The organism is Caballeronia sp. LjRoot31, assembly GCF_964253885.1.
Taxonomy (GTDB): Bacteria; Pseudomonadota; Gammaproteobacteria; order Burkholderiales; family Burkholderiaceae; genus Caballeronia.
Genome location: NZ_CAXURX020000003.1, coordinates 346,030 through 401,081, shown reverse-complemented (window position 1 = coordinate 401,081; position 55,052 = coordinate 346,030). Strand labels below are relative to the sequence as shown.

At 59.3% G+C, this 55,052-nt stretch carries 54 protein-coding genes and 1 pseudogene (2 of these 55 only partly in view); 26 read left to right on the top strand and 29 right to left on the bottom strand.

The window, feature by feature from the left end; genetic code table 11:
- Positions 1-256, top strand: the 3' end of a protein-coding gene (locus ACSQ8V_RS30600) for a CHASE2 domain-containing protein (RefSeq protein WP_436208282.1). The gene continues 1,229 nt to the left of window position 1, outside the view; 256 of the gene's 1,485 nt are visible here — the last part of the coding sequence; its start codon lies beyond the left edge, outside the window; the stop codon is at positions 254-256.
- Positions 257-750: 494 nt separating this feature from the next.
- Positions 751-1,053, top strand: a complete 303-nt coding sequence (locus ACSQ8V_RS30595; protein ID WP_436208281.1) for a DUF4148 domain-containing protein — start codon at positions 751-753, stop codon at positions 1,051-1,053.
- A gap of 185 nt (positions 1,054-1,238) precedes the next feature.
- On the opposite strand, the gene katG is transcribed toward ACSQ8V_RS30595, so the two are convergent.
- Both katG and ACSQ8V_RS30585 read right to left on the bottom strand, forming a co-directional pair.
- The gene (gene katG, locus ACSQ8V_RS30590; RefSeq protein ID WP_436208280.1) at positions 1,239-3,413 is read right to left on the bottom strand and encodes a catalase/peroxidase HPI; all 2,175 of its coding nucleotides are present in this window, start codon (positions 3,411-3,413) and stop codon (positions 1,239-1,241) included.
- A gap of 327 nt (positions 3,414-3,740) precedes the next feature.
- Positions 3,741-4,631 carry a LysR family transcriptional regulator gene (locus tag ACSQ8V_RS30585; RefSeq protein ID WP_436208279.1) on the bottom strand — a complete coding sequence of 297 codons (891 nt, stop codon included), beginning with the start codon at positions 4,629-4,631 and terminating at the stop codon, positions 3,741-3,743.
- A 128-nt stretch (positions 4,632-4,759) separates the two neighbouring features.
- Here ACSQ8V_RS30585 and ACSQ8V_RS30580 point away from each other — a divergent pair, with 128 nt between their 5' ends.
- The 3 genes from ACSQ8V_RS30580 to ACSQ8V_RS30570 are packed head-to-tail and all read left to right on the top strand — an operon-like array spanning position 4,760 to position 6,986.
- A complete protein-coding gene (locus tag ACSQ8V_RS30580; RefSeq protein WP_436208278.1) occupies positions 4,760-5,503 on the top strand; it encodes an SDR family oxidoreductase in 744 nt (247 codons plus the stop codon).
- 44 nt (positions 5,504-5,547) lie between these two features.
- On the top strand, positions 5,548-6,441 hold the full coding sequence (locus ACSQ8V_RS30575; protein WP_436208277.1) for an SDR family oxidoreductase: 894 nt from the start codon (positions 5,548-5,550) through the stop codon (positions 6,439-6,441).
- Entirely contained in the window at positions 6,438-6,986 is a 549-nt protein-coding gene (locus ACSQ8V_RS30570; protein WP_436208276.1) for a hypothetical protein, read from the top strand. The genes ACSQ8V_RS30575 and ACSQ8V_RS30570 overlap by 4 nt, the downstream gene beginning before the upstream one ends.
- Here ACSQ8V_RS30570 and ACSQ8V_RS30565 read toward each other — a convergent pair.
- The 3 genes from ACSQ8V_RS30565 to ACSQ8V_RS30555 all read right to left on the bottom strand — a co-directional run bounded on the left by ACSQ8V_RS30565 (position 6,983) and on the right by ACSQ8V_RS30555 (position 10,547).
- Positions 6,983-8,461: a methyl-accepting chemotaxis protein gene (locus ACSQ8V_RS30565; protein ID WP_436208275.1), complete on the bottom strand. Its 1,479-nt coding sequence runs from the start codon at positions 8,459-8,461 to the stop codon at positions 6,983-6,985. The genes ACSQ8V_RS30570 and ACSQ8V_RS30565 overlap by 4 nt on opposite strands.
- Positions 8,462-8,815: 354 nt before the next feature.
- The gene (locus ACSQ8V_RS30560) at positions 8,816-9,994 is read right to left on the bottom strand and encodes a GGDEF domain-containing protein (protein ID WP_213765185.1); all 1,179 of its coding nucleotides are present in this window, start codon (positions 9,992-9,994) and stop codon (positions 8,816-8,818) included.
- Positions 9,954-10,547 (bottom strand): hypothetical protein, encoded by a 594-nt coding sequence (locus ACSQ8V_RS30555; RefSeq protein ID WP_255631430.1) that lies wholly within the window; start codon positions 10,545-10,547, stop codon positions 9,954-9,956. Before ACSQ8V_RS30555 ends, ACSQ8V_RS30560 begins: the two co-directional genes overlap by 41 nt.
- Before the next feature lie 351 nt (positions 10,548-10,898).
- Here ACSQ8V_RS30555 and ACSQ8V_RS30550 point away from each other — a divergent pair, with 351 nt between their 5' ends.
- Entirely contained in the window at positions 10,899-11,210 is a 312-nt protein-coding gene (locus tag ACSQ8V_RS30550; protein ID WP_213765184.1) for a hypothetical protein, read from the top strand.
- Here ACSQ8V_RS30550 and ACSQ8V_RS30545 read toward each other — a convergent pair.
- Entirely contained in the window at positions 11,188-12,150 is a 963-nt protein-coding gene (locus tag ACSQ8V_RS30545; protein ID WP_213765183.1) for a quinone oxidoreductase family protein, read from the bottom strand. The genes ACSQ8V_RS30550 and ACSQ8V_RS30545 overlap by 23 nt on opposite strands.
- 109 nt (positions 12,151-12,259) lie before the next feature.
- Between ACSQ8V_RS30545 and ACSQ8V_RS30540 the strand changes: the two genes are divergently transcribed.
- Positions 12,260-12,712 (top strand): MarR family winged helix-turn-helix transcriptional regulator, encoded by a 453-nt coding sequence (locus tag ACSQ8V_RS30540; protein WP_213765182.1) that lies wholly within the window; start codon positions 12,260-12,262, stop codon positions 12,710-12,712.
- Between the two features lie 44 nt (positions 12,713-12,756).
- Here ACSQ8V_RS30540 and ACSQ8V_RS30535 read toward each other — a convergent pair whose 3' ends face one another.
- Positions 12,757-13,794 carry an asparaginase gene (locus tag ACSQ8V_RS30535; protein ID WP_436208274.1) on the bottom strand — a complete coding sequence of 346 codons (1,038 nt, stop codon included), beginning with the start codon at positions 13,792-13,794 and terminating at the stop codon, positions 12,757-12,759.
- Positions 13,795-13,799: 5 nt separating this feature from the next.
- Positions 13,800-14,891: a branched-chain amino acid ABC transporter substrate-binding protein gene (locus ACSQ8V_RS30530; RefSeq protein ID WP_255631438.1), complete on the bottom strand. Its 1,092-nt coding sequence runs from the start codon at positions 14,889-14,891 to the stop codon at positions 13,800-13,802.
- Positions 14,892-15,154: 263 nt separating this feature from the next.
- Between ACSQ8V_RS30530 and ACSQ8V_RS30525 the strand changes: the two genes are divergently transcribed.
- A complete protein-coding gene (locus tag ACSQ8V_RS30525) occupies positions 15,155-16,240 on the top strand; it encodes a GlxA family transcriptional regulator (RefSeq protein ID WP_436208273.1) in 1,086 nt (361 codons plus the stop codon).
- 59 nt (positions 16,241-16,299) lie between these two features.
- Here ACSQ8V_RS30525 and ACSQ8V_RS30520 read toward each other — a convergent pair whose 3' ends face one another.
- The gene (locus ACSQ8V_RS30520) at positions 16,300-17,229 is read right to left on the bottom strand and encodes a glycosyl transferase family 90 (protein ID WP_436208272.1); all 930 of its coding nucleotides are present in this window, start codon (positions 17,227-17,229) and stop codon (positions 16,300-16,302) included.
- Between the two features lie 494 nt (positions 17,230-17,723).
- On the opposite strand from ACSQ8V_RS30520, the gene ACSQ8V_RS30515 reads away from it, so the two are divergent.
- From ACSQ8V_RS30515 to ACSQ8V_RS30505, 3 genes are all read left to right on the top strand, one after another.
- A complete protein-coding gene (locus ACSQ8V_RS30515; protein WP_436208271.1) occupies positions 17,724-18,611 on the top strand; it encodes an isocitrate lyase/PEP mutase family protein in 888 nt (295 codons plus the stop codon).
- 75 nt (positions 18,612-18,686) lie between these two features.
- Complete coding sequence (locus ACSQ8V_RS30510; RefSeq protein ID WP_436208270.1) at positions 18,687-20,000, top strand: MFS transporter; 1,314 nt, start codon at positions 18,687-18,689, stop codon at positions 19,998-20,000.
- Positions 20,001-20,310: 310 nt separating this feature from the next.
- Positions 20,311-20,613: a hypothetical protein gene (locus ACSQ8V_RS30505; RefSeq protein ID WP_213765175.1), complete on the top strand. Its 303-nt coding sequence runs from the start codon at positions 20,311-20,313 to the stop codon at positions 20,611-20,613.
- Between the two features lie 93 nt (positions 20,614-20,706).
- On the opposite strand, the gene ACSQ8V_RS30500 is transcribed toward ACSQ8V_RS30505, so the two are convergent.
- The 4 genes from ACSQ8V_RS30500 to ACSQ8V_RS30485 all read right to left on the bottom strand — a co-directional run bounded on the left by ACSQ8V_RS30500 (position 20,707) and on the right by ACSQ8V_RS30485 (position 24,303).
- A complete protein-coding gene (locus ACSQ8V_RS30500) occupies positions 20,707-21,177 on the bottom strand; it encodes a MarR family winged helix-turn-helix transcriptional regulator (protein ID WP_213765174.1) in 471 nt (156 codons plus the stop codon).
- A gap of 41 nt (positions 21,178-21,218) precedes the next feature.
- Positions 21,219-22,757 carry an MFS transporter gene (locus ACSQ8V_RS30495; RefSeq protein ID WP_436208269.1) on the bottom strand — a complete coding sequence of 513 codons (1,539 nt, stop codon included), beginning with the start codon at positions 22,755-22,757 and terminating at the stop codon, positions 21,219-21,221.
- Positions 22,758-23,005: 248 nt separating this feature from the next.
- On the bottom strand, positions 23,006-23,434 hold the full coding sequence (locus ACSQ8V_RS30490) for a GNAT family N-acetyltransferase (RefSeq protein WP_436208268.1): 429 nt from the start codon (positions 23,432-23,434) through the stop codon (positions 23,006-23,008).
- Positions 23,435-23,547: 113 nt separating this feature from the next.
- Complete coding sequence (locus ACSQ8V_RS30485) at positions 23,548-24,303, bottom strand: AAA family ATPase (RefSeq protein ID WP_436208267.1); 756 nt, start codon at positions 24,301-24,303, stop codon at positions 23,548-23,550.
- A gap of 234 nt (positions 24,304-24,537) precedes the next feature.
- Here ACSQ8V_RS30485 and fabV point away from each other — a divergent pair, with 234 nt between their 5' ends.
- Positions 24,538-25,734 (top strand): enoyl-ACP reductase FabV, encoded by a 1,197-nt coding sequence (gene fabV / locus ACSQ8V_RS30480; RefSeq protein ID WP_436208266.1) that lies wholly within the window; start codon positions 24,538-24,540, stop codon positions 25,732-25,734.
- An 84-nt stretch (positions 25,735-25,818) separates the two neighbouring features.
- Here fabV and ACSQ8V_RS30475 read toward each other — a convergent pair whose 3' ends face one another.
- The 3 genes from ACSQ8V_RS30475 to ACSQ8V_RS30465 are packed head-to-tail and all read right to left on the bottom strand — an operon-like array spanning position 25,819 to position 30,051.
- Positions 25,819-27,297, bottom strand: coding sequence for an efflux transporter outer membrane subunit (locus tag ACSQ8V_RS30475; protein ID WP_436208265.1), 1,479 nt, complete (start codon positions 27,295-27,297; stop codon positions 25,819-25,821).
- A gap of 20 nt (positions 27,298-27,317) precedes the next feature.
- The gene (locus ACSQ8V_RS30470) at positions 27,318-28,919 is read right to left on the bottom strand and encodes a DHA2 family efflux MFS transporter permease subunit (RefSeq protein WP_436208264.1); all 1,602 of its coding nucleotides are present in this window, start codon (positions 28,917-28,919) and stop codon (positions 27,318-27,320) included.
- Positions 28,912-30,051 carry an HlyD family secretion protein gene (locus ACSQ8V_RS30465; protein WP_436208263.1) on the bottom strand — a complete coding sequence of 380 codons (1,140 nt, stop codon included), beginning with the start codon at positions 30,049-30,051 and terminating at the stop codon, positions 28,912-28,914. Before ACSQ8V_RS30465 ends, ACSQ8V_RS30470 begins: the two co-directional genes overlap by 8 nt.
- A 92-nt stretch (positions 30,052-30,143) precedes the next feature.
- On the opposite strand from ACSQ8V_RS30465, the gene ACSQ8V_RS30460 reads away from it, so the two are divergent.
- Complete coding sequence (locus ACSQ8V_RS30460; protein ID WP_436208262.1) at positions 30,144-30,950, top strand: CerR family C-terminal domain-containing protein; 807 nt, start codon at positions 30,144-30,146, stop codon at positions 30,948-30,950.
- A 58-nt stretch (positions 30,951-31,008) separates the two neighbouring features.
- Here ACSQ8V_RS30460 and ACSQ8V_RS30455 read toward each other — a convergent pair whose 3' ends face one another.
- Together ACSQ8V_RS30455 and ACSQ8V_RS30450 are read right to left on the bottom strand one after the other, a co-directional pair.
- Positions 31,009-32,064, bottom strand: coding sequence for a class I SAM-dependent methyltransferase (locus ACSQ8V_RS30455; protein WP_436208261.1), 1,056 nt, complete (start codon positions 32,062-32,064; stop codon positions 31,009-31,011).
- 108 nt (positions 32,065-32,172) lie between these two features.
- Positions 32,173-32,385, bottom strand: a complete 213-nt coding sequence (locus ACSQ8V_RS30450; RefSeq protein ID WP_213765165.1) for a DUF1059 domain-containing protein — start codon at positions 32,383-32,385, stop codon at positions 32,173-32,175.
- Positions 32,386-32,934: 549 nt separating this feature from the next.
- Between ACSQ8V_RS30450 and ACSQ8V_RS30445 the strand changes: the two genes are divergently transcribed.
- Both ACSQ8V_RS30445 and ACSQ8V_RS30440 read left to right on the top strand, forming a co-directional pair.
- Positions 32,935-33,279 carry a hypothetical protein gene (locus ACSQ8V_RS30445; RefSeq protein ID WP_213765164.1) on the top strand — a complete coding sequence of 115 codons (345 nt, stop codon included), beginning with the start codon at positions 32,935-32,937 and terminating at the stop codon, positions 33,277-33,279.
- 131 nt (positions 33,280-33,410) lie between these two features.
- The gene (locus tag ACSQ8V_RS30440; protein ID WP_436208260.1) at positions 33,411-33,941 is read left to right on the top strand and encodes a Spy/CpxP family protein refolding chaperone; all 531 of its coding nucleotides are present in this window, start codon (positions 33,411-33,413) and stop codon (positions 33,939-33,941) included.
- Positions 33,942-35,130: 1,189 nt separating this feature from the next.
- On the opposite strand, the gene ACSQ8V_RS30435 is transcribed toward ACSQ8V_RS30440, so the two are convergent.
- Positions 35,131-36,405 (bottom strand): MFS transporter, encoded by a 1,275-nt coding sequence (locus ACSQ8V_RS30435; RefSeq protein ID WP_436185452.1) that lies wholly within the window; start codon positions 36,403-36,405, stop codon positions 35,131-35,133.
- Positions 36,406-36,520: 115 nt separating this feature from the next.
- Positions 36,521-37,705 carry a M20 aminoacylase family protein gene (locus ACSQ8V_RS30430; protein WP_436208259.1) on the bottom strand — a complete coding sequence of 395 codons (1,185 nt, stop codon included), beginning with the start codon at positions 37,703-37,705 and terminating at the stop codon, positions 36,521-36,523.
- Positions 37,706-37,820: 115 nt separating this feature from the next.
- Here ACSQ8V_RS30430 and ACSQ8V_RS30425 point away from each other — a divergent pair, with 115 nt between their 5' ends.
- Positions 37,821-38,780, top strand: coding sequence for a LysR family transcriptional regulator (locus tag ACSQ8V_RS30425; RefSeq protein WP_436185450.1), 960 nt, complete (start codon positions 37,821-37,823; stop codon positions 38,778-38,780).
- A 232-nt stretch (positions 38,781-39,012) separates the two neighbouring features.
- Here ACSQ8V_RS30425 and ACSQ8V_RS30420 read toward each other — a convergent pair whose 3' ends face one another.
- The 4 genes and pseudogenes from ACSQ8V_RS30420 to ACSQ8V_RS30405 form a co-directional block, all read right to left on the bottom strand.
- Positions 39,013-39,525 (bottom strand): DinB family protein, encoded by a 513-nt coding sequence (locus ACSQ8V_RS30420; RefSeq protein WP_436208258.1) that lies wholly within the window; start codon positions 39,523-39,525, stop codon positions 39,013-39,015.
- A 150-nt stretch (positions 39,526-39,675) separates the two neighbouring features.
- Positions 39,676-40,583 (bottom strand): annotated as a pseudogene (locus ACSQ8V_RS30415) (ion channel).
- A 316-nt stretch (positions 40,584-40,899) separates the two neighbouring features.
- Complete coding sequence (locus tag ACSQ8V_RS30410; protein WP_255631428.1) at positions 40,900-41,274, bottom strand: DUF3574 domain-containing protein; 375 nt, start codon at positions 41,272-41,274, stop codon at positions 40,900-40,902.
- Between the two features lie 91 nt (positions 41,275-41,365).
- Positions 41,366-42,091: a sulfite exporter TauE/SafE family protein gene (locus ACSQ8V_RS30405; protein ID WP_436208257.1), complete on the bottom strand. Its 726-nt coding sequence runs from the start codon at positions 42,089-42,091 to the stop codon at positions 41,366-41,368.
- Between the two features lie 274 nt (positions 42,092-42,365).
- Here ACSQ8V_RS30405 and ACSQ8V_RS30400 point away from each other — a divergent pair, with 274 nt between their 5' ends.
- Together ACSQ8V_RS30400 and ACSQ8V_RS30395 are read left to right on the top strand one after the other, a co-directional pair.
- Positions 42,366-42,773 carry a MerR family transcriptional regulator gene (locus ACSQ8V_RS30400; protein ID WP_436208256.1) on the top strand — a complete coding sequence of 136 codons (408 nt, stop codon included), beginning with the start codon at positions 42,366-42,368 and terminating at the stop codon, positions 42,771-42,773.
- Positions 42,728-43,129, top strand: coding sequence for a carboxymuconolactone decarboxylase family protein (locus ACSQ8V_RS30395; protein WP_436208255.1), 402 nt, complete (start codon positions 42,728-42,730; stop codon positions 43,127-43,129). The genes ACSQ8V_RS30400 and ACSQ8V_RS30395 overlap by 46 nt, the downstream gene beginning before the upstream one ends.
- Before the next feature lie 62 nt (positions 43,130-43,191).
- Here ACSQ8V_RS30395 and ACSQ8V_RS30390 read toward each other — a convergent pair whose 3' ends face one another.
- Complete coding sequence (locus tag ACSQ8V_RS30390; protein ID WP_436208254.1) at positions 43,192-44,085, bottom strand: LysR family transcriptional regulator; 894 nt, start codon at positions 44,083-44,085, stop codon at positions 43,192-43,194.
- A gap of 266 nt (positions 44,086-44,351) precedes the next feature.
- On the opposite strand from ACSQ8V_RS30390, the gene ACSQ8V_RS30385 reads away from it, so the two are divergent.
- Entirely contained in the window at positions 44,352-45,428 is a 1,077-nt protein-coding gene (locus ACSQ8V_RS30385) for an NAD(P)H-dependent flavin oxidoreductase (protein ID WP_436208253.1), read from the top strand.
- 55 nt (positions 45,429-45,483) lie between these two features.
- Here ACSQ8V_RS30385 and ACSQ8V_RS30380 read toward each other — a convergent pair whose 3' ends face one another.
- Positions 45,484-46,887 carry a PLP-dependent aminotransferase family protein gene (locus ACSQ8V_RS30380; protein WP_436208252.1) on the bottom strand — a complete coding sequence of 468 codons (1,404 nt, stop codon included), beginning with the start codon at positions 46,885-46,887 and terminating at the stop codon, positions 45,484-45,486.
- Positions 46,888-46,994: 107 nt separating this feature from the next.
- Here ACSQ8V_RS30380 and ACSQ8V_RS30375 point away from each other — a divergent pair, with 107 nt between their 5' ends.
- Positions 46,995-47,882, top strand: coding sequence for a DMT family transporter (locus tag ACSQ8V_RS30375; RefSeq protein ID WP_213765153.1), 888 nt, complete (start codon positions 46,995-46,997; stop codon positions 47,880-47,882).
- Positions 47,883-48,010: 128 nt separating this feature from the next.
- Here ACSQ8V_RS30375 and ACSQ8V_RS30370 read toward each other — a convergent pair whose 3' ends face one another.
- The gene (locus tag ACSQ8V_RS30370; RefSeq protein ID WP_436208251.1) at positions 48,011-48,997 is read right to left on the bottom strand and encodes a zinc-dependent alcohol dehydrogenase family protein; all 987 of its coding nucleotides are present in this window, start codon (positions 48,995-48,997) and stop codon (positions 48,011-48,013) included.
- Positions 48,998-49,108: 111 nt separating this feature from the next.
- On the opposite strand from ACSQ8V_RS30370, the gene ACSQ8V_RS30365 reads away from it, so the two are divergent.
- Entirely contained in the window at positions 49,109-49,963 is an 855-nt protein-coding gene (locus ACSQ8V_RS30365) for a LysR family transcriptional regulator (RefSeq protein ID WP_436208250.1), read from the top strand.
- On the opposite strand, the gene ACSQ8V_RS30360 is transcribed toward ACSQ8V_RS30365, so the two are convergent.
- On the bottom strand, positions 49,949-50,179 hold the full coding sequence (locus tag ACSQ8V_RS30360; protein ID WP_436208249.1) for a hypothetical protein: 231 nt from the start codon (positions 50,177-50,179) through the stop codon (positions 49,949-49,951). The two genes, ACSQ8V_RS30365 and ACSQ8V_RS30360, sit on opposite strands and share 15 nt — an antisense overlap.
- Before the next feature lie 450 nt (positions 50,180-50,629).
- On the opposite strand from ACSQ8V_RS30360, the gene ACSQ8V_RS30355 reads away from it, so the two are divergent.
- From ACSQ8V_RS30355 to ACSQ8V_RS30345, 3 genes are all read left to right on the top strand, one after another.
- On the top strand, positions 50,630-50,944 hold the full coding sequence (locus ACSQ8V_RS30355; protein WP_436208248.1) for an H-NS histone family protein: 315 nt from the start codon (positions 50,630-50,632) through the stop codon (positions 50,942-50,944).
- 404 nt (positions 50,945-51,348) lie between these two features.
- Positions 51,349-51,780: a MarR family winged helix-turn-helix transcriptional regulator gene (locus ACSQ8V_RS30350; RefSeq protein ID WP_213765150.1), complete on the top strand. Its 432-nt coding sequence runs from the start codon at positions 51,349-51,351 to the stop codon at positions 51,778-51,780.
- Between the two features lie 237 nt (positions 51,781-52,017).
- A complete protein-coding gene (locus tag ACSQ8V_RS30345) occupies positions 52,018-52,452 on the top strand; it encodes a tautomerase family protein (protein ID WP_213765149.1) in 435 nt (144 codons plus the stop codon).
- 388 nt (positions 52,453-52,840) lie between these two features.
- Here ACSQ8V_RS30345 and ACSQ8V_RS30340 read toward each other — a convergent pair whose 3' ends face one another.
- Complete coding sequence (locus ACSQ8V_RS30340) at positions 52,841-53,257, bottom strand: MarR family winged helix-turn-helix transcriptional regulator (RefSeq protein WP_213765148.1); 417 nt, start codon at positions 53,255-53,257, stop codon at positions 52,841-52,843.
- A gap of 463 nt (positions 53,258-53,720) precedes the next feature.
- Here ACSQ8V_RS30340 and osmF point away from each other — a divergent pair, with 463 nt between their 5' ends.
- Both osmF and ACSQ8V_RS30330 read left to right on the top strand, forming a co-directional pair.
- Positions 53,721-54,596, top strand: coding sequence for a glycine betaine ABC transporter substrate-binding protein OsmF (gene osmF / locus ACSQ8V_RS30335; protein WP_255631436.1), 876 nt, complete (start codon positions 53,721-53,723; stop codon positions 54,594-54,596).
- Positions 54,593-55,052, top strand: the beginning of a protein-coding gene (locus ACSQ8V_RS30330; RefSeq protein ID WP_213765146.1) for an ABC transporter permease. Its footprint extends 761 nt past the window's final position; 460 of the gene's 1,221 nt are visible here — the first part of the coding sequence; the start codon lies at positions 54,593-54,595; its stop codon lies beyond the right edge, outside the window. Before osmF ends, ACSQ8V_RS30330 begins: the two co-directional genes overlap by 4 nt.

Sequence of the window (55,052 nt, the reverse complement as noted above, 5' to 3'; positions counted from 1 at the left end):
AAGAACGGTCCCCAAGGGTTCCGCCATTCTGGGCGTCTTGCTGCATCTGCTGAATCTTTTATGCTGCTTCTTTATTTTTATTCGTTTCGGACTGCTGGTTGATGCAGCCTCGATTTTCATTATCCTGTCCGCAGTCGTGGGCTGCTTCTTTGCACCCGCGTTGCTCCACGTCGGCGAACGAACCGGGGCTGAAACGCCGCCCGCCACGGGGCGCGAAGGCGATAGCGGGCACACCGGTAAGGCGCCGGGAGCTTGAGGTAGCGGTCGAGCGAATGCTCGTGCAACTTGAAAGTTGCCGTTGTCTTCGCGCCGCATCGAAGGTCCGACGCGGATCGGCAAGACTCATTCGATTTTCTCGTCAACCGACATTCGCAGCGGCGCAGATTCGGGCACGTGAACGGTGGCAAAGGCCGGTGACCCGCCGATATTTGATGTGAAGTAAAGGCCGGTTCGTCAAGCTAAGCAGGCAGCGAATGGAATCGCGTTAGTCGCCGGACTGCCAATCAGTGACTGACCTCGCCGGGGACGTCATCGTATTGACCACGGCGCAGTAGCTTCACGCGCTGCAAGATGCAATCGTCGGCTATATTGTCGGCAACTTAGGGGCGCTGTCGACGGCCGCAACCAGCCGGCGTCGACCCTTGCCGGCAATCACAGACTCGCGGGGAAGCGCCTCGGCTCGACACCCCAGCCTGCGGCCGGGAATAAACCATGCGTGATAAGCGTTGCTTCATTGGAGGGAAATGCAAAATGACGAACGCAAACAAGGCCTGGCCGATGCTTCCCGCGTTGGTGCTCCTGCTCGCTGCATGTGCCACAGGGGGCATGCAGGCAGGCACGGGGACACACCTTAGCGCTGTGGAATGCCGCGATCTGACCGAGATCAAGAACAAGGCGCCCGTTACGCACGAGCGCAATATGAGTGAGCTGGCGGCCTTGGAAAAAGCGGGCTACCATCCGGGATGGTTTTTTGATCCTTACTACCCAGCCGATCTTGAGGCCGCGCAGCATCAGGTCGATATCTGGTACGAGAACGAGTGCCCGCAAACATAGCCGGGTTGCGTAAGTACTGGTACTGGCAGCACGGCGTGAGCGCCTACACGGCGCCGCATTCGACGACCGCTCTTCGAATTAGTCCCGCCATTCAGTAGCGGACAGGTAGACACGATAGATCAGATACCACCGGGATCTATCCAGCCCTGGCGAACGGCTCGCCAGGGCCGAACACAAGCCAGGACTCAGGCCAGATCAAAGCGATCCAGATTCATCACCTTTGTCCAGGCCGCGACGAAATCCTCGACGAACTTCTGCTTCGCATCGCTGCTCGCATAGACCTCGGCCAGCGCGCGCAGCACGGCGTTGGAGCCGAACACCAGGTCGACGCGGGTACCGGTGTACTTCACTTCGCCACTCTTGCGGTCACGTCCCTCGAACAACTCGGCGGCGGCATCGACAGCCTTCCATGCGGTACCCATGTCCAGCAGGTTGACGAAGAAGTCGTTGCTGAGCACGCCGACGCGCTCGGTGAACACGCCGTGACGGCTGCCGTCGAAGTTGGCTCCAAGCACACGCAGTCCACCGACCAACACGGTCAGTTCCGGCGCGGTCAGCGTCAACTGCTGGGCCTTGTCGATCAACAGCGTCTCGGTCGTGGGACCGCCCTGCAAGCGGCGGTAGTTGCGCAAGCCATCGGCGATCGGTTCGAGCACGGCCACCGATTCGACATCGGTCTGGTCCTGGCGCGCATCGACCCGGCCCGCCGCGAACGGCACGTCGATCTTGACGCCCGCCGCAGCGACTGCCTGCTCGACGCCGACTACGCCCGCCAGCACGATCACGTCGGCCAGCGACGCCTTGCCGGATGCCTGCTGGATGGCCTGCAGCTTCGGCAGCACGCCGGCGGCGATCTTGTTGACTTCCCAGTCCTTCTGTGGCGCCAGCGCGAGCCGCGCTCCGTTGGCCCCGCCGCGCTTGTCGCCGCCGCGGAAGGTCGAAGCTGAGGCCCACGCGACCGAGACCAGCTCGCTGACCGACAGGCCAGACTCGGCGAGCTTTGCCTTCAGGCCGGCGATGTCGGCGGCGCTCGGGTTGTGAACGGGTGCTGGCAGCGGGTCCTGCCAGATCAGGTCTTCTTTCGGCACTTCCGGGCCGAGGTAGCGCGCCTTCGGACCCATGTCGCGGTGGGTCAGCTTGAACCACGCGCGCGCGAACGCTTCGTTGAAGGCCTGCGGATCGTTGAGGAAGCGGCGCGAAATCTTCTCGAATTCCGGGTCATAGCGCAGCGTCAGGTCGGTGACCAGCATCGTCGGCTTGCGCATTTTCGACGGGTCGAACGGATCGGGGATGATGTCCGGCGCGTCCTTGGCCTCGAACTGGATAGCGCCGGCGGGGCTGTGCGTCTGCACCCATTCGTACTTGAACAGGTTCTCGAAAAAGTGGTTGCTCCACTGGGTCGGCGTCTGGGTCCAGATCACTTCGAGGCCCGACGTGATCGCATCCGCGCCAGCACCCTTGCCGTAACTGCTGGCCCAGCCGAGACCTTGTGCTTCGAGCGACGCGGCTTCCGGGTTGTCGCCCACCTGCTCAGCCGAACCGGCACCGTGGGTTTTGCCGAGTGTGTGGCCGCCGGCGATCAGCGCGACGATTTCCTCATCGTTCATTGCCATGTTGCCGAACGTTGCACGGATGGCGGGCGCAGCCGTCACCGGATCGCCACTGGCGTTCGGGCCTTCGGGATTGACGTAGATCAGGCCCATCTCGGTGGCGGACAGCGGGTTCTGCGCCAGGGTCTCGGGGTTACGGTGGACCAGCCAGGTCTTTTCATCACCCCAGTTCACGTCGAGGTCCGGTTCCCACACGTCCTCGCGGCCGGCGCCGAAACCGAATGTGCGGAAGCTCGCGTTCTCCAGCGCCACGTTGCCGGCCAGCACGATCAGATCGGCCCAGGATATCTTCTGCCCATACTTTTGCTTGATCGGCCAGAGCAGGCGGCGCGCCTTGTCGAGGCTGACGTTGTCCGGCCAGGAGTTGAGCGGAGCGAAGCGTTGCTGCCCGCGACCCGCACCGCCACGGCCATCGACCATCCGATAGGTACCGGCGCTATGCCAGGCCATGCGGATGAACAGGCCCGCGTAGCTGCCCCAGTCGGCCGGCCACCATTCCTGCGAGTCTTTCAGCACAGTCTTGAGGTCAGCCTTGAGTGCGGTGTAGTCGAGTTTCTTGAACTCTTCGCGATAGTTGAAGTGTTCGCCCAGGGGGGTGGAGCGGTTGGAATGCTGATTCAGCAGATCCACGCGCAATTGGGTGGGCCACCAGTCGCGGTTTCCGGTGCCGCCGCCGGCGGCCTGCTTCGGGGCGCCGTGGAACGGGCATTTGGCGGCATCGGGTGTGGGGGTGTCGATTGGCGTGCTCATACGGACTCCGTTCGTCTTTTTGGCGGATAGTTACGATACCAGTTTGCGATGACAACTCTCAATCGAATGTACCAATATGTCCGATAGCCTCGGTGAGGATCCGGGCGCGACCGCTACGACACGTCATGGCGACAGGCGGTGGCGTTGCTGGAATTGGCGGCGGCGCGCACGCCGAGCGAGCCGAAGCCGTTCGTGCTGCATACCCCCGCATACCGCGCTGTCGGATTTCTACGTGGAATAGCAGCTCAACGTGGCCACCGCGCGTCCGTCGGTTTACATGCCATGGAAGAGGAGCGCCGCGCGATCGGTCGAATCAAATTAACCCCTTCAACCCGCCGCTTCAAAAATCTCCCGGACCCATTGCGCAAACACCCGGACTCTCGCCGATAACTGCCGGTTCTGCGGGTACAAAACCGAAACCGGCATAGGGGGCGGCGGAAACGCATCAAGCACGACCTTCAACGTCCCCGCCGACAATTCCCCTATCACCCGATACCGCGGCACTTGGACCAGCCCCAATCCCGCGACTGCTGACCCCGTGTATAAATCCGCGCCAGTGACCGATACCACCGCGGCAAGCTGAATCTCGATCACGTGGCCATCGACGGAAAATTCCATGGGCAACACCCGCCCCGATCCACTCGACAGATAGTTAACCGCCCGATGCGCGCCCAGCGCCTCAAGCGTCTCCGGCTCCCCGAACTGCTGGAGATAAGCGGGACTCGCCACCGTCACCTGCTCCATCAGCGCGACGCGGCGTCCGACCATCGACGAATCCTGGAGCGTTCCGGCGCGCAACACGCAGTCGATACCCTCGCGCACCAGATCCACCAGCCGGTCGTCCTCGCCAATCTGCAATTCGATGTCCGGATACTGCGCGATGAAATCAGGCAGCGCCGGCACCACGAAATGCCGCGCAAGCGTCCCCTGCAAATTCACGCGCAGCAGACCCTTCGGCGCGACATTGCGGAACGATCCCTCTGCTTCCTCCGTGTCCGCGACCAGCCGCACGCAGCGCCGGTAGAACGCCTCGCCGTCGTGCGTGAGTCGCACCGTGCGCGTCGTGCGCTCAAGCAGCCGCGTCCCAAGCCGCTCCTCCATGCGCTTGAGCAGGTTGGTGACCGTGGCGCGCGGTATCTGCAGGTCGTCGGCGGCCTGCGTGAAGCTGCTCCGCTCCGCGATACGAATAAACACCTGCATTTCCTGAAATCGATCCATGGGCGACTCGCGAGCGTCGATTGTTGAAGTAAATGGAACGATATTACCAAATTCAAAGTAATTATCAATCAATGTGAATGATCGATACTTCATTCCACGCACTCACCACCCACCCAAAGGAGCGAATCATGAACACAGTCAAGAACAGCCAGGTAGCCATTGTCACGGGCGCATCGCGCGGTATTGGCGCAGCAGTGGCGCGGCGTCTCGCCAACGACGGTTTTGCAGTAGTCGTCAACTACGCATCGAGTTCGAAAGAAGCCGACGCGCTCGTCGCGGAGCTCGCCGCACGGGGCACGAAAGCGATCGCGATCAAGGCCGACGTAGCGAACGCCGACGAAGTCCGCGCCATGTTCGACACGACCGAGCAGCAACTCGGCAAGGTCGATGTACTGGTGAACAACGCCGGCGTGCTGAAGACGGTCCCGCTGGCCGAAACCTCCGACGCGCTCTACGAGCAGACCTTCGGCATCAACGTTCGCGGCACCTTCAACACGCTGCGCGAAGCGGCGGCGCGGATGAACGACGGCGGCCGCATCATCAATTTTTCGAGCACGACGCTCGCCCTGAACATGCCCGGCTACGCCATCTACAACGCGACGAAAGCGGCCGTTGAAGCGTTCACGCATGTGTTCGCGAAGGAATTGCGCGGCCGCAACATCACGGTGAACGCCGTGGCGCCGGGCCCGATCGCGACGTCGCTTTTCCTCGATGGCAAGACCGACGAACAGATCCAGACCTTCGCCAAGATGCCGCCGCTGCAACGCCTCGGTCAGCCCGAAGACATTGCTTCAGTCGTGTCGTTCCTCGCCGGTCCGGATGCGGCCTGGATCAACGGCCAGATCCTGCGCGCCAATGGCGGTATTGCTTAATAAACTGAGAACATCAGCTTACCTAAACGTTTTGGAGAACCACCATGAAATCAGTCATTTTGGTAACGGGCGCAGGCACGGGTATCGGCAAGTTGAGCGCGTTGGCGCTGGCCGAAGCGGGGCACGTTGTGTACGCGACCATGCGCGATGTGGAGGGCCGCAATCGCGGTCGTGCCGATGAACTGCGCGCCGTATCGGCGGAAAAGGGGATCACGTTGATTCCGCTGGAACTCGATATCCTCTCGCAGGATTCCGCCGATGCCGCCGCCGCGGCCATCGTCCACGAGCAGGGCAGGATTGACGTGGTGATGCAGAACGCGGGGCATCTGGTGGTCGGCCCGTCGGAAGCGTTCACGCCGGAAGAAATGATGAAGGTGTTCGACACCAATCTCTTCGGCGCGCAGCGCGTCAACCGCGCGGTGCTGCCTTATATGCGCAAGCAGGAATCCGGGCTGGTGCTGTGGATCAGCAGCACGACGACCAAGGGTGGTTTCCCGCCGTTCATGGGCCCTTATGGCGCGGCCAAGGCGGCCATGGATTCGCTCGCGGTCACATTAGCTTATGAACTTGCACGCTTTGGCGTGGAGACATCGATTGTCGTGCCGGGCGCATTCACCAGCGGCACCGACCACTTCCCGAGCGCAGGCAAACCGGCGGACACGGCCACGGCCGCAGCCTACGCCCGATACGACGGCGTGATGGATCAGATCGGCGCGCGTTTGACTTCTCTGACACCGCCCGACGCTGATCCCCGTGCGGTCGCGGATGAAGTCGTGCGCATTGTCGGGCTTGCGAAAGGCACGCGGCCGATGCGCTCGGTGATCGATTTTGTCGGCGACGGCGCGGCGCAGGTGCTGGAGGTGTCCGAGCGGGTGCGGATTGAATTCGCGAAGCGCATCGGCATGGGCGATCTGCTTGAGGCGAAGGTGTCACGATGATCAGCGTGACAAGGGCCGGGCGTATTGTTCGCGGCGGCTGGCTTGGCCTTTTTATGCTGACCGCTGCGTGCGGTCAGCAGGGCCACGCGGAACCGGAGGGCAAGACCATGAAAGCATCGACGACGCATTTGTATCTGCTCAGGAAGACGCCGTTTTTTACGGGGCTCAATACTGAACAGTTGCGCTGGACCATCGATCACTCGCGCGAGTGGGAAGCGGAGGCGGGCACGGTGGTCGCGGATTGTTCAGCGGCGGATAAGGGCGATGACTTCTGGATCCTGCTCGATGGCCGCTGGCAAGTGGAACGTGACAGCCACACCTACCCGGCGGGTCATGCCGATGCGGGCAAGTGGTTCAGCGCATCGGAGGCGTCGGGGAGTTGCCGGTTGGTCACAACTGAGCACAGTTATGTGATGAAAATCACCCGCGCGGATATGAACGACATGTTGAGCCGCGGATTCGCTTTTGAATCGCACCTGGCGCAAGGGCGTGCTTATTACCGCACGGTGTTTGCGGTGGCCGCGGTAGCAGGTGAAACCCCCTAAACCCGAAACACCGCCACCGCGACATCCAGCTTTTCCGCTTGCTGCTCAAGCGACGCCGCAGCCGCAGCCGCTTCCTCCACCAGCGCCGCATTTTGCTGTGTCACCTCGTCCATCTGCGCGACCGCACGGTTGATCTGTTCAATACCACCGGTCTGCTCATTCGATGCCGCGCTGATCTCGCTAATGATGTCCGACACCCGCTTCACCGCCGCGACCACTTCGCTCATGGTCTGGCCCGCTTGTCCCGCCAGCACGTTGCCGGCCTGCACCTTGTCCGCCGATGCATTGATCAACTCCTTGATCTCTTTCGCGGCTCCGGCGCTGCGTTGCGCGAGGTTGCGCACTTCGGCCGCGACCACCGCAAAACCCCGCCCTTGTTCACCCGCACGCGCAGCTTCCACCGCCGCGTTGAGCGCGAGAATATTCGTCTGGAACGCAATCCCTTCGATCACCCCGATGATGTCCGCAATCCGCGTCGAACTCGTCGCGATGTCGTCCATCGTATGAACGACTTTGCCCACGACGGTGCCGCCACGCACCGCTGTTGCCGATGCATCGACGGCCAGTTCGCTCGCCTGCCGCGCGTTGTCGGCGTTCTGGCGGACGGTGGCTGTCAACTGCTCCATGCTCGACGCCGTTTGCTGCAACGATGCCGCCTGTTCTTCCGTGCGTTGCGATAAATCGATGTTGCCCGCCGCAATCTCACGCGCACCGTGCGAGATTGCGCCCGTGCCGCCGCGCACCTGCTGCACCGTTCCCACAAGCCCCTGCTGCATCTTGCCGAGTGCCGCAAACAAGCGGCCCATTTCGTTGTCGCGCGAGGCATCGATACTCGCCGTCAGATCGCCCGCGGCAATCTGTTCGAAGTGGTGAATCGCCGACTCGATCGGCTTCATCACCGCTGCGCTCAACGCAGCTCGCGCGATGAACCCCAGCACCAGCGCCAACGCCGCGACAATTACGGCTGCGGTCGCCATCATGTGGAACTGAGCCTGTGCCTGCGCATAACGGTCTTGCTGATGCGCGATCTGGAACGCTTCCAGCGCGGACATCGCGTGATCGTAGGTGGCGTATAAACCGTCCGCCGTCTGAACCTGGAGCGTGCGGAACGTCGTGAAGTCGTTCTGCGCGAGGGCATCGAATTCAAGGTTGAGCGCCTTCGCGATCAACGCATCGCGCGCGGTCCTGGCGGCTTGCACCAGCGGCTCTTCCTGGCGGTCGCGCGGCTTGGCGAGGTACGCATCGAACTCGGTATCGCTTGCTTTCAGCGTCTTGCGCGCGTTGGGCAGCAAGTCGTCGCCAGCCTTGCCGAGCATGAACAGCGTCTCGAAGCTGCCGAGCGCAAGGCGCACTTGCAGCAGCCGTTGCGAACTCGTCTTGAGATGCGTGATGGCGACGGTATCGGTGGCGACCATCTGTTCCAGCGCCTGGTTGCTCTGGCGCAGGCACGCAGCGGCTGCAAGCAGCACCGCCACGAGCGCGAGCGTATAACCGGCGATGGTATCGTGAGTCCGCGGCGAATCGTAAAGTTCTTGAGCATGGTCTGGGTCGCGGCGAACACGGCACGCGTGGGTTTCCTCGGTTGGGTCTTTGGCCGGTATCGTTTAGTTTTCTTTAATAAACAGCGGACGATGCCGGTTTTTACTCAGGCGAGCCAAGCTGATCGCCAGAACGGGCAGGCTAGTCGATAGCGCTCGTTACGCGATTCTCATGCAGGGCACGCGACAAGCGCCATCGGGAAATGTGCGCCTTCAGATTCTGCGTGTTCCTGCCGATAAGCGGGGGATGCCGCGCGCGAAGTGCGGAGCGTTGGCATCAAGCGATGCTACTCAGCTCACCCGTGTCGCGAACGCGTAGCCGTTCTTGCCGTTGCGCTTTACCTGGTACATGGTTGCGTCGGCGGCGGCAACGAGCTGATGGTAGTCCCTGACCGGATTCGGGAAGCTCGCTATGCCGACGCTGGCACGGACAAATCCAATGCCCATCTGCTCGTCCGTCTGAAGCACGCAGTCGATCAGGCGCTGTGCAATCGCTTCTAATTCGGCATTGGTCGAAAACTCGCGGACCAGCACAACGAACTCGTCGCCGCCAAAGCGGGCGACCACATCAACCAGACGCACAGTCTTGCGAAAGCGCTTTGAAACGGCAATCAGGAATTCGTCGCCGACGCGATGGCCGAGCGAGTCGTTGACCTGCTTGAACCCGTCCAGGTCGATATAAATCACGGCAATTTTGGGGAGCGTCGGATTGCCCGCTGAGCTCGATAAGCCCGCTGCTGTTTCCGCCAGCGTGGCGAACAATTTCCGCCGGTTGGGCAGGCCGGTCATTGCGTCGTGCAGCGCTGCATGCTCGAACTTGTGCGACTCGCCCGCCAGTTGGCGCGTGCGTTTTGCATACATACCCAAAGCAGTGATCAGCGCGCCGAATACACATGCCGACAACACGATCAACGTACTCGCCACACGCGTTATGCGGGTGCGTGCGTCGGCGCTGTCGTTGTTGCGCTGCGCTCGCCAGTACACGGATTCCACGGCGAGCAGCGCGTCGGTATCGTCGAGATTGGCGTCGGGCAACAGGGCAGATTGAGGGACGCGTGGTGCCGCCGACGGGCTCGCGTTCACCAGCGCCGCGAGCGACGCGATGCGGGCGGCGAGATCAATTCGCGCACGTCGATAGTCGTCGGGTTGTTCCGGGTGTCCCGGGTGTTTCGATTGTCCCGATCTCGCAATGCTGTCGTCGGCTTGTTGTTGCCAGACGCGGACCAGGTTGCGGGCGCTTTCCGCCCGTTCGATGCCTTCGAGAACGAGCCCGCTGTATTCCTGCTTCAGCTGGTCCGAGAAGATCGTGCGGATTTGTAAGGCAAGGAACAGCAGACCTATCAGCAGGCAGAGGAAGGAAACGCAGGCGATCGTAGCCGGACCTGGCCTGAAACGCATCGGTTGGACAGGTTTGTAAGCCCGCTGCCGCTCACGGATGGGCGTAGATATCTCGCTGGCTTTCGGTGCCATGCTGCCGGTAGCTTACGCGATGAAAAAATGAACTCATGCGGGTGAACAGGTTGCCGTTGGACTTGGCGCGCGACATCGCACGGCGGTGTTCCACGTTTGCAGAGCAACTCGCTCGAAGAGGGCGGGTGACAGCGAGCTTGGGCGCGGCCGAGTCGGAAGGCACTGTGCGGCGATTGAACTGAGTGGCGGACACGGGCGCGATCAGATCGGCGCTGGCGACGGTGACCGGACGAGAAGGAGCCAGGGGCGACGCGACGAAACCGGATGAGGCCGTTGGTTGCACCAACGGAGTCGCTTCTGGCGCCGGTTCCACGATCCAGAGCGTCTGCCGCGCGTGTTCCATGGCTTCGGCGTAGGCGTGCTGATCCTGATTGAACCAGACACCATACGCGACCGTACCCATGATTCCGATTGCCAGCGCGCTTGCCGAGGCAATCCAGAGCGCAAGCCGTCCGAATCTTACGGGCGGTTGTGCAAACGCCGGGTCGGCGTCAAGGCTGAAGTCTGTATCGGTTCTGTCGGTCTCCGATGGCAACTCGGTATGCTTGGACATCACAATACTCTCCGGTCATTTCGTCTGATTTTTTGACGAAATTAGTTCGTACGATTGCGCAGAATTTTGAGGGTAAAGCAGCTTAAAGAATGTACCTCCGTTGGGCGGCGGCAAGCCGACAGAGCAGCAGTTAATGTGCCCGTACCGTGCGAGCGGGATCTTACTGACGCACCTTTCTATTGGAGCGCGAAGATCGCATGTGGATGATCGACGCGGGTCGAATGTCTGGAGGATTGGGGAAGTCGTGCACGGCGAGACGTGTTTTTGAACGAGCGTCAGGCGGATTGGTACTGAAATAGTAGGAATCCTTTCTAATAATCCGACCTTCTTAAAATGTTACGCCCGGCACGCATGATGACGACGCTGGACGAGATTGCAGATGGCTCTGGCGCCATACGCGCCGAGACGCGACGCAACGTGGGAGTGGCGAAATCGCCGCGAATGCGCAGCGCCGGCGAAGTCCATGCGAGCATCGCCTTGCTATGGGGCGCCACGCACACCAGCGGCATGGTCATTACTCAGGTGTTGGCGCGGCGCATTAAGCAGGTTTTGCCTGGCCAGCGGCTCCCGGTGATCCGGGTCGGGTGGCCGCATCTATCTCTTGGTTGGTGGTCTGCGCTTCACGCCGGCCTCACGTGCGTCACGGTTGAAACCCGGTCGTAAATACGGTGCGCGCCTGGTTTTCGTTGGCCCAGTGATCCTCGACCTGAGACAAGGGCACCGCGTTCGTCGCGATCTTGAAACCGCCGGGGACCGTGGCGTTCAACAAGTGCTGGATCGAACCAAGGAGGCGCGGCATTGGAATGCTGCCAATACCGCTGCCCATGAGTTCGATGGCCGATGATCGAAGCGCTGCGCCAGGCAGCGTGATGGTTGCCGCGCTCATGGCTCCGATCTGAACAAACCGGAGCGGCATCGCCTCCGGCAAAGCTTTGGCGCCGGCCGCCAGCAACAGCTCCGCGCTTTGTCCCCAAAGATAGTCGAGCACGACGCCAACGCCCTGCTGAAACTGCTGCTGGAACGCGCTTTCGAGTGCATCGTTATCCTGCATGAGACTGATCGTCTCATCAGCGCCGAGCGCTTTCAGAGACTGAAGGGTTGCCGCGTTCCGCCCGGTCGCGATGACCTTGCCTGCGCCCAGATACTTGGCGACCTGCACGGCGAGCAGCCCCGATACGCCTGTTGCACCATTGATCAGTACGGTCTCTCCCTTCACCAGCTTTGCACGTTCAGCCAACGCCGCCCATGACGACATGCCCGGAATGGCGATTGCCGCCGCAGTCACATCATCAAGCGCCGCCGGCAAGGGAATACAACGCGCCTTTTCGACGATGCAATAGTCGGCCATGCCGCCGAAGGGGGCTTCGGGGAGCACGAAATAGACACGCGTGCCGTCTTCTAGAACACCGGTGCCGTCGACCCCAGGCACGAAAGGGAACGTCGCGGAGGCGCTATAGTGCTTGCCCGAGGCCCGGCTCTTGGTGACATGACTCAGCGCGGATGCTACAACCGCGACACGGGCCATGCCTTCGGTGACAGCCGGCTCGGTGAAGTCGGCATAAACCGGCGTCGCGCCGAGTTCTTTAACGAGTGCTGCTTTCATATCTGCTCTCCTTTTCCAAGTATCCGAGCGTACGCTTTATCTGGGATTGGATCATCCAATATATGTGTATTATACACATATAAAGACATTGACAAGGAATCGAATCGCGATGGGGAAAGAGATACGCGAGTTGCGGGAAGCACTATTGGACCTGACGGGCGTGCTTAATCGGCCGCAACCGGACGCTGCCCTTATTGAAGCGGCAGGGATCGATCTGGATCGTGCACTTTTCCCTCTGCTTGCAAGGATCGAGCGGCGGGGGCCGCTTGGTATTGTCGAACTGGCGGAACTCGCGGGGCGCGACTACAGCACGGTCAGCAGGCAGATCACCAAACTGGAAAGCCTGGGACTTGTTTCGCGGTGTGCAAGCCCGAATGACGGCCGGGTTCGCGCGGCCGTCATTACGGATCAGGGGCGGGTCATGACGGACGCGCTGGACGCGGCGCGTCAGAAGATCATCGAAGAATTGCTTGCCGGCTGGGAAGAAAAAGACGTCGGCGAGCTTGTCCGACTGCTTCGAAAGTTCGCGGATGATGCGCTTGGCTGGGTCAAGACCTTATGAATAGTGCAGTAGTCAGGGTCTTATGGAATCAGTAGGAAACCGAATCAATACGTCAAAAACGCGTTCTGAAGTTTTTGTGTGCATTGTTCTCCGGTGAGCGCCAGCATCATCAGGATGCGCGCCTTGTGCGGAACCTGATCGTCCGTTACCAGCCAGTCGTAGCGGTCATCGGGCTGCGCGGCATTACGGATGACCACGCCGCTTCCCGTGCGCGAACCCCGGACGATGTGAATGCCGCGTAATCTCGCGTCGACCAGCGAGGCTACTACCGAGGTCGCCACATTGCCGTTGCCGGTCGCCGCATAGATGATCGCCTTAACACCAGAGTCGAGCATGGCGCGGACCATTGCGACGTTCATGCCGCCGTGTGCATAGAGGATACCGACCTCCGGCAACTCGTCGATCTCGTCGATCGACCATTCGCTTTGCACCGTATGCCGACGCGCCGGCAATCGATAAAAGACCGGCTTGCCGTCGACGATATATCCCAAGGGACCATAGGGCGATCTGAACGCTTCTTGCTTGAACGTATTGGTCTTCGCAACATCACGCGCCGTGTGAATTTCATCGTTTGCAACGACCAGCGTGCCTTTGCCGTGGGCTGACTGACTCGCCGCCACGACTATCGCGTTATAGAGGTTAAGCGGTCCGTCCGAACTGAGCGCGGAGGGGGGACGCATCGCGCCCACCACGACTACCGGCTTCGCGCTTTTGAGCGTCAGATGCAGGAAATAAGCGGTTTCATCGATTGTATCGGTGCCGTGCGTGACGACAACGCCATCCACGTCATCCCGTTTCAGCAACGCCGAAATCCGCTTGCCCAGCTGCAGCAGTTGCCCGCTGCCGAAATTCTCCGAGCCGCACTGAAATAGCTGTTCGGTGCGGATGTCGGCAACTGATGCCGCGTCAGGAAGACCGCCAATAATCTGGTCGATGGACAGCACGGAGCAGTCGTACGCCGACGTGTTGACTGGCGATGCACCGCGGCCTGCGATCGTGCCGCCGGTGCCAATCAGTACAATCCGCGCTTTCGGCGGGGCGGTCAGGGCGACTACGCCCGCACCTGGAACAGGGACGTCCACGAGCACTACATCTTCACGACGGTGAGCAGCGTTTGCTTGCCGCGTTTGTAGTCATACAGCGAGATCGCACCCTGCTTCAGATCGCCGTGCGCGTCGAACTGCGTGCGGCCCAGTACGCCGACGAAATCTGCGCTCGGCATCGCTGCAAGAATGTCCGGGGCTTTGGTCGAGTTGGCGCGCTTCATTGCGTCGACGATGATGTACACCGCGTCGTAGGCGAACGGGGCATTGAGCTGCACGTGCTGATGAAAGCGTGCTTCGTAGCGTTGCTCAAAAGCGGGCCCGTTTGGCATTTCCTGAAGCGGCATGCCGGCGATCGAACACACGACGTTGTCTGCTGCCCCGCCGGCCAGTTTCGCGAGCGAATCGGCGCACAGGCCGTCACCACCCAGCACGCGTGCTGCAATGGCGAGCTGTTGCGCCTGCTTCGCGAACGGACCGCCCGTGGCGTCCATTCCCCCGTACATGATGATGTCCGGATGCTCGCCTTTGATCTTGGTGAGAATCGAACGGAAGTCGACCGCCTTGTCGTTGGTTGCATCGTGTGAGAGCACGGTCAATCCGTCCGCCTTCGCCTGCTTCTCGAACTCATTGGCCAGCCCCTGGCCATAGGCCGTCGCGTCGTCCACGATTGCCACCGACTTCGCCCCGAGCGTTTTCTTCGCATAGTCGGCCAGCGCCGGACCCTGCTGGGCGTCGGTTGCGACAACCCGGTAGGCGGTCTTGAAGCCTTGTTGCGTATAAACCGGATTGGTCGCTGAAGGGGAGACCTCGACGATCCCCGCATCGCTGTAGATCTTCGACGCGGGGATCGTGGTCCCCGAATTCATGTGGCCCACCACGGCAACGACGTGGTCGTCGACGAGCTTCTGCGCCACCTGCGTGCCCTGGCGCGGGTCCGACGCGTCATCTTGTGCATCCAGCTCAAGCGTTACCTTCTGGCCGCCGATCACGAGGCCCTTCGCGTTGATTTCCTCCACCGCCAGGCGGGCGCCGTTCTCGGTGTCTTTTCCCCACTCGGCATTTGCGCCGGTCAACGGCGCCGCATGTCCAATTTTGACAACTTCGTCTGCGAACGCGCTGGCCGAGCCGAGCATGACCAGACCTACTCCGATATTGGCATATAGCGCGCCGTGAAATCTAGCCGACATGAGACTCTCCTCGTTATGCAGCTTGCTGGACGATGGTGCACTGACGCTTGCCAGTGATCGATCGGGGACAGGTGACAGGAGCGACTTTAGGGAGGAAAAAATGGCTGGCATTGCACCGACTCGCAAAAAAATAGAAGAAATGCGACATGGCGGGCAAGGCTATTTTTTGACTTATATACTCGGGCTCACCAACGCCTTGCGGGAACGTCATGGCACGCGAAAAAACACTGCCCGATGGCCGGGAGCCGTCGCTTGGCCGGGATCTCGTCGATCGGCTCGATCGCGCCAGCGTCAAACGAGAGGCCAACGCGTCGCGCTCGGGTGCCGAGCTCAACATCGGATTTCTTCTCTGGCCCACCTTCCCACTGCTCTCGCTGGCGGGCTTCTGCGATGCGTTGCGCCATGCAGCCGATCTCGGCGACCAGAGCCGTCCGCTGCGTTGCGCATGGATGCTGCTTGGCATGGCCGATGAAACCGTGGAAGCGAGTTGCGGAGTAGCCGTGCCGGTGCATGCCGTACAGGGCTCGCCGCGGCAATTCGATTACCTCGTGGTGATTGGTGGCCTTCTGCCGAAACTGGAACAGGTCGACCGGCGCTACTGGGATTATTTGCGCCAGGCTGACGCCGAAGGCGTGCCGCTGATCGGTATGTGCACCGGCAGTTTCGTGCTGGCGAAAGCTGGCTTGATGCGGGACCGTGTTGCTTGCGTCCACGCGTTCCATCTGGAGGACTACAAGACGATGTTCCCGGACTTGCGGGTCATCGCCAATTCAGACTACCTGATCGACGGCAACCGTATTACGTGCGCCGGCGGCGTGTCCGTCATTGAGTTGGCAACGCGTTTGATCAGCTTGCACTGCGGCTCGGACAGAGCCTCCAAGGTGATTCATCAAATGACAGTCAGCCGTCATGGCGGTACGTCGTTTGTGGAGCGCCGCAAGGCACTCGGCTATCTGGCAGTCGGTGATCTGCTGGTACGGCACGCTATTGTGCTGATGGAGGAAAACCTGGAGGCGCCGCTCAACGTCACGGTGATCGCGAAGATGACGGGTACGAGCGTCAGGCAACTCGAACGTAATTTCCTGACTGAAATGGGGGTGTCCCCCAAGGAGTTTTACCGGACGATGCGGCTTCGATACGCGCGCTGGCTACTGCTCAATACGGAAAAACGCATCACGGTAATTGCCTATGAATGCGGTTTTGCCGACTCCGCGCATTTCATCCGCGGCTTCAAGGAAGTCTACGGCGTGACGCCCGGCAGACTCAGGGGCTCACTGGAAGAACGTCTGTCCTGACGGACGGAGCATGCACGGCATGGACATGCGGCGAACATGTCTGCGATATGACAGATCCTTCACTGACCGGAAAGATCGAAATACTTTCTGAGTACCAGCAGTGAAATAAGCTTTTCCCGTCGTGTGTCAAGAAACTGCATGGCGTACCGATTGGCGTTTTTGATTATCGCCATGGCCTTGTCTGTATGCTTGGTGTAATAATTTATTTTGTCTTCCAGGTCGGAAAATTCATCGTCCAGAAGTACATAGTGGTAGTCGGGGATCAGGGAACCTTCCATAAACCAGCTTTCCACCCGTGGCCTGCGCATAAAACAGACGGAATTTGAAAGCATGATCCATTTCAAGTTGGTTGCGACGTCATTACCTTCCAGACTGATCACGAACTTGTACTTCAGCTGGTCAGAAATACTCATATAAGGTCGATGACCGTGTTGACCTTTTCTGGAGTCGTCAGTGTCGCCAATGTCGGCCATTGGTAAATCGTGATACTTGGCGACAAATGATTTTCTGTGCTCCTGGTAGCACGCACCTCGAAAAACGGCCATGTTGATTTTGCTTTCGAATGATCGCGTGTCTTCAATAAAATTGAAGTGCCTCATTTTGTCCAGCTTCAATATGACAGAATTTTCATTGGCTTCAGTAAGTGGCCTGGTTTTAAGAAGCGTCGGCTCATCTACTGCTTCTTTAATGTCCGTGAAAACATAGTTAAATTTTAAGGAGCGCGCGAAGTATCGGGATATCTCTTTGAAATCATAGTAGTAGGCGCTAGGATTGCCGCGCAAAGGCAACGCGCTGCTGCGACTTGCCGTTTCATTCAGGACAAATTGCTGCTCAAGCTTATTATAATAATTGGCGCGCGAGCGGATATAAGTCCATTGCTGTTCGTCCAGATTCCTGAACATGCGGTCATATCTTTTTTCAAAAATCAATGATGGAAAAAGATCGAAAATAACATTTTTTGCGTAAAATTTAAATTTTCTGGCATGCATAAATCTGGCTCAGTCTTTTAATGGATGCTAAATCTTTACGAAAAAATAATTTGAAGCATTTGCGGGGCAAGGCGACCGTCATTCATCACAAAACCCATCACTTTTGGGTCACACCGAAATGCTCTGCAGCAGTTGCTTTGCAGTTGCCATGCAGTCATTTCGTTGCAGCAGTTACGTGCAAAAGCGATTGCCAGACAGTACTACATTGAACGGACGGAACAGGTGTTGCATGGCGCGGAATACACGGGCAGCGCTAGTGTACCTGCTACCATTCTTGCGACAATATAGTCAACCGTTTTTGAGCGTTGAAGGTCGAGTTATAGCCGTGGCGACTACTGAACATGTATACCGGCCCACTACGCACGTCGTGCTCCACAACCGCTAACGTTTGCGAATTTCGGTAAGTGATCAGCCATGCTAACTATTCCGAATAAGTTTCCCCTTACATAGCCAATATCACTAACGTCACTAATTTCAACACGGAGAGTTCAACCATGTCGCTTCTATCTGCTGAACGTCGTAGCGCCTTCCGCTCGCTGGTCGAAAGCCGGCACGCGTTGCTCGTGCCCGGTGCGTTCAACGCGCTGAGCGCGCGCGTTGCTGCCGATACCGGTTTCGGCGCGTTGTATATCACCGGCGCCGGCGTGACCAACATGTTTCTTGGACTTCCGGATCTGGGGTTTGTCGGCCTGCACGAAATGGCTGACCATACCGCGCGTATCCGCGACGCGGTGGTCCTGCCGCTGATCGTCGATGCCGATACCGGCTACGGCAACGCCCTCAACGTGCGTCATGCAGTTCGTACCCTGGAACGCGCGGGCGCCGACGCCATCCAGTTAGAAGACCAGGTGAGCCCCAAGAAGTGCGGGCACTTCGCCGGCAAGGCGGTTATATCGACGAGCGAGATGGTCGGCAAACTGCACGCTGCGGTTGATGCTCGCGAGGACCCCAATCTGCTGATCGTTGCCCGTACCGATTCCTGCGCGACCCATGGATTCGATGCCGCCATCGAACGCGGGCACCGTTTCGCCGAAGCGGGTGCAGATGTTCTTTTCATTGAGGCGGTTGAAACGATCGAGGAGATCCAGCGCCTGCCCGCGATGTTCGACGCGCCTCAGCTTATCAACATCGTGATTGGCGGCAAGACGCCGACGCTACCGCAATCCAGGCTTGCGGAACTTGGCTTCGGGATTGCGCTCTACGCCAACGCACCGCTACAGAGCGCCGTACGCGGCATGCAGCGGGCTTTGAACGTCCTCAAGGATCAAGGAAAGCTCGACGAAGATCCGGACCTCGTGGTGCCGTTCAGCGAGCGCCAGCGGCTGGTCGACAAACCGTTCTACGACCAGCTCGACAAAAAATACGCCGCGCATGATGACTAAGCCGGCCGCGCCGTAAAGACGTAAAGACAGCGGACACGCGAGCTTCACCGCATAACAAACAAAAGGAGACTGACTATGAGCGCCCCTCGAATGGAAGGAGCTTCGGCTCGGCCCGCGCTGTTGAGATCCATTGCAGGGGGCCTGGCCGGTAACCTGATCGAGTGGTACGACTTTCTCGCGTACAGCATCTTTTCCATCTACTTTGCCAAGGCGTTTTTTCCCAGCGACAACGCCACGGTCCAGTTGATGAACGCGGCGGCAATCGCGGCAGTAGGGTATGTGGCCCGTCCGCTCGGCAGTTGGTTGATCGGGTTGTATGCGGATCGCCGTGGCCGTAAGTCAGCGTTGACCTGGTCGGTATCGGTGATGTGCATTGGATCGCTGATCATTGCTGTTACGCCGGGCTACGCGACTATCGGGGCTTGCGCTCCCGCCATCCTGATCTTTGCGCGGCTGTTGCAAGGCCTGAGCATGGGTGGCGAATACGGCACGAGCGCCACCTATCTCAGTGAGATCGCGCCGGCGAACCGTCGGGGCTTTTACCTCGGGTTCCTGCAGGTCAGCGTGGTGGCGGGTCAGTTGCTGGCGCTCGGTCTGCTGCTGGTCATGCAGCACCTGCTGTTCACCGCCGGGCAGATCGACCGGTGGGCGTGGAGAATCCCGTTTGTGATTGGCGGCGTACTTGCATTGTTTGCGCTCTACATGCGACGCAACGTGGTGGAGAGCGAGGCGTTCCAACACAGCGGAACACGGCACGGCCCACCCATCAGCCGCGAAATGCTGCTCCACTGGCGGCAACTTTTATTGGCTGTCGGAATTACGGTGGGCGGGACGGTGGGTTTCTACACCTACACCGTGTATATGCAGAAGTTCCTTGTGAATACCGTCGGGCTCGGCAGGGAAACGGCCACGCTCGTCTCAGCCGCGGCGCTGCTGCTGTATATGCCGTTGCAGCCGCTTTTTGGCCTCGCCTCCGACATTCTCGGACGCCGGCCCGTCCTGATCTTTTTCGGGCTGAGTTGTACGCTATTTTCCGTGCCCATTTTCAGCACGCTTGCAACCACGCACGATCCGCTGATTGCGTTTGTTTTGTCTTTTTGCGGGCTCTTCATGCTGAGCGGCTTTACGTCGGTCCACATGCTGGCTAAAACCGAACTGTTTCCCGTGCGCATTCGAGCGCTGGCTGTGGGCCTGCCTTACGCCTTGACCACGGCCATCCTCGGCGGCACCACGGAATTCGTCGCGCTGAAGTTCAAGTCGATCGGGCACGAGCACTATTTTTACTGGTACGTCACGGCATGGTCTGCCATCTCCTTGCTCGTCTATCTGAAGATGCCGGAAACACATACGCGCAGCGCCAGGCTTGGACTTCAACAGACAATTGAATAATGAGGCTGAGTGGGAAAGGCACGATGCTGTTGAACCGCGCTATCGAGCCCCTTTTCCGGGTCCGCGATTCTCAGATGCGCTGCCCGGCGCTCGCTTGTACATTCGCTTGAACCATGTCAATCTATTTCCCATTCGCCGTGCGGTGCCTGCATTGAAAGAATCGATCAATAGCGATTCCCTGTCGAAGCCCGCAACGCGGTGAGCCGTGTCACGCGAGCCGTTCGTCCCCAGGGTCAATACAAGAAGAAAAAGCGCTATCGGACGCGGTCGCCGTTTCATTAAGGTACTTCATTAATAGACGGAGTCAGCCATGTCTATTGTTGCTATTGATGGTGTTCGTTGGACCAATGATCGCGTTACCCACGTACGTTGGGGCAACATCGATGAATTGACGGCCAACTGGACCTCGGCGCCCAAAGTCGTGGATGTGGACCGCGTGGTGAAGGTCCTGGAGAAAGGCGAGCTGGTGCGCACGGTGTTCAAGCTCGGGGGGCGAAGCTATCTGGGTCCGCAGGTTAGCTCCATCCCTTACGCTAACGGGCACATTGGCATTGAAACCTCTTTTGAAGAGGGCCGGATTGAAAAAACGTTGGAAGATCTGCCAACCGTTTAATCGATTCAACGGACTTCGTTTTTTTCTCTCCGCGATAATGGCGCCCGCTTGGGCGAAGGGCATTTGCGCTTCGCCCAAGCGGACTCGTTGCAATCATTCGTCGAGGAATGATTGCTCCAGTTCGTCGGAATAAACCTCCGCAAGCAGCGCGCGCAGCTTCGACGCCCTGGCTGCGCCATAGGCGTTTTCGAAGCGCATTTGCGCTTCATTCCAAAGCGCTTTGGACTCGGCCAGTTTCTTTTTTCCTGCGGGGGTCAAGGCAACGCAACGTCCGCGTTTATCGGTTTCATCGGCAAGTGATTCGATAAAACCGTCGCGCTCGAGCGGCTTGAGATTGTGTGAAAGCGCGGAGCGGTCAAGCACCATGTCTCTGGCTAGATCGCTCATGTTCGGCGCGCCTGCGCGATCGATATGCGCCAGTGTGGAATGTTGCGACAGCTTGAGGCCGCAAGGCGCAAGCACGCTGTCGTAGAGTTGCGAGAGCCTGCGCGTGGCCTTGCGCAACGCGGCGCCGTTGCATAACGAAACGGCGGCAGACGAGTGCTGTTTATTCGAAGTGTTCATGGCTCGCGTGAAAATAACGGTTCAAAGATCGTCAGGCTATCTTAGTCTATTGACACATCCAGGCGCATAGCCGACTGCCGATCCTGATGAGGCGCAGTTTCATCGGCGCGAATCAACAGCCAGCACAACGCGCTCGCCACGAACGCAACAGCGGAAGCCGCGAACAGCACACCCTCGTATCCGTAACCCAGGCTGGCTCTTGCGATCGATCCAAGGCCCTGATGCGCTGAAATCAGCGACGCAGCGGAAGCCAGGTTCCCATTCGCGATAGAGCGCGTAATCTCCAGCTTGTCGTGACCGCCAAGTGCCGGCAACTCTCTCTCAATGCTCGCCTGGATTCGATAAAACAATAATGCGCCGAGCGCCGCGAACCCCACCACAATGCCGCTGAACCGCATGGTCCCCGATACACCAGACGCCATGCCCGCCCGTTCCACGGGGATTACCGTCATGCTGACCTTGGCGATCTGACCGTTGAGAATCCCAGCGCCCGTGGAGGCGACCAGCATGGGGAGGAAGATCGCGCTAAAGCTGAACGCCTGGATGTGCAGCGCGGTTCCGAACAACCCGGCCGCGACCAGCAACAAGCCGCAAACAAGCAGCATGCGGCCCGACATCCGATGATCGAGATACACGGACACAATGCGCGGCACACCGAACAAGGGCACAGCGAGCGGCAGCATCAGCAGGCCGGCGTTGAGGGGCGAATAGCCGAGCGCGCTCTGGAAAAAGAAGGGCAGATAGGTCAGCATGGTCAGGAACGCGACCGCGTACGACACACCGGCGAGATTCGCGCCGAGATAGGTCCGCTTGATGAAATAGCCAAGCTCGACCATGGGCCGCGCCTGCTTAAGTTCGACGATCACGAACGCAATCAGGAAAATGACTGAGCCCGCCAGCCGCGCCCTGACGGAAGTACTAAGCCATCCCTCGCGATTGCCTGAAATCAGCGCCCAGGTCAGCAGCCCGAGAAACGCGCTGAACGTCACCACGCCCCAAACGTCGATGGCGATTGCGTGCGGGTCTTTGGATTCATCGACTACGAAATACGTCAGGGCAATCATGATTGCGCCAACGGGCAGGTTGACATAGAAAGCCCACTGCCAGCCCAGTGACTGCGTGATCAATCCGCCTGCCACGGGCCCGAGCATGATGGCCACGCCGATCACCGAGCCCCAGAATGCGAACGCCTTGGCGCGCTCCTTCCCTTGGAATCCATGCGCGAGGACCGCGAGCGCCGCGCTGAGCTGCAATGCGGCACCGACGCCTTGCAACGCGCGTGCGCTGTTCAACACCACCGTTGATGTAGCGGCGCCGCAGATGAAAGACGCGGTGGTAAAGACGAACAAGCCGATGATCAACAGGCGCTTTCTGCCGAAGCGGTCGGCGAGCGCGCCAGCGGGCATCACCAACGTGGCAAACGCCAGCGTGTAAGCCGAGATCACCCATTCAATGGCGGCGAAATCCGCATGGAGCGAACGCGCAATCGACGACAGCGACACCGCCACAATATTGGCGTCCAGGTTGATCATGAATGACGGTACCGACACGCACAACAACAAGAGAAATCTTTTCTGCATATCTTTGCCTTGATAGGATAACGGCGGCCGGGCTGGGCGAATCGACCCGTTGCAAGTACATTGAATGTAGTTGCATATGCCAATATATTATCGCGTGCAGCAATTTAGGCAAGCAAATTCTGTTGCGCCCCTATACGTGATAAGACCCCGTCTTAGCGGAAATGAAGACGCACGGATGCCCGTGCGTTTGTGTTCAGGAGGAATGCGGAAACGTGTGGGTGTTTCAGGCAGCGGGGCTGCCGGAGGCTCTACAAGGTGAGCTTGTAACCCTCGTGGCTTGCCTTGAAGCCGAGCTTTTCATAGAAGCGGTGGGCGTCGGTACGGCTCTTGTCGGTCGTGAGCTGGACCAGGCTGCAACCTCGCGACCTGCATTCGGAGATCGCCCATTCGAACATCCTCTGGCCCAACCCGGAATCACGGCGATGCGCGGCGATTCGAACCGCTTCGATTTGTCCTCTCCACGACCCCATGCGTGCAATGCCGGGGATAAATGAAATTTGCAACGTGCCTATTATTTTGTCGCCGTCGGCAACTACTACCAGTCGCTGGTTCACATCGGCTTCTATAGCCTGGAATGCGTCGACATATCTTTGGTCGAGCGGCGTGCCAGTGAGTTCTCTCTGGCTACCCAGTTCGTCGTCAGCTAACAAGGCGACGATTGCAGGGATATCGGCCAAGAGAGCGGTCCGGAAAATGATGTGTTCCACGTTAGAACCTCATAAGCTCAGGAGTTGAAGGATACGAACCCGGAGCGCCGCGATCGATGAACCGCAACGTTCGACGGACCATGTCATTCCTCGTCACCCAGAAGCGTGCGCAGCATGCGTTCGGGGTTGGCCAGGAACGACCGCATGACCTGGAAGTGTTCCGTTTCTTCGTAGCTGACGCGCGTTACGCCTTCCGTAGTGAACTCATAGATCCACGCGTCCGGATACGCCATCAGAATAGGTGAGTGAGTTGCAATGATGAACTGCGACTCGTCGCGGGCCAGGTCGTGAAGCCTGGCAAGTGCAGTGAGTTGCCGCTGTGGAGACAACGCGGCTTCAGGCTCGTCGAGGAGGTAAAGACCCTTGCCGCCGAAGCGGTTCATCAGTAGAGCCAAAAAAGACTCGCCGTGCGAGCGCTCGTGCAAGGAATTCCCGCCGTAGGAATTGATGACCGGAGGACCGAACGACGGTTCAGCATCGAGGTTTTCGATCTCGGTCGCCACGTTGAAGAAGCTTTCTGCGCGCAGAAAGAACCCGTCCTTCGGCCGTCTCACTCCTTTGGCAATGCGCAGGTATTCGTCAAGCACCGAGTGCGATGCCCGGGTACCAAAGTTAAAGTTCTTCGTGCCGCCTTCCGGGTTGAATCCCATCGATACAGCGATGGCTTCGAGGAGCGTCGATTTTCCGGAGCCGTTTTCGCCGACGAAGAAAGTCATCTTTGGATGCAGCTCAAGCGTTTCGAGCGACCGGACCGCCGGCAGCGAGAACGGATAGCGATCGAATGACTCGACCTTGTCGCGCTGCAAGCTGATCCGGCTGATGTACTGGGTAGAGATCATGATGTAAGCGTTACGCTTTCACGAAGGCCGCAAGTGACGCGATATTTTGGAATGCATTGCATGGATACCGTAGAAAGCCGCACCTGTCGCCGCTTTGATGAAGCGCTATCTTAACCCGATGGGCCACCATGTAATGAAGCGCGCGGGTACCGACATGACGCCCGTCATTTACAATACTCGAAATTTTTCGTACCGCCCGACTGCAATCCCGGCGTCCCCACAAGCGAGGTCTTCATGATCGTCAAACCACGCGTGCGCGGTTTCATCTGCGTGACTACTCATCCCGTCGGCTGCGAAGCGAACGTCGAGAAACAGATCGACTATGTGGCGGCACAAGGTTCTATTTCGGGGGGACCCCGGAAAGTCCTCGTGATCGGTGCGTCGACGGGATACGGTCTTGCCGCCCGGATCACGGCGGCGTTTGGTTGCGGCGCCGATACCCTCGGTGTCTTCTTCGAACGTCCCGGTGAAGACAGTAAGCCGGGCACGCCCGGCTGGTACAACACCGCAGCTTTCACCCGATTCGCGGCGGCGAAGGGGCTGTACGCAAAGAGCATCAATGGCGACGCTTTTTCCGATGAGATCAAGCAGAAGACAATCGATGTCATCAAGCGAGATCTCGGGCACATCGACCTGGTCGTGTATAGCCTCGCGTCACCGCGGCGGACGCACCCTAAGACCGGGGAGGTCTTCAGCTCGACGCTGAAACCTGTCGGTAAGGCCATTACGCTGCGCGGCCTCGATACCGATAAGGAAGTTGTCAAGGAAAGCAGCCTGGAACCGGCGACGCAAAGCGAGATCGACAACACCGTGGCCGTGATGGGCGGTGAAGACTGGCAGATGTGGATTGATGCACTGCGTGCAGCGGGCGTTCTGGCAAAGGGAGCGAAGACCACTGCGTTCACATACCTGGGCGAGAAGATAACTCATGACATCTATTGGAACGGTTCCATAGGCGCTGCCAAGAAAGACCTGGATCAAAAGGTCCTGGCTATCCGCGACAGCCTCTCGAATCAGGGTGGCGATGCGCGCGTCTCGGTATTGAAAGCGGTTGTCACGCAGGCAAGCTCAGCCATCCCCATGATGCCGTTGTACTTGTCCTTGCTGTTCAAGGTCATGAAAGAAGAGGGGACGCACGAGGGTTGCATCGAACAGGTCTATAGCCTCTACAAAGACAGCTTGTATGGCGACTCGCCGTGCATGGATCAGGAGGGCCGGTTGCGGGCGGATTACAAGGAACTCAGTCCGGCAGTCCAGGCTCGCGTACAGGAACTCTGGGATCAGGTCTCCAGCGACAACCTTTACGAACTCACCGATTTCGCCGGCTATAAGCGCGAATTTCTGCGGCTGTTCGGATTCGAGATCGAGGGGGTCAACTATGAAGCCGATGTCAATCTCAAGGTGGACATTCCCGGCATTGTCCAGGATTAGGTCCGCGCAGCGCCGGCCCGATTCTATCGAGGCCGGCGCGCCAAAGCCGCGTAAGGGAGAGGCGGTGTTCTCAACGCGCTCGCGTCACCCCTGTACGCGCCAGCCGAGTCCCAGGCTCTTCTGCAAAGAGACAAAATCCTTCAGCAATTCAGCTTGTCCAGAGACTACATTCTGCTGCGCGCTGAACTGCGTGCGTTGGGTATCGAGCAGGTCGATCAGGCTCGATGCGCCCGCCCTATAACGTTGACGCATCAACGTAGCCGAGCGGTCCGCCGACGCCTGCACTTGCTGTAGCGTTGCCAGATGTTCGCGCTGATGCCCATAACGCGATAATGAAGTATTCGCGTCCTGCAACGCGGCTAGCACCGCATGCGTGTATTTCGCATCGGCCTCGTCGCGCGACGCCTCGGCGCTGTGAACGCTCGAGAGTGTGCGGCCGAAGTCCAGTATGTTCCACTGCAGATAAGGCGCGCCAATCCAGCTGAAGTTGTTCTTGCGGACAAGGTGGCCGGGATCGGCGGCGGTATAGCCGATGTCGCCGAACAACGTTACCTTCGGGAAGAAGTCAGCCTTGTGCTCGCCGATCTGAGCGTTACTGGAAGCGAGCCGCCGTTCTGCGGCGCGAATATCGGGCCGTTGCTGCAGCATTGAAGCAGGGTCGCCGATAGCCACGGACGCCGGCAAGGCCGGCAACGGGCGTAGCGCAGACAACTCCTGATCGAGCGCCCCTGGAGCCTGGCCCGTCAAGACGGCAAGCTGATCGAGCGACTCGGCGACTTGCGCGTCCAACGGCGTCAGTGTTGCCCGGGTGTTCTCGACCTGCGTGGTCAGGCGTTCCACATCGACGTCGGCCGCCGTGCCATGCTCGCGGCGCTGCTGCGTCAGCGTGAGCATCTGCTGCTCGAGCTCAGCCGAGCGTTGTGCAAGCGTCAGGCGCTGCTGCTCATCGCGCAGATCCACATAGGCCTGCGCGACTTCCGCGGCGAGTGACACTTGCGTGTCGGCGAGGTCGGCGTCCACCGCGTCCGCTTCCGCCGTAGCCGCTTCCACCGCGCGGCGCGTGCCGCCGAACAGATCAATCTCCCACGTCGCATCGAAGCCCGCTGTATAGAGCTGTAGCGGTCCTCCTCCTGACGAGGATGAGCCGCCCGAATTGCCCTGAGACGATGACAGCGAACTCAGGTTAGGCTCGCGCATACGCAACGCGGCGGCATCGAAAGACGCGTTGGGCATACCGTTCGCCTTTTGGTGCTGCAACTGAGCACGGGCTTCGCGCAGGCGCGCTTGCGCCGCGTGAACGTCCGGGTTATGGGCGAGCGCGGCGTCGATCAGTGCGTTCAATTGCGGGTCGTTGAGCGACAGCCACCACTGACTGGGTGCGCGTGTCGAAACAATGCCGACCGTGGGCGTACGCACGAAGTTGGAGGCATGCGCCGCGTCGGGCGCGACCTGGGGTGCACCGGCGTAGTCGGGGCCGACGGTGCAGGCCGAGAGGAGGCAGACGGACGCAAGCAGCGTAAGCGGCAACGTCAGAAACAGAGGAGCGGTAGGGCGAGGGAACATCGTGGATAGTGTCTTTGCCGTCAATGGCCGGCGGACGTCGAAACGGGGCCGCGTGGAGTCTTCAGGAGGAGCGCGAGCGGCACGCAGGCAAGCAGCGCGAGACCGAGCAGATAGAACGTTTCGGAGTACGTGATGACGGTAGCCTGCATATGGATCTGCGCAGCTATCTGGCCGAGCGCGCGCATTTTGGAGTAGGCCATGTCGCCGGTTTGCGCGAACCAGCTCGCGGCGCTCGACGCCAAGCGCTCCTGGCCGACCAGCGAGTTGGCCGTGAGCGATTCGCGGATCATCGCGGTATGGAAGGTGGTGCGCCGGTCGATCACGGTCCCGATGATTGCGAGCCCAACCGAGCCGCCAAGATTGCGGGCCATGTTGTAGAGACCGGCGGCATCACCTGAATCCTCGCGCGAGACGGCCGCCATCGACGCCTGATTCAACGGCATCAGCGCCAGGATTTGCGCAAAGCCGCGGATCAACTGGGACCAGAAGAAGTCGTGGCCGACGCTCTGGGCGGTCAGGTCGATATCGAGCATGCAGCTCAACGCAAACAACAACAGCCCGGCGATCACCAGCATGCGAAAGTCGAGCTTGCCGAGAATGCGCGGCAGGACGGGCATGATCAGGAACGCGGGCACGCCCGATATCAGCATGATGGCGCCCGATTGCTGCGCGTTGTATCCGGACACTATGCCAAGGAACTGCGGCAGCAGATACGACACGCCATACAACCCCGCGCCGACCGCAAACACAATGACAATCACGCTTGCATAACGCGGGTTGCGCATCAGGTTCAGACGCATGATCGGCCGCTGCGCGGTGAGTTGCGAAATGGCGATCAGCACCATGCCGGCCAGCGACACGCAGGTCAGAGAAACAATCAAGCTGGATTCGAACCAGCGTTCGCGTTGACCTTCTTCGAGCACGACGGTCAACGAGCTCAGGCCGATCGTGAGGCCGATAATGCCGACCCAGTCCGCCTTGAAAAAGGTGCTCCAGTGCGGCCGATCCGACGGCAGTCCGACGATCAGCAACGTGATCAGCGCAATGCATACAGGCAGGTTGATAAAGAAGCACCAGCTCCAGCTGATGTTCTCCGCCAGCCATCCACCGAGCACCGGTCCCAGCAGGGGACCGAGCAACACGATCAGGCCGAACATCGTCATGCCGACGGGCATCTGTGAGCGCGGTAACCGGGTGCGAATGATGGTCTGCGCCGTCGGGATCATCGCGCCGCCCGCGAAGCCCTGGCCAATGCGGCCGGCGATCATCATGGGCAAGCTGTGCGACCATCCGCACATCATGGAGAACGCGATGAAGAGCGTGGCATTGACGAGCAGGAAGTTACGCAAGCCGAACACACGCGTGAGCCATGCGGCAAGCGGGATCATCACGATCTCGGACATCAGGTAGCCGGTCGAGATCCACGTACCTTCGGTGCCGGTTGCGCCAATCTCGCCCTGGATCTGCGGCAAGGCCGAGTTGGTGATAGAGATATCCAGCGTGGCCATCAGCGCGCCCAGCGAGCCGGCCGCAACCGCGAGCCAGTCCGCCGCGCTCGCGCGCTCCGCTTCCGGCGCGGGCGCCGCGGGCGAGGAAGTGGCTGCCGTGGTCACATCAGCCATGATCGTTCTCGGCTTTGATGCGCTTGTCGCCCTCTTGGGAGGAGCGCGTATCAACATCGGCGGTTACCGACAGGCCGGGTAGCAACACGCTGCGTGTCTCCGGCCCAGTCTCAATGCGAATGCGCACGGGAATTCGCTGGACGATCTTGGTGAAATTGCCCGTGGCGTTTTCAGGCGGCAGCAGCGCGAACTGCGCACCGGTGCCGGGAGCAAAGCTGTCCACCACGCCGTGCAGGTCGGTGCCCGGCAGCGCATCCACGTGCAGGATCACGGGCTGGCCGACGCGCATGTGGCCGACCTGCGTTTCCTTGAAGTTGGCCGTCAGATAGGTGCTTTGCACCGGAACCACCGACAGCATCCGCGTGCCCGGCTGTACGTACTGACCAACCCGAACCGAGCGGTCGCCAACCTTGCCGGCCAGTACGCTGCGCACGACAGTGTCCTGCAGGTCGAGGTGCGCTTGCCGCGCGCTTGCCTCTGCTGCGTCAAGCTGGGCACGCGCCTGGGCGATCTGCGCGGTGGTGGCGGCGATCTGTGTCTCTGCGGCGTCGACCGCGGCCTTATTGGCTGCCAGCGTTGCCAGTGCCTGATCGCGTGTGCTGGTCAACTCGGACAGCCGTTCGCTGGTTTCAGCGCCGGTGGCTGCGAGCGGTGCGTAGCGCTGGACTTCGTCGCGTGCATGCTGGGCGCTTACTCGTGCGACTTGCTGCTGCGCTTTGGCCTGTTCGATGTTGGCATGCTGCTGGAGGATGTCAGCTTGCGCGCGCTGGATATCTGCGGCGCGTGCAGCGATGGTCGCCTGTGCCTGGTCGAGCGCGACCTGGTACTGGCGGGTATCGAGTCGGACCAGCGGGTCGCCGGCTTTGATCGTGGCGTTGTCACCTACGTAGACATCGGTCACATAACCGCTGACCTTGGGCGCTACAGTGACGCTGTCGGCTTGCAAATAGGCGTCGTCAGTGCTTTCAATAAAGCGTCCGACCGTCCACCAGCGTGCAAGCCAGATTCCCGCGAGGACAAGCACGACTATCCCGAGCAGCACCAGGATCAGGCGTTTTCCAGATCGCCGCGTGGGCGCAGCGGTGGAATCTTGCGGCACTTCGTGCGGAGGCGAGCCTGCGGTTGTTGACATCTTTAATCCAAATTATTCCAATCGGAACAATTATTCCAGTTGGTAGAATTGTGTCAAGTGATATATTTGTTTCGTTGAAGGGAGAGGCACGAATGAACGACACAAAACGGCTACGCCGTCCGTCGGCCGGCGGATATGTGCGAGGCGACGAGACAAGGCTGCGAATCATTGAAGCGGCGATCGAGTCATTTGGGCAGCATGGTTTCGAGGGCGCGTCCACGCGTGACATCGCCGCGCGCGCCGGGGTCAATGCACCCGCGTTGCAGTATTACTTCGAGAATAAAGAGGGGGTGTATCGGGCGTGTGCGGAATATCTCGCCGACTCGTCCTGGGTCACGCTTGAGCCGGTGGTGACGCACGCAGCCGACGTGTTGAGCAAGGACAGTGATATTGCCGTGCTCATCGATGCTTTCATTCGGATTCAGGAAGCCATTGCAGACCGTATGTTCGTGAAGGCTTGCGGTACGTCCAACCAGCGGCTTTTCTTTACGCGTGAACAGGCAGGACATGAGCCGACCATTGCGTCGGAGATCATGATGCGGCGCGTGCGGCAGCCTTTGAACGATGTTGGCTCAAGGTTGATCGCGCGCATCACCGGCGCGAAACCCGACGATGAGCTTACGTTGATCCGGATGCTGAGCTTGCACGGACAACTGTTGATGTTCCATGTCGCGCCGCGCACGACGCTTGCGTTACTCGGATGGACGGATATAGACACCGAGAAGGGCGACTTGCTCAAGGCGACCGTGCGCACGCAAACGCAGATCCTGCTTGAGCAATGGAGCAGGGAGGGTTTGGCAAAGAAGCCGGAATCGAGTGCACGAAAGAAGCCCGTTGCGAAATCGGCGGCCAGGAAACGTGCTGCCCTCAAGGGTGCGAAGGCCGGCGCAAAAAAGTAGCAGAGAAGACTGCGCAAGAGGGTTCTCGCCACGCTAAGCCGGGAACCCTGAGCACGTTTTATCGCCGCGCCTCGAACACGAGATTGAACGGTGTCGCCGTCGCCCGGCGAAACTGCCGGAAACCTCCCTCCGTGACCACGTCGTGAATCCGGCGCTCGCCAGCTTGCGCGCCCAGACACATGGCGCCCGCTTGAGCCCTGGAAGCCGGCGTACAGATCAAGGTAGATGCCGAGTAAAAGATTCTCCCAACGGGATTCAGGTTTTCTTCAAGCGTATCGTTGGCAAAGGGTTCGACGATCATCCACGTGCCATCATCTCCCAGGGTTTCATAGACGTGACGCGATGCCCCGAGTGGATCGCCCATGTCGTGAAGACAGTCGAACATGGCGACAAAGTCGTAGTTACGTCCCGGATAATCACTGGCCGAAGCAACCTCGAAACTCACGCGGTCACTCACCCCTGCCGTCGACGCCGACTCTCTGGCATGCTCGATCGACCCTTCGTGGTAGTCGTAACCCACGAATGTCGATTGCGGATAAGCCTGCGCCATGATGATGGTGGAAGCGCCGTGTCCGCAGCCAACATCGGCTACACGTGCGCCGCTTTTGAGTTTCGTCTCGACGCCGCCAAGCGACGGAATCCAGTTGCTCACGAGATACGCTGCATAGCCCGGACGGAAGAAGCGCTCGGTGCCGTGAAAGAGCGAGACATCGTGCTCATGCCATCCAACGCCCAGTCCGGTCTTGAACGACTTCACCATCTTCGGGATGATCTTGAACTGCGCGACGGCGATCTGGAACGCGCCGGGTATGAACGCCGGGCTGCCTTCCTCGGCGAGCGCAAAGGACTGTTCTTCGCTCAAGCTGAAGCGTTCCGACGCAGGATCGTAGTTGACGTAGCCGCTCGCAGCCTGTGCGCTTAGCCACTCGCGAACATAACGCGCGTCCGTCTCGGTCGCCTGCGCGAGTTCTTCCGCACTTAGCGGCTTGGCGGCTAGCGCCTTATAAAGCCCGAGCTGATCACCGACGACTACGGTGGCCGCATGCATCACCGCGCCGAGATCATGGACAAACGCTCCCATGAATGCATCGAGTTTTGACTGGTCGATTGCCATGACGTGCTCCCTTAAAATGCGCGGCGCCCGGTTATAACTTGTTCGTCATACTTATTAATGTATTGATTGCGCCAAGCGGAAATGAGGTTCTGATCGATCAATGCTGAGTCATGCGGTTCGCGGGGACTCGACCGGCGGAGTGCCTGGGTGAAACAGCGCACTTAACTGGGTACGCAGTTCGGGAGAGTCGGTGTGTTTATGAACGGACACGGCATGCTGGACGGCGGCATCCAGAAGTTCCTGGTCGGAGTCTGCAGACAGCGCGATGGTGCAGTTCATTTCGCTAGGAAACTCGCGGCAGTCGATGTATTTGCGGGTCATGGCGTTACCCCCCAATTACGTAGTACGGAGTTAAGTGACAAGGAAGGGCCGGGGCGGCCCGACGCGTCTTGTAACGAACAAGCGCTTGCGAGGATTATAGGTCGCTGACAGGGGCTTGCGAACTCATTCATCGTTACGCCGGACGGTGCAAAGCGCCGCAGTTCAGGTGGAAATTTTTATTTCCTTAGCGAGTTAAAAGAGCGGACGAACGCCCGTTCGCCTTTATAGGAGGGCTGGCTTGGTTCTTGCGCTTATGGTGAGATTGAATCCGTACCAGGCCTTGAGATTCAGTGTGTATGGATCGGCCAATTGCCTGTACTTCGGAAACTTTTTTGAACCGCGGGTTATCAGATGCACGAGGGCTGCCGGTGGTTTAGCGCGATGGAACTGTAAGTAATGGGGGTTAAGCTGGTCGCGCAATGACGGTGGACTCATTCCTCCTCTGCATTTGATCGCCGGTCGTCTTGGCCCCGATCGTCGTTCATCGGTGATCTTGCCGCGGTTGTCGATGCAGACACTTCACCTCTTAAATGAAAGGAGACGAGCTTAATGATGCAGCGTTCCCGAAGTTTGTTGTATCGCCGGTTGGCGACGGTCGCTATTGCGATTGCGGCTGCAACGTCCGTGCTACCGGCGCAAGCGCAACACCGTGGCAACGGCGGCGGTCGCGGTGGATACCATGGTGGTCACGGAGGTGACCGTGGCGGTTATCGAGGCGGTGGCGGGGGCGGTGGTGGTGGCTTGCTCGTCGGCGCGTTGCTGGGTGTTGTCGCGGGGGCGGCTATCGTGGGGGCCGCCACACAGGCGCCTCCTCCGGTGGTGTATTCCTCACCGCCGCCCCCACCGCCGCCGGGTGTTGCTTATTATCCGAATAGTTATCCTCCTGGTTACTGAGCTCGCCGCCTCGAGCCCGCCAACCTCGTTGAGCGCACCTGAGCTTATCGAGTACTTTGGCCGGCAACAAGACCACAACGCGTTCTGATAAAAACGTCGCGAATCTAACAACTCAATTCAAGCCTCCCAACATGAAACCATCCATTCGTATTGCTGTTGCGCCTGCATTGCTGGCGCTTGCCTGCTTCACGACTTCCGCGTGGGCGCAGACCACGGCGGCAAGCGATTCGACCGCAGCGCCTTCTTCGGCCGCTTCGGCGCCCCTTAGCCATGCACAGAAGCACGCAGATTTTGTGGAAAAACGAATTGACGACCTGCACGCGCAGATGAAGATCACGAGCCAGCAAGCGCCACAGTGGGACGCTTTCGCGCAAACGATGCGCGACAACGCGGCCAAGACCGATCATGCCTTCCGCGATCGTGCGCACAAGCTGCCTTCGGAGAATGCGGACGACGCCATGAAGTCCTACGCCGAGTTGGCCCAGTTGCACGCGGACAATATGCAGAAGTTGGCTGCGTCGTTCAGTGCGCTTTACGCTACGCTGTCCGATGAGCAGAAGAAGATTGCTGATCCGCTGTTCCGAAATGAGCAAGCGAAGAAGCACGCAATACCGCGCAAGCATAAGCCGGCAGCGTCGGCTCCGGCGCCGGCCTCGAACTAAGCTTCGGTTGTTCTGATGTGCGAGCCTTTAGCCGGTTTGGCGGGGCTCGATTTCCTCAGATAGCATTTGTCTGGATACCTCGATCGGAGAGGATCGCAACGAATCCACATACGAGGATTGGTTTTCGCTCGCGCCGGTGGACGGGTTTTTTGGGGGTAGGGGTTGGCGGTCTGGGTTGATGCTGGGGTGGTCGGTTCTGGGGTTAGTGGTCGGGGTCTATGCCGGGTTGCTGCTTTCGGCCGTGGTGGTCTGCGAGAGTCGGATTTTCTCTTTATCACTATTAGCCACTGTGCGTGGCGGCACGTCATTTCTTTGTCCAAAGCGACAAAGAAACGAAGCAAAGAAAGCGCTTTAACCGCTCTACCCTAAGTGTCCACAGCGTGCAGTTTTCATTCATAGGTGCCCCAAAAGCACGGTGCTCGCCAGAGCGGAGGATGTGTGAAACCCTCCTTCTCCGAACACCGATACCCACACGCTTCGCCACCAGTGATTGAACCTGCCTAAGGGGCACCGCGCTATCCGCGGACAGCCGCCCTCCAAATTTATATGCACAAAGAACCACGTCGCTAACCCATCAAGAAATGGCGCCACACGGATGCATCAGGCCGTAGCTGGCGAAAAGAACCGTGCAGCCCGCGCAACAACCCACCAAACATGAAGCCGTAAATATGCGTTCGGCCGTGTAGCCCACCAAAAAGCAGCGCACGCTCGGCCAACGCACCAAGAAGCGCGGCAGCGAATACGCGTGAGGCCGTGCGGGTCCCTCGGCAATTGTGCTTGCCCGAGAGCGTACGGGGCGAAGCGTGTTCGTGTCAGGATTCGCGAGAAGGAGGGTTTCACACATCCTTCGCTCTGGCGAGCACCGTGCTTTTGGGGCACCTATGAATAGAAACTGCACGCTGTGGACACTTAGGGTAGCGTGGTTTGAAAGCGTTTTCTTTGCTTCGTTTCTTTGTCGCTTTGGACAAAGAAATGACGTGCCGCCACGCACAGTGGCTAATAGTGATAAAGAGAATATCCGACTCTCGCAGACCACTAACGCCGAAAGCACCAACTCGGCATTGACCCCGACCACTAACCCCGGAACCGACTAACCGAACACTGACTCCGACCACTCCCCCCGCCCACTAAACCCCACCAAACAGAACCACCCAACCCCCAAAACCGAGTGCGAACGAAAACCCTTTCATCAGGTCAACTCACGCCCCCCGGTTTCCTCCAACATCGAAACGGCGATCAGCGAAATGATCACGCATACAATCATGTACCACGCTGGTGCCATAGTATTGCCAGTAACCTTGATAAGCCACGCGACAACCAACTGCGCCGAGCCACCAAACACCGACACTGCCACCGCATAAGCACTCGCAAGATAACCCGCCCGCACATGCTTAGGAAAGTTCTCCGGCATAAGCGCATAAGCCGGCGCCGAACCCATGGTGTAGAACAACATCAGCAGTACGATCAATCCCACCATGACCGGCAACGATGGAAACTGGTTCATCAACCAGAACGCTGGATAAAGCAGCACGATCAGCACAATGCGTCCCACCAGAATCAACGGCTTGCGACGTTGCATCTTGTCGGATAGCGCACCCCAGATCGGACAAAGGGTCAACGAAACGATCGCCGCGCAGATCGACACCAGCATGGAAAGCTTGGCCGGCATCTTCAGATACTGAATCGAATAAGTCGGAATGTAGTACATGAGAACGTAAGTTGCCACCGTCATGCCCATGATGGCGAATACAGTCAGGAACCACTTGCGCACGAGGCCCGGCTCCAGACTCGCCTTGGCCGCCTTGGCCTGCTTCGGCGGATCTTCCACAATGTGACGACGCAAATACACGCCGACCGGCATGATCAGCGTGCCGATCAGGAATGGCACGCGCCATCCCCAGTCGAGCAGCTGCTCACCGCTTAACTGGTAAGTCAGCAATGCCGCTATTCCCGACCCCATCAGCGCAGCAGCACCTTGACTGGCGAGCTGCCAGCTAGCCCGAAAACCGCGGCCTTTAGCTGAACCCGTCTCGAGCAGCGTCGCCGTGGCGGCGCCGAACTCACCGCCTTGCGCGAAGCCTTGCAACAGCCGCGCAAAGATGATGAGCGCCGGAGCGGCGAGGCCAATGCTTGCATAAGTCGGCGCCAGGCCGATCATGGCCGAGCCGATCGCCATCAGGAAGATGGTCAGAGTAAGCGCCGCACGGCGTCCGCGTTTGTCCGCGTAGTGACCCAGCACGAAGCCGCCGACCGGGCGCGCGACAAAGCCGATCGCAAACGCGGACAGCGCGAGCAACGTGGAGACAACCGGGTCATGCGCCGGGAAGAAAAGCCTGGCGATCGTGAGCGCGAAAAAGCTATAGACAGTGAAATCGAAAAACTCGAGCAGGTTGCCGATGATCGCGGCAATCACGATCTTGCTTTGCGATACCGCTTTAGCAGGCTGGGCTGTAATGACTGACATGGAAGTCCCGTGAATGCTTGGGTCTTGCGCACGGCTAAGCGCGATGCCGAGGCATCGCACAGTGCGCAAGCTTTGCGTTACTACCGATATTGCTACCGATTTACCCGAGAGAAGCCTACTGCGCGAGGAATCGCTCGACCAGACGAGTCCAGTAGGCCGCGCCGACGGTGAGGTTGTCGTCGTTGAAATCGTAGGACGCGTTATGCAGCATCGGCGCGCCTTCACCGTTGCCCAAGCGCAGGAAACATCCCGGCTTCTTCTGCAGGTAATAAGCGAAATCTTCGCTGCCTGCGATCGGGCCGAAGTTATCGACAACCCGGTCGTCGCCAACCAGTTCGCGCGCCACTTGCAATGCCAGTTCCGTCTCGGCCTGGCTGTTGATCACGACCGGATAACCCTGGACGTACTCAATCTCCACGCGTGCGCCATAGGCGCTTGCCTGAGCGTCCGTCAGCGCGCGGATACGCGCTTCGAGCAGCTTGCGCACAGCGGGGTCGAACGAACGAACGCTGATCTGCAAACGCGCGGACTCAGGAATCACGTTGGCGGCATGACCCGCGTTGAAAGCGCCGACCGTGACGACGGCCGTTTGCATCGGGTCGATACTGCGCGCGACCACCGTTTGCAAGGCAGTCACCAGTCCCGCACCGATGACCACCGGGTCCACGGCAAGATGCGGGCGCGCTGCGTGGCCGCCTCGGCCGTGAATGGTGATGTTGACCGTATCCGATGCCGCCATGAACGGGCCGCTGCGGAACATGAACGTGCCTGTCGGATAGCCCGGATGATTGTGCAAGCCGAAGATTGCCTCGCAAGGGAAGCGCTCGAACAAACCATCGGCAATCATTCGCATGGCGCCGCTGTCCGCGCCGATCTCTTCGGCAGGCTGGAACACGAGATGAACCGTGCCGTTGAATGCTCGAGTGCGCGCGAGGTGGCGTGCTGCGCCCAGGACCATGGTGGTGTGGCCATCGTGGCCGCACGCGTGCATCAGGCCCGCGTTGCGACTGGCGTACGGCAAACCCGTTTCCTCGGCAATCGGCAACGCGTCCATGTCGGCGCGCACGGCCACGGCACGGGTCCCCGTACCCGCCGTGAGCGACGCGACCATGCCGGTTCCACCCAGGCCCCGCGTCACCTTGTAACCCCAGCTTTCCAGGCTTTGCGCAACGAGGTCGGAGGTTTGAAACTCCTTGTACGCAAGCTCCGGATTCTGATGCAGGCGATGACGGATATCGCTTAGTTCATCGCGCAGATCCATCGTGTCGTCTAGTGAGCAAAAGCCCTTGGTATTTTCCATGGTCGTGGGTGTCTCTCTGTAAGAAATCTAATGGGGGAGTATTCTGCTGCAAAATCCGCTAATCAATGACGTTCGTTGACCGATAATGTTGACCTGCATGTCAACAGACAACGATATGGCTAAAGACAATACGCCTGCCCGCGAGAATTTGCTTAGCGCCCGGAGCTTGCGTTATCTGCATGAAATCGACTTGCATGGCGGAGTGCGTGCCGCGGCCGACGCGCTAGCCATTAACGGTTCCGTGATCAGCCGGCAAGTGGCGCAACTCGAACGCGACCACGGGGTTGTACTGCTGGAGCGCCGCGGCAGGCGCGCAGTGCTCACCGAGATTGGGCTAAGCCTCGTCGAACATTTCCGCGAGAGCTGCCGCCGCGATGCCGACATGCTGGCGCAACTGGAAGATTTCAGGAGCCTGCGACGCGGACGGCTGGGCATTGGCGTGGGCGAAGGGTTCGTCGAGAATCTGCTGGCCACCGTGCTGGAGCGCTTCAGCTTGCAGTTTCCTGACATCGTGGTGGAACTGCGTAGCGGTGCGACGTCGGAAATCATCGCGATGGTCCGCAATGACGACGTCGATCTTGGCTTATGCGCGGGCGGCGGCAGCGACCCCGCCATACGCGCTCGCACGTTCCGCGCGGCGCAGTTCTGTGCGCTCGTCAGTCCACGCCATGCGTTGGCGGGTGAGCGGCGCATTCGCTTTGAACAGTTGCGCGATCAGCGGCTTATCTTCATGCCCGAGCGCTTCGGCGCCCAGCAATATCTCGATGCCATCATTCGGGCAGAGCGGCTGAACCTGACGCCGTCGTACCGCTGCGATCTTTTCTCGGCTGCCCAGGCCATTGCCGCAGCGGGACTGGGCGTGGCGTTCATGTCGACGGATGCGGCGCGGCAATACCTTGAAGCGGGGCGCCTGGTTGCACTCGAACTGGAGCATCCGATCGCACGCGAATTCAGCAGCCAGGCAATTCGGCGCGTCGGCCGGCGCCTTTCTCCGGCTGCTGAATTCTTGTGGCGGCATCTTGTAGAAGCGATGCAGCGACGATGGGCCGCTGCATCCTCTAAGCAAGCCGAGTGACGGCCTTAGCGATCGCTAAGCGGCGTGGATTGAAGGATGCATTACCGCGCTGCAATACGAGAATGCGCGAAAGCAGTTCATCGTGGTCCTGTAACAGCCTCGCAGGAAGCGCTTCCCGCTCGCCTGATCGAAGGAACGGTCGCCGCGCGAAGACCGGCAAGCAACTGCGGGAACGATGGGTCCCGACCGCTCATAAACCATGCGCCGGCGCTTATCCCGAAACCGGGCAGCGTTAATCCTCTTGCGCCACGTCGCGCAGGAACACGGGAAGATCGGTGGCGGATGGTGTGACGCCTGCCTGATACATCAGGTCGCCGACAAAGCCGCGGTGATAGGTGCCGTGATTGACCACATGCAGGATCATTTCGTTGCAGGTCATGACACCCTCGCCGCCGCCAATAAACTTGAAGTGAATTGACCGGTCGAGATCGTCGGCCGATAGACCCTCGGCGAAATCGACGTACCACTGGTCCAGCGTCCGGACCGCTTGCCACAGTTCTTCCAGAGACGGATGACTCGGCGTATTGCGTGCCGAGTAACCATGTTCGCGTCCCTGCAAATGGGCCTGGAAAACGGCGTCTATGACGTAGATATGGTTCAGCGTGTGGACCATGTTTCCGAAGCGTGTCTGCCGTGGCCGGACCACCTCTTCGTACGGCATGTTCCTCAGCATGGAGAAGGTGAGGTCGTTGGCCCAGGCTTTATAGCGGGTCAACATTCGGACGGTATTGTTAGCAGCGGCCATGGGTTCCTTCAATGGCAAGAATCAGGTGGCGATCCATCAAGCGAGATGGCGTACCTTAGTTTATCCGCCAGGAAATCGGTGTGACAGAGACAGTGACCGTACGAACCGCCGGGTCAGTTGAAGCCCAGGCGTCGTGAACCAGAATCCGTGTCAGAGCGGCACGACATCGTGAAACTTGCCGTAGTCGAGATGCGTCTCACCGTCCCGCTCGACCATCAGGTCGACGTACTGATGCTGCCAAAGAATCAATTCAGGCGGCCATGCATAACGCGCCTGCATGGGCTGCGCCGTGGTTTCGTCCAGGCCTTCCACCATCAGCATCAACTCGGCGTTGCTCGCTGTGAGCGACTCGAGCGTCTGGCCAAAGAGCGGGCTTTCTTCATCGATGACATGCATCAGGCTCCAGCCGAGCAGGAAGATCGGATGCTGTTCGCGGATCAGCGGAAGGTCAAGCACCTTGCGAAAATAGAATCCTTCGGGCGTGGTCTCCGAACGCATCAGGCGCATCTTGGCCTTCGCTTCCACAATCACGTTTTGCCGCGCATTGGCGGCGCGGACCATGAGTGTCATGCGACCGTCGATAGGACGAACCACGGCGCGTTTCGCGAAAAGAATACGTGCATGGGGCCGTGAAAACCGCGCGAAGATCATGTCGGTCGTCAACGCAATGCCTGACATCCCAACGAAGATCTCGAACGTGGCGACGCTGTGGCCGTAGATGGTATCCGATGCATGTCGCCATAACCGACCGTTGCAAGTGTCTCCACGCTGAAGAAGAACGCGCCTAGCAGACCTGGAGGAGACTGGTTTGCAATGGCGTGATGTCCCAGCAGGTACAGCAACGCGAACCCGAAGTTGAGCAATAGAAAGAGCAGCGCGGCGACCGCGAAGAAGAGCGGCCATCCGACCGTCAGTGCTATGTGATAGATGTCCTGCCAGAAGTAGGTCTTGAGGCCATGCGTGACGACATGGCGGTTTTCACCCAGCGCCAGCCGGCGATGCGGTGCCCCAGGCTCGTATGCCTCATCGGATGACGACTGCGTGGTATTGGATGGCATCGTTGAAATGACTCTCAAAAGGGAAGACGGCACATCTCGAGCGGAGATCAGTATGATCCCGATGGCTTGTTCTTCGTTCATCACGGCGTAGGGAGCGAACGCTGGAGCGCGGACGGTTTCGCGAAACTTGTATAAGACCGATACCGGTTGAACAAGTCGCTCGCGCGTCGGAGCCGCAGAAACTGCGGGACCGAATGTCCATCTTGACTAGCTCGGAACGCGGTCTATTTTTAAGTTGAGGTAGCAGTTCGTAAGATCGCTGAAGATCCTGGGAACGCAACTGCGTGCTGTCGCTTAAGGGGACACTTAAAAAGGCTTAAAAAGAAACGCAAGCGTGGCTCTTGATCCTGAGCACGGACTCCTGGCTAAAGCGTGCTTTGTATTCGTTGCCGATCGCTTTTACCGCAGCTTCGCTAGGCTCGTTGTCGGGATGGACCAGGCTAAGTACAAACGAGGCTTCGTGAACGATCGTGGTATTAGCGCCCTTCCATTGTCCGGAGGCTTGCCACACCGTCAGCCCTTGAGGAAACCGGGGCGTCACTGAGGTTCGCAGGAATTCCGTCCACTCTCCGGGCGTAACGATACCGACGGGCTTGGCCGTGCCGAAGATCATTACGTCGTTGACCGCGCGCTCTTCGCCGGGAGCGCACTGAGTCTCCTGTACTGCGGCGCATCCATAGACGGTAAGCATGGACGTGAGCGCCGCAGCGGTTCGAAGACGAGATAAGGTCAGTAGCGTCATTATTTGTGCGGTTTTCAAGCCAGCCAAGCTGGCTTGGGGGCTATTGGCCGGCCGCTGCCCAGAGTAAGGAGAGGCCAGACGACAACATGAGTCCGTCGACCAGCAATTTGAACGTCGACGGCGCCATGCGGACGACGATCGACTTTGCGAAAAACGATCCGGTCATGAGCGCCGTTCCCGCGATCAAACCTTGAAACACGACGCCCGCCGGCAGGGCACCAAACTCCTTGAACGCAGCGATCTTGGTCCCGTACACGGCGAGCGAACCGGCGGCTTCAGTAGCGAGAAAAGCGCCTCGTTCAAGTCCGTAAGACGTAAAAACAGGCACCGTGATCGGACCCGTTGAGACGACAATGCCAGTCAAAAATCCGACTGGGCCGCCGATCAGCGCGAGGTGCAAGAGGCTGAACTTCACCGACCGTCGCGCGAGCCATCGCCGCGTGGGAATCATGGCTACAAAAAATACGCCGAGGGCTATTTCAACTGCGCGGGCGGGTAACAATAACAGCGTGTGAACCCCCAGCGCTGCGCCCGGAACAGCGGTCAGGCAATAGGCGCCGCAAGCACGCCAGTCAATCTCTCTCCACCACGCGACGATCTTGCCGAAATTCCCCATGATCGCGCCGATTGCCATGATGGGGACGGCCTGCTGGGGACCAAACAGGATCACGAGGACCGGCATCAGCATCATGGACGATCCCGTGCCGATAATGCCGCTCAACATGCCGGCTGCCACGCCGACGATTAAAACAAGGACGTATTCCATAGCGCGCGTCTTTGTAGAGATTATTCGAAAAAGCGACATTGAAACGGGACCAGCCAGTACGGCGCACGACGTATGGTACGTGAACTTTCTGCGCCTCGTGACGAGCGGCCGACGAGGACAAAGCGAGCTTTCGAGATTTTCCGGGACTAAGCCCGCACACCTAACGCAACGCCAGTGCCCTGTATTCCGCGTTAGCGGCACAATGCCCGAAAGCGCTTGACTTAGAGTGCGCTCTAAGTCCTACCATGCTCTATGTCGAAACGAGAACGAAGCCATGAAGATAGGTGACATCACCGGGCAGACGGGCCTCACGGCCCATACGATTCGCTACTATGAACGGATTGGATTGCTCCCGTTCGCGCCGCGAGACAGCGCCGGTCAACGTATGTATGACGCTTCCATCCTTACATGGATCCAGTTTCTTGGCCGGCTAAAAACGACTGGCATGCCGATTCAGGAAATGCTGCGTTATGCCGGCCTTCGCGCCCAGGGTGCAGTGACTGAGGAAGCGCGGTGCAAGCTGCTGACGGAGCATCGCGATCAGGTTCAACTCAGGGTGGCGGAATTTCAGGCATGCCTTCTCGTCCTCGACAACAAGATAGCTGGTTATGCCAATGCTCAACTGAGGACTGAAAAATGCAAAACACGATCGAACGCCAAGCGGATCGGGAAAGCCGCCTAGAACGAGGCAAACGGGTGTTGTCGGAGATCGACGGGGAAGCCGGGGAGAAGGTCATCGAATCGCTTGCCGATATCGCCCCGGACTTTGCGAAGTACCTTTTTGAATTTCCATTCGGCGATATCTATTCGCGACCGGGTCTGGACATCCGTGCTCGTGAAATTGCCACCATTGCAGCACTCACCGCGTTGGGCAATGCAACGCCCCAGCTTAAGGTTCATATTGCCGCGGGGCTTAACGTGGGTCTTAGCCGCGACGAGATAGTCGAGACCATCATGCAAATGGCGGTGTATGCGGGATTCCCGGCGGCGCTCAATGGCCTGTTCGCTGCGAAGGAAGTTTTCAGCAATCACGTCTGAGCTGGGCCACTTGAAAGCGCACCTACGCGAAGCCGCGATCTGATCGCTCGCGTCCATATCGTTCAAGCAAGCACGAGCGTGGGCGCGGGGGTGACAGCCGGACGCGCAATCGCGAGAAAGGCGTTGAGCGCGGTGCTCGCGTACACGTCGCGGCGACGCACGAACAACGTGTCGACGCGAGCCTCTTCGGGCGCAATATCATGCACTGCCACGCGGCCTTCGCGCCACGCCGTGGCGACTACGCCTCTCGGCAGCAGCGTCACGCCGACGCCCGCAGCCACACAACCGAGCATGGCGTCGAGTGAGCCGAATTCCAGTGGCGTGCTGACCTGTAAGCCATGCCGCGTGAGCACGCTGTCCAGCCGTGCTCTATACGAACATCCAATCCGGAATACGATGGTCTTCACGCTGCCTGACTGCGCAAGCTCAGCGATAGAGCGAATATGACGCGCGGTCACGAGCACCATTTCCTCTCGAAAGATGACCTCGGTGGACAGGTCCTCATGACGCACGGGACCCGCGACAAACGCACCGTCGAGCCGGTATTGCAGCACGTCGTCGATCAGGCTCGCCGTGGTCCCGGTGCGCACCACCATGTCCACTTGCGGATAAGCCAGCGCAAACGAAGCGAGTACGTCGGGCATGCGCAGTGCAGCAGTGGTTTCCAGCGTGCCAAGAACCAGCGGTCCACCCGGGACGCCGTCATCTTTGACGGCGCTGCGTGCGTCGTCGAGTAACCGCGCCATCTGTCTGGAGAAAGGCAATAGCCTGCGCCCCGCAGCCGTCAGTTCTACGCCCCGGTGGTGCCGGTGAAAGAGGGGTGCACCCAATTCCTCTTCCAGCAAGCGAACCCGCGCCGTCACGTTCGACTGAACAGTATGAAGTTCCAGGGCTGCACGATTCATGCTGCCGTTTCGCGCGACCGACTCGAATATGCGTAAATCGGCGGCGTCCATGTCGACTCTCGATATCGGGAAAAGTGATAGCAATTATCACATCAAAGCGCCGCTCGCTCCTTGAAAGCTTGCTAAGCTTTGCGCTGCTGACGGCGTGGGCTAAAGGCCGTCCTTAAGCGGAAAGCAAACGGTTCTATTGAAAAGCAAAGCGGGCATTGGGAGCGCGTTTTTCGCGGTAATGGAGCCGGCCCGCGCGTGGGTCAAGCCGAGTGCAATGGATGGATCCAAGGCACTCAGGCACCGCAATGATCAAGGAGAAAAGAAGCATGAGTACTTGGCGCAATCGTCGGATTCTCGACTTGTTTGGTATTGACGCACCTATTATTCTCGCGCCCATGGCGGGCCCCGGCACGCCCGAATTGGCCATAGCGGTATGCGAAGCAGGCGGCCTGGGATCGCTGCCTTGCGCGCTACTCACCGTGGAGCAAGCGCGTGACGGCATCGCGTTGATCCGGTCGAAAACGCGCTCCCCGATCAACGTCAATTTCTTTTGTCACGTTCCGCCGCAAGCCGATGTATCGCGCAGCATGGCATGGCGCGCGCGTCTGGCGGAGTATTACGTCGAGTATGGACTCGATCCCGAAGTGACACCGCCCGCGGCAGGTCGTCGTCCATTCGACAGTGACTTCTGCGCGGTCGTGGAAGAATTCAAACCTGAGGTCGTGAGTTTTCATTTCGGACTGCCAGATAAAATACTGTTCGATCGCGTGAAGGCGACCGGCGCGAAAGTCATCGCGTCGGCAACGACTGTCGCGGAAGCGCGCTGGCTTGAGGCGCAAGGGTGTGACGCCGTGATTGCGATGGGCGTTGAGGCAGGCGGGCATCGTGGAAATTTCCTGACGCAGGACTATGCCGCTCAGGTCGGCACGTTCGCACTGGTGCCGCAAGTAGCTGATGCCGTCTCGGTTCCCGTGATCGCCGCCGGCGGCATAACCGACGCACGGGGAATTGTCGCTGCGTTTGCACTGGGCGCGTCGGCCGTGCAGATGGGGACCGCGTATCTGTTTTGTCCCGAGGCGAAACTGCCGGAGGTGCATCGAATAGCGCTGCGCGAGTCGCAGGATGATTCCACCGTGTTGACGAACATATTCACGGGCCGGCCGGCGCGCGGCATCATCAATCGGGCTATCCGTGAACTAGGTCCGCTGTCCGCCGTGGCACCCGCCTTTCCGCTTGCCGGCGCCGCGCTTGCGCCGCTCAAGGCCAAGGCCGAGCAGGCGGGCAAGGGCGACTTCACGAGCCTGTGGTCAGGGCAGGCGGCGCGGCTTGGGCGTGAACTGCCCGCAGGCGAATTGACGCGCGTGTTGATCAGCGAAGCGCTGGCGAAGATGGCGCAGGCTTGACGCGTTGCCGGTAGCGTTCACCCTTCGCATTGGATGCGTTAGAAGCGGTCGAACGTCACCCGTGCATCGCTGACTCGAGCACAGTAAAAATGCGCGGGTCCGTCGATTGGGCGACATTAAAACGCAGGAACTGGCTTGCGGACTGCGCAACGCTAAACGCATTGCCCGGCGCAAGAATGACGTTGTCTGCCAGCGCCCGGCGGGCAACGTCCGTTGCATCCAGTCCTTCGGGCAGCTTGCACCAGAGAAACATGCCGCCTCGCGGCTCGATCCATGGTTCTATACCAAGTGCTCCCAGCCGCGCGCTCGTTTGTCCCATCGTACGGGACAAGCGCTCCCGCAAGTTCTCCATATGCTTTCTGTACGTGCCGTCTTTCAGCACGCCGAGAATGAGTTCGCCCGAAAGTCGTCCGCCGCCGAATGAGGTGGCAATCTTTAAATCGATCAATCGTTCGACCCAGTCGCGCCGCACCGCGATAAAACCGCAACGCACTGACGCCGAGAGACTCTTGGAAAAGCTGCCGATATGGACGACTCGCTCCAGGCCGTCGAAAGCTGCCAGACGGGGGGCGGATTCGTGCTCGAAGTCGCCGAAGATATCGTCTTCAATAATCGTGAGACCCGACTGGTCCGCGAGCTTCAGAAGCCGATGCGCGACGACCGGCGAGAGCGTTGCGCCCGTCGGATTGTGAAGCGCCGAATTGGTGATGTACAAGCGCGGCCGATGCTCTGCCAGCGCCTGCGCGAACAGGTCGATATCGGGACCTGCGGGCGTATGCGGAACGCTCACGATCTTGGCCCGGTGAGCACGCAGCAGGGCGAGAAAATTGAAATAGCAGGGGTCATCGACGAGTACCGTATCGCCCGGTTCGAGCAGCAGGCGGCATAACAGGTCGATGGCCTGCGTGCCGGATTCGGTGAGGATGATCTGGTCGGGCGCCGCTTCAATGCCGCGATCCGCCATGCGGCGGGCGAGCAATTGCCGCAGCGCCGGGAGCCCGAGGGACGTGCCGTAATCGGCCAGCACGGCCGCGTCGGTGCGCGCGACGGATCGCAATGCGCGACGCAGCCCCGCCTCGGGCAGCCACGATGCAGGCAGCCAGCCGCAACCGGGTTTAAGGGCATTCGCGCCGGCCTCCAGCGATTGCCGCGACACCCAGAACGGATCGACAACGCGGTCTAGGCGCGGGCCCAGTTCAGCGAGCGACAGCGGCGGCAGGTGTCCGGCGACGTAAAAGCCGGAACCGCGGCGCGACTGGATGACCCCTTCCGCAGCGAGGCGGTCGTAGGCTTCCACCACGGTGGACTTCGAGACTTGCAAGGTTTCGGCGAAGCCCCGGATGGACGGAACCTTGGCGCCAGGCGTCAGGGTGCGTCCGGCAATCCGCTGCCGGATGGCCTGCATGACACGCTCGACCAGCGTGCCGGCGTCTGTGGCAAAAAAGGTGGTGTCTTCCATGTGTACTGATTTTTAACCCATACAGTTTTCCATAACTGTAGTGCACTGTCTCTGGAAAATCCATGCCTTGAGGGCCGATACTGGCTAGCTGAAAATAGGGGAACATGATGGACAAGACGGCAAGCGGATGGACGAACGGTTTCCTCGGGATGCTGATTTTCAGCGGATCATTGCCCGCGACACGTGTAGCGGTCGCGGCGTTCGACCCGGTCTTTCTCACGGTCGCGCGTGCTGGCATTGCTGGCTTGCTGGGACTGGCGCTCTTGCTGATGTTCCGGCAAAAGCGGCCCGAAAGAGGCGATCTGATTTCGCTCGCAGTGGTGGCGTGCGGCGTCGTCATCGGCTTTCCGCTGCTCACCGCCCTTGCGCTCAAACACATCACCGCCGCTCATTCGGTTGTCTTTGTTGCCTTGCTGCCGCTTTCGACGGCGATCTTCGGCGTGCTGCGCGGAGGTGAGCGTCCGCGCCCTGCGTTCTGGCTGTTTTCTGGTTTTGGCGCCTTGCTTGTCGCCGGATTTGCGCTGGCACAGGGGACGGGGGCATCACCTGTCGGCGATGTCCTGATGTTCGCGGCCATCGTTGTCTGCGGGCTTGGTTATGCGGAAGGCGGCAGGCTGTCGCGCAAGCTTGGCGGCTGGCAGGTGATCTCGTGGGCGCTGGTGTTGTCGCTGCCTATCATGGCACCGCTGGCGCTTGCCACCATGCCATCGTCCTGGGCCGATGTGGGTGGCTCGGCATGGATGGGACTTGCCTACGTCTCCTTGTTCAGTATGTTGATCGGTTTCATGTTCTGGTATCGCGGCCTGGCTCAGGGCGGTATTGCGGCGGTCGGGCAGTTGCAATTGCTGCAACCGTTCTTCGGGCTCGTGCTTGCCGCGACGTTGTTGCACGAGCCGGTCGGCTGGCCGATGGTGGCTGTCGCAACGGCCGTGGTGCTGTGCGTGGTCGGCGCCAAGCGATTCGCGCGACCGGTCGATGTTACGTTATCGCGTTAGTGCATTTTTTTGGCTGCCCCCATGAGCGCGGCCCGCTGCAGGTTAAGCTCCAGACTAACTCAGCGGCCGGCTCCGACAGTCTGTTTTGTCTTTATGCGGCCGTGGCAATCCATCCTGATCCAATGCCACTATTGAACGTCGACGACTATTTTTCCCTTGGTGCTTCCCGCCGCAATAGCCTGATAAGCGAGGTCGGCGCTAGCCAGATCGAAACCGCGTGGGTCCACTCGGGGCAAGAGCTTTCCCGCCTCAACCAGCCGTGTCGCTACCTGCAGAATTTCTCCGTGATGCTCACGGTGCTTGCCGGTTAGCAGCGGTGAGAGCGTGAATACGCCAGAGTATGTTGCTTCGTGAAATGACAACGGCGCGAGGGCGTGCGTCCCCCAGCCTAGCGCGCTCACGACATGCCCGAATTGCCTGACCGCCGAAAACGACGCGTCTAACGTTGCCCCACCTACGGTGTCGGCCACGAGATCAAAACCTTCCCCTCCCGTGTGTTCCTGAACGTATTGCTCGACCGTGTGTTCACGATAGTCGATAGCGGTCGCGCCATAAACCGCCATAAGTTCGGCGTCACCCTTGCTCACCGTTGCAAAAACGTGACCGCCTAACGCTCGCGCGAGTTGCACCGACACGTGTCCGACACCCCCTGCTCCGCCCTGTACAAGCACCGTTTGCCCAGCGTTCAACTGCGCTCTGTCCACGATTCCCTGATAAGAAGTGATAAAGCTGAGCGGCAGCGCTGCGGCTTCTTTCATCGACAGGTTGGAAGGCTTCAACGCGATCAGTCGAGCATCTACTGCTGCGAACTGAGCGAGTGAGCCCTGGAGACCGCCGACGCCGCCAGTCATTCCGTACACCTCATCACCTACCTTGAACTGATCGACGCCTTGCCCGACCGCTTCGACCACGCCTGCCATATCGATACCCAGCACCAACGGCAGCGGATGCCTGGCATGCGCGGCGCTGCCCGCGCGAATCTTGATGTCCAGCGGATTCAAGCCGCTCGCTTTAATACGGACCAGCACCTGGCCGGGTTGCGCGCTTGGGCGAGGGACTTCCGTCAGTTCAAGCGGACCGTTATAGCGGCTCAGAACCAACGCTTGCATGTTCATGGTGTTTATCCCGGTGATTGATCGAATTTGCTTGATTCATCTTCGTCCATGCGGGAAATTACGACAATCGACGTTATTGCACGACGACCAAACGTTTATGCATGAGGAAAAATGGACTGGGGCGATGTTCGGATTTTTCTGGCGATTGCCCGCACGGGTTCGCTTGGCGCGGCCGCAAAGCAGACCGGTCAAACACAACCGACAATGGGTCGGCGGCTGCGAACCCTCGAATCGGCAGTCGGCCAAACCCTGTTTCAACGCACCACGGACGGTTTTGTCCTGACAGACGAAGGAGCGGCCGTACTGATGCACGCGGAGCGTATGGAGGAGGACGCACTCGCGTTCGAGCGCTCTTTGGCCGGCAAGGAGCCGCATCTTACTGGCGTGCTGCGGGTATCATCGTCGGACTGGTTTGGCATTCATGTCCTGACGCCGCTCTTCGCTGAATTCCTTAAGGCTAATCCGCGCGTGAGCATCGAGCTCGTGACGGATTCCCGCCGGTTCAATCTGGCAAGGCGCGACGCGGATCTGCTGTTTCGCATCACGCAGTTTGACGAGGCCGATGTGATTCAGCGGAAGTTCATGCACATGGACTACGCGCTGTACTCTCCGGTCGACATGATCCCGCCGCAAGCCGGCGACGGCGACGGGTATAGCCTCGTCACCATGGACAGCGCTTTTGGAACGCTGCCGGACGTCGACTGGGCGAGACGCGTGTTGCCGAAAGCACACGTGGCGTTCGGCAGCAACAACCGCGGCGCACAAGCCAGGATGTGTGCGGAGGGGGGCGGACTCGCCGTACTCCCGTGCGCGCTCGGGGACAATACGACCGGCATACACCGCATCGATCTGGGAGAGACACCGCCTGGCCGCGACGTCTGGTTCGGTTACCATCGCGACCTGCGCCGGCTCGGAAGACTGCGAGCGCTGCTTGACCTGGTTATCGAGCGATTAGCGAATGTGTGAATCCAGTAGTCCCGTCGATTTAATTCGGCCACCGTATGCTTTCAATAAGCTTCCGGTGAAACGAACATCAAGGCGGATCAGAAGCGTGAAATGGCCCGGAATATTGCCGCGCGCGTATTGCTCCTGCAATACGTTGCGCTCGGCAAACTGAAAGATCGCGCGTTGCGAATCCACGTTTTTTAACGAGTCGGAATGGCCGCGAACGAATTGTTTCACCCGATTCAGAGTCTGACGCCGCGTGTAAGATATCGTTAATATCAATGGCTAGATCAGTTGGGCCGGGCGTGGTATTTATATTTTATTGCCCCGCAACGTGGTTGTTTTCGCTGCGACTCGGCGTGATGCGCGTACACTAGCCGCTGTTTCAGCGAAGAGGCCCCTGGGGAACCACCCCTGCGTGCAGGCAACACCTCTTTCGTCGCCGGCTGATACGGCGTGCCGCCGTTCACGGTGTGACGACTACTGAAAACCCCGACGAAGTTCGCAGGCCGGTATGTCTTTAGTCCGGCAACCATCGGTCTGGCAGGCTTGGTCTGTTCGCCCAGCGGCCAGACCGGCTGAGACGCAGCGGTGACCCGTTAGCAAAATGCGATTGCCTCTGCGCTTACCTTTGTTGATCAATACGCTGTCGAACACCCAAACAACTTCAAAGAACGACTTTTTATAATGCAAACGGAAATGCCCACCCTTAAAGAACTGCTCGCGCAACGCGAAGCGCTTCAAGATCAATTGAACATCGCTCGACAGCGCCAGGCCGAAATCGTCCTCGCTGAAATAGTCGCCAAGATGGGCGAATATAAGATCTCGCTTGCCGAGCTCATGGGACACAACACTCAAGTCAAGGCGACTGCCGCGGTGGCCGCTACAACGGGCGTGCCAAAATATCGTGACGTGGTGAGCGGTGCGACCTGGTCTGGCCGCGGTCGAGCGCCTCATTGGATCGTCGACAAGAACCGTGACGAGTTCCTGGTAACTGCTTGAACCAGTACTTTGATGTGGAGCATCGATGCATTTAGGCATCGACGCATCGACGCATCGACGATGAGGCATGCGATTGCGCAACGCGAGCAAGCCTCGCTCGCGGAATTCGAAAGATCCCAAAGGCCGCGCGAAAAACTTGAGCAACACGTAGGACCCCACTGAAGACGAATTGACGCCTTCGCCCGATGTCGATAAGCGGGCGGGTCGGGCGTCGCGCGTTCTGATCGACGAAACACCTCCTGTAATCTCGCATTGACGCACCACGCGAGATGCGAGCTATACTAAAGAAGTTGCATATGCATCTGATTTTGGCGCTAACCGCGTTTTCCCGGTGCTAAGAGGGTGCTTAATTGCGGTGGTGCAACGGCTTGTGATTATTCGCCGCTAATCGATTCTGGAGTGTCATGTTCACGGACTGCTACTGCACACAATTCCGCCGCTCGGCGAACGCCTTGACGAGCGTCTACGACGACGCGCTCCGGCCGATCGGATTAAAAATCACGCAGTTCTCCCTTCTCCGGGCGCTCGAGCGGCTTGGATCGGCGACCTTCACTGAAATCGCGGTGGAAGCGGCGCTGGATAAGACCACTATCTCGAGAAACCTCAAGGTCCTGATCGATGCCGGCTGGGTCAAGGTCGGCAGCGAAGAAGACGCCCGCTTCAAGGTCGCTACCTTAAGCAAGGAGGGGTTGAAAATGCTGCGGCGTGCGGAGCCTCATTGGCAGGTTGCGCAGAAGCAGGTTGAAAGCGAAGTTCAAAAATTCATGAAGGGGCCAGCCAGCAAGCGACTGTTGGAGGCGCTCGAAACGCTTCAAGGCGTGGGGCGACAGGTGTGACGCTTGTGGTTCCGGCTGACGGTTTGTTGCATCGGCTGCCGGGTAAACACGTGTATCTGACTGATACTGCAAATCATAAGATGTAGCTACAACTAGTTTTCCGGATTTTCATTTGTTAGATTAGTTGTAGCTACAACTGTATGGCGTTGAATTTTATCTTCTGCAAAAAATGGTTGTATATGCAATAGATAAGATGAAATAACGAAAACGCGGTTTTATTGTTCAAGGAGGGGCTATATGCCTACCTATATTGTTTCCGCTGCGAACGGCCGCCTGTCTGCCGATGCAAAACAACGCATCGCGGAGGAGATCACCCGGATTCACAATCAGGCCACTGGCGCGCAGTCTTTCTTCGCTCAGGTGATTTTCAACGAAGTGCCGGAAGGTAATCACTTCGTGGGTGGAAGTCCGCTTCGCTCGGAGCAGATTTTCGTGCACGGACATATCCGCGCCGGTCGCAGCGCAGAGCGCAAGCGTGAGTTGCTTGAGGGCATTGTCGACGCAATTTCGAAAACCACCGCGGTTGCCAAGCGATACGTCTGGGCCTACATATCCGAACTGCCCCCGGCTCAGATGATCGAATACGGCCATGTTCTACCGGAACCCGGTTCTGAACAAAACTGGCTTTCGTCGCTACCCGCCGAAGACCGCGACTATATGCAAAGCATCTGAAGCGGCGTCTGACGTACGCGACGCCGCTTCCATGTCAAAGAGCATGATCGATCGACGTTCAACGCGAACATTGATCGATTGCTTGCACAAGCGAATCCTGCATCGACTGATCCTGGAAAAAAGCGTCGAGACTACGGTGTTCATCTTTTGCGAACGCCTGAAGGCACCGCGCATTGTTTGCACGGCTGCTCGAGACAGAACAGGCAAGTGCGACCATCAGCGCTGCTAATCCAAGGACCGCTATAGCGGCGCTGGTGGCTCGTGCCGGGGACCATCGCCACTCGATACGCTTCTTAACCACGGCCATTCGATGCAACTCGTTATCCATTTGCTTGCCTCCATTATGATTAGCAAGACAACTATTTGCTTTTAAAAAAAGCCGTTGAACTTACACCAATGCCTTCCTCACGTCGTGCATGGACGCGACCGCCGACTCGAACAACTCCGGGCCGATCTTTGCGCGCAAGGTCCGTGCAATCCTGGCGCTGGCATTGTTGATTGGCCGATCGAGCGCCAGACCGGTTGGAGTTGGATGGACTGTCCACTCCCGGCCATCTTCCTTGGCTTGACGGCGTTCGACTAATTGCTTTTCGCAGAGACTGTCGATAAGCCGGGTTGCGGTAGGGCGCGCTATACCCAGGATCTCCGCCACCTGACTGCTGAGGCAGCCGGGCGTAGCCAGCACGACACGAAGCACAAATCCTTGTGGTGGCGTCAGCCCGAATTCTGCATAGACAACAGTCCACTCCCGCTCCACGAGACGGGCGAGGGCAGCCGAATTGAAGTAAAGGCAGTGATCGAACATGAATCGATTAAATCACAAAATAGTTAGCAAGGCAATTAATTGTGGGCTTGTCGTTCCGGTAGATTGCCGCCCGGAAAGCCTTGCGTGCCTGGCAAGCAATAGAGTAGGTCTCGCTTCTCGCCTGGTTACCACCTTTAACGCGTTGCTTGGCCGCTCGCCTATCAGCTCTCTCATGGCCCGGTGCATGCAGAGGGTTGCGCGCTTGGCTAAGCGCGGAAAGCGAGACCATTTCCATCGATACCTATTTGCAAATCGGGATTTCTTGGTTTGTGATGGTTTCGCGCACCGTTACTCTCCTCAGCTATTGCAGCCGATTCACTGCTACTTGGTCGATAATGTTGACCCGCGCTTAAGCGACCAAGAAACCGTTCCCCTTAAAAAACGACTATTCAACCGAGGCCACATCCCCATGGGAATCGCGAAATCAATCAAGGCATGGGGCGCCGCCGCGCTCGTTCTGACCATGTCCACTGCTTCCACCGCTTATGCGGCGGACTCGGTCACGGTGGCATCGAAGATCGACACCGAGGGCAATCTGCTTGGGAACATCATTGCGCAGGTGCTGAAGTCGCATGGCATTGCGGTCTCCGACAAGATCGGCCTCGGGACCACGCCGATCGTGCGCAAGGCCATCACGACGGGTGAAATCGACATCTATCCGGAATACACCGGCAACGCCGCATTCTTCTTCAACAAGGCCGATGACCCGCTCTGGAAGAATGCGGCCAAAGGCTATGAGGAAGCCGCCAAGCTCGATTACGCGGCCAACAAGATTGTCTGGCTGACGCCCGCGCCGGCCAACAACACCTGGGCCGTAGCCCTGCTGGGAACCGTCGCGAAGGCCAACAAGATAAAGACCTTCGAGGACTTCGGCAAGTGGGTGTCGGCGGGCGGTCAGGTCAAGCTCGCGGCGTCGGCTGAGTTCGTCAATACCGCCGCCGCACTGCCGTCGTTCGAAAAGACCTATGCATTCAAGCTGAAACCTGAACAACTTCTTGTGCTCTCGGGCGGCGATACATCGGCGACGATCAAGGCGGCCGCCGAGCAAACCGACAAGGTCAACGCAGCCATGGTCTACGGCACGGACGGCGGCATAGCGGCCGCGGGACTGGTCGTGCTGGAGGACAACAAGGACGTGCAGCCCGTCTACGCACCCACACCGCTGATTCGCGAGAGCGTACTGAAGGCGCACCCCGAGATTGCCGGCTATCTCAAGCCGGTATTTGCCAGTCTCGATCTGAAGACCTTGCAGACGTTGAACAGCCGCATTCAGGTCAACGGCGAGCCGGCCGCAACGGTCGCGGCGAGCTATCTGAAATCGAAGGGCTTCGTTAAATGATTGCCGGGACACGGGCCGACGCACGCACCGATGAAACGCCGGCCACGGCCGGCGCGCAGCAGGGTGCAAGCGCCTTGCGTATCGACAAGGTCGGTTCGCTGATCGCAGCGATAGCCTTGCTCGCGCTGGTGTTCGAACCGTTCGTGACGTTTCGGGCGAACCGGATTGTGTCCGGCAAAGGTCTCGGGTTGACCGACATCTTCACAGCCGGGCAGGCATGGGCATTTCTTGCGGTGCTGGCCGCAGGGGCGCTGTTCGCGTTGCTGCGCAGCCGTCCGACGCTTCGGTTCGTGGTCGGCGTTGTCCTGCTCCTGACGCTGTGCGTGCTGCTCGGCCTTGTGCCTGCGCATCTCGTCACTGCCGATAACCCGTTGGCGCGGGTGTCGCCCGCGGGTGGTTTCTGGATCTTGTTCTTCGCGTTCTCGGTGCTGGTAACCGACGCTATCGCCAAGCTCT

Bases quoted from the DNA above. Each gene is read 5' to 3' on its own strand.
- ACSQ8V_RS30340 (WP_213765148.1), bottom strand. From the start codon at position 53,257: ATGTTCGATCACTGCCTTTACTTCAATTCGGCTGCCCTCGCCCGTCTC.
- ACSQ8V_RS30380 (WP_436208252.1), bottom strand. From the start codon at position 46,887: ATGGAAGACACCACCTTTTTTGCCACAGACGCCGGCACGCTGGTCGAG.
- ACSQ8V_RS30445 (WP_213765164.1), top strand. From the start codon at position 32,935: ATGATGCAGCGTTCCCGAAGTTTGTTGTATCGCCGGTTGGCGACGGTC.
- ACSQ8V_RS30435 (WP_436185452.1), bottom strand. From the start codon at position 36,405: ATGTCAGTCATTACAGCCCAGCCTGCTAAAGCGGTATCGCAAAGCAAG.
- ACSQ8V_RS30550 (WP_213765184.1), top strand. From the start codon at position 10,899: ATGATGACGACGCTGGACGAGATTGCAGATGGCTCTGGCGCCATACGC.
- ACSQ8V_RS30475 (WP_436208265.1), bottom strand. From the start codon at position 27,297: ATGTTCCCTCGCCCTACCGCTCCTCTGTTTCTGACGTTGCCGCTTACG.
- ACSQ8V_RS30510 (WP_436208270.1), top strand. From the start codon at position 18,687: ATGAGCGCCCCTCGAATGGAAGGAGCTTCGGCTCGGCCCGCGCTGTTG.
- ACSQ8V_RS30385 (WP_436208253.1), top strand. From the start codon at position 44,352: ATGAGTACTTGGCGCAATCGTCGGATTCTCGACTTGTTTGGTATTGAC.
- ACSQ8V_RS30575 (WP_436208277.1), top strand. From the start codon at position 5,548: ATGAAATCAGTCATTTTGGTAACGGGCGCAGGCACGGGTATCGGCAAG.
- ACSQ8V_RS30455 (WP_436208261.1), bottom strand. From the start codon at position 32,064: ATGGCAATCGACCAGTCAAAACTCGATGCATTCATGGGAGCGTTTGTC.
- ACSQ8V_RS30470 (WP_436208264.1), bottom strand. From the start codon at position 28,919: ATGGCTGATGTGACCACGGCAGCCACTTCCTCGCCCGCGGCGCCCGCG.
- ACSQ8V_RS30430 (WP_436208259.1), bottom strand. From the start codon at position 37,705: ATGGAAAATACCAAGGGCTTTTGCTCACTAGACGACACGATGGATCTG.
- ACSQ8V_RS30375 (WP_213765153.1), top strand. From the start codon at position 46,995: ATGGACAAGACGGCAAGCGGATGGACGAACGGTTTCCTCGGGATGCTG.
- ACSQ8V_RS30395 (WP_436208255.1), top strand. From the start codon at position 42,728: ATGCAAAACACGATCGAACGCCAAGCGGATCGGGAAAGCCGCCTAGAA.
- ACSQ8V_RS30595 (WP_436208281.1), top strand. From the start codon at position 751: ATGACGAACGCAAACAAGGCCTGGCCGATGCTTCCCGCGTTGGTGCTC.
- ACSQ8V_RS30390 (WP_436208254.1), bottom strand. From the start codon at position 44,085: ATGGACGCCGCCGATTTACGCATATTCGAGTCGGTCGCGCGAAACGGC.
- ACSQ8V_RS30405 (WP_436208257.1), bottom strand. From the start codon at position 42,091: ATGGAATACGTCCTTGTTTTAATCGTCGGCGTGGCAGCCGGCATGTTG.
- ACSQ8V_RS30485 (WP_436208267.1), bottom strand. From the start codon at position 24,303: ATGATCTCTACCCAGTACATCAGCCGGATCAGCTTGCAGCGCGACAAG.
- ACSQ8V_RS30370 (WP_436208251.1), bottom strand. From the start codon at position 48,997: ATGAACATGCAAGCGTTGGTTCTGAGCCGCTATAACGGTCCGCTTGAA.
- fabV (WP_436208266.1), top strand. From the start codon at position 24,538: ATGATCGTCAAACCACGCGTGCGCGGTTTCATCTGCGTGACTACTCAT.
- ACSQ8V_RS30420 (WP_436208258.1), bottom strand. From the start codon at position 39,525: ATGGCCGCTGCTAACAATACCGTCCGAATGTTGACCCGCTATAAAGCC.
- ACSQ8V_RS30560 (WP_213765185.1), bottom strand. From the start codon at position 9,994: ATGGCACCGAAAGCCAGCGAGATATCTACGCCCATCCGTGAGCGGCAG.
- katG (WP_436208280.1), bottom strand. From the start codon at position 3,413: ATGAGCACGCCAATCGACACCCCCACACCCGATGCCGCCAAATGCCCG.
- ACSQ8V_RS30465 (WP_436208263.1), bottom strand. From the start codon at position 30,051: ATGTCAACAACCGCAGGCTCGCCTCCGCACGAAGTGCCGCAAGATTCC.
- ACSQ8V_RS30440 (WP_436208260.1), top strand. From the start codon at position 33,411: ATGAAACCATCCATTCGTATTGCTGTTGCGCCTGCATTGCTGGCGCTT.
- ACSQ8V_RS30580 (WP_436208278.1), top strand. From the start codon at position 4,760: ATGAACACAGTCAAGAACAGCCAGGTAGCCATTGTCACGGGCGCATCG.
- ACSQ8V_RS30400 (WP_436208256.1), top strand. From the start codon at position 42,366: ATGAAGATAGGTGACATCACCGGGCAGACGGGCCTCACGGCCCATACG.
- ACSQ8V_RS30355 (WP_436208248.1), top strand. From the start codon at position 50,630: ATGCAAACGGAAATGCCCACCCTTAAAGAACTGCTCGCGCAACGCGAA.
- ACSQ8V_RS30530 (WP_255631438.1), bottom strand. From the start codon at position 14,891: ATGCTCGGCTCGGCCAGCGCGTTCGCAGACGAAGTTGTCAAAATTGGA.
- ACSQ8V_RS30505 (WP_213765175.1), top strand. From the start codon at position 20,311: ATGTCTATTGTTGCTATTGATGGTGTTCGTTGGACCAATGATCGCGTT.
- ACSQ8V_RS30545 (WP_213765183.1), bottom strand. From the start codon at position 12,150: ATGAAAGCAGCACTCGTTAAAGAACTCGGCGCGACGCCGGTTTATGCC.
- ACSQ8V_RS30500 (WP_213765174.1), bottom strand. From the start codon at position 21,177: ATGAACACTTCGAATAAACAGCACTCGTCTGCCGCCGTTTCGTTATGC.
- ACSQ8V_RS30425 (WP_436185450.1), top strand. From the start codon at position 37,821: ATGGCTAAAGACAATACGCCTGCCCGCGAGAATTTGCTTAGCGCCCGG.
- ACSQ8V_RS30460 (WP_436208262.1), top strand. From the start codon at position 30,144: ATGAACGACACAAAACGGCTACGCCGTCCGTCGGCCGGCGGATATGTG.
- ACSQ8V_RS30515 (WP_436208271.1), top strand. From the start codon at position 17,724: ATGTCGCTTCTATCTGCTGAACGTCGTAGCGCCTTCCGCTCGCTGGTC.
- ACSQ8V_RS30570 (WP_436208276.1), top strand. From the start codon at position 6,438: ATGATCAGCGTGACAAGGGCCGGGCGTATTGTTCGCGGCGGCTGGCTT.
- ACSQ8V_RS30520 (WP_436208272.1), bottom strand. From the start codon at position 17,229: ATGCATGCCAGAAAATTTAAATTTTACGCAAAAAATGTTATTTTCGAT.
- ACSQ8V_RS30345 (WP_213765149.1), top strand. From the start codon at position 52,018: ATGCCTACCTATATTGTTTCCGCTGCGAACGGCCGCCTGTCTGCCGAT.
- ACSQ8V_RS30350 (WP_213765150.1), top strand. From the start codon at position 51,349: ATGTTCACGGACTGCTACTGCACACAATTCCGCCGCTCGGCGAACGCC.
- ACSQ8V_RS30555 (WP_255631430.1), bottom strand. From the start codon at position 10,547: ATGTCCAAGCATACCGAGTTGCCATCGGAGACCGACAGAACCGATACA.
- ACSQ8V_RS30410 (WP_255631428.1), bottom strand. From the start codon at position 41,274: ATGCTTACCGTCTATGGATGCGCCGCAGTACAGGAGACTCAGTGCGCT.
- ACSQ8V_RS30495 (WP_436208269.1), bottom strand. From the start codon at position 22,757: ATGCAGAAAAGATTTCTCTTGTTGTTGTGCGTGTCGGTACCGTCATTC.
- ACSQ8V_RS30540 (WP_213765182.1), top strand. From the start codon at position 12,260: ATGGGGAAAGAGATACGCGAGTTGCGGGAAGCACTATTGGACCTGACG.
- ACSQ8V_RS30525 (WP_436208273.1), top strand. From the start codon at position 15,155: ATGGCACGCGAAAAAACACTGCCCGATGGCCGGGAGCCGTCGCTTGGC.
- ACSQ8V_RS30585 (WP_436208279.1), bottom strand. From the start codon at position 4,631: ATGGATCGATTTCAGGAAATGCAGGTGTTTATTCGTATCGCGGAGCGG.
- ACSQ8V_RS30450 (WP_213765165.1), bottom strand. From the start codon at position 32,385: ATGACCCGCAAATACATCGACTGCCGCGAGTTTCCTAGCGAAATGAAC.
- osmF (WP_255631436.1), top strand. From the start codon at position 53,721: ATGTCCACTGCTTCCACCGCTTATGCGGCGGACTCGGTCACGGTGGCA.
- ACSQ8V_RS30365 (WP_436208250.1), top strand. From the start codon at position 49,109: ATGGACTGGGGCGATGTTCGGATTTTTCTGGCGATTGCCCGCACGGGT.